Source organism: Empedobacter sp. UBA7620, assembly GCF_002484185.1.
GTDB lineage: Bacteria > Bacteroidota > Bacteroidia > Flavobacteriales > Weeksellaceae > Empedobacter > Empedobacter falsenii_C.
The window spans coordinates 57,672-115,342 of the sequence record NZ_DLJI01000039.1 but is presented as its reverse complement, the minus strand read 5'-3'; the positions used below and the strand labels follow the sequence as shown (position 1 = coordinate 115,342).

Sequence of the window (57,671 nt, the reverse complement as noted above, 5' to 3'; positions counted from 1 at the left end):
AAATCTCGAGCAAATTCAACAGCTCGTAAACGCTCGGCACTTTTATAATTTTTGTTGATAAAATTCCATTCTGCATAAGGTGTAATTTTCCAATTTTTGAAAGAAAATGTTTTTTCACCATAAACACGAGTTGCTAAACCAGAATTGTTTTGATCATCAATCGAAGAAAATAAATTTTGATCATAATTACTCAAACCTAAATTAAAACCAACATGTCCATTATTTTTCAATTGATATTGACCATTCAACGTATAAATCTGCAGTTTTTTAGGCGAAATTAATTGCTTTATTGGCTCATAATCACCTTGTAAAACGCCAGCAATTGCTTCGTTATATTGAAAAACTTTTCCATTCTGATTCGCATTTATTTGTCGATAATTTCCTTGATTCGCACCAACATACGTGAAAGCCACTTGATACAATTCATCATTTGGATCTGTCGAATATTCGAAAATATCTAACCCATTTTGATTTACTTTTCGATACAAAATTTTATTCGAATCATAAGTCGTTTTTTCAGCAGAAACGGTGTACATTTTATCTGGATCATTTCCTGCATTTGCTAAAATTTGCTTTTCAGTATCTGTCAAATCATTTCCAAGTGAATTATTTTTCGAATCTCCTTGAGAAAAGAAAAAACCTGACAATTTCAATCGTTCCGATTCATATTCCGCGCCGCCATAAAGTAAAACTTGCGAATAATTTCGAGAATTGTACAAATACTCCACGTTAATGCGTGTATTAGCCGTAATCAATCGGTTGGAAGTAAAAGAAATTTCGCCCGTATTGTAATTAATCACATAATCATTTTGCTCGCCACGCTCTAACAAAACACCATCTATATAAACCTTTTCACTTCCCGAAATAATAATCACATACAATTCGTTATTTTTTCCAGAAAGCCTGTAAGGACCTTGATTTCCGTCTTGTCCAACAAAATTAACGCGCATAAATTCGCCTCGTGTAATACTTCCCGAAGCAAAAATATTGGTAGACGATTTTTCGCCTTTCAACTGAGTTGATAATTGTAAACCTGTTACTTTTTGATTGAATGGATTGAAAAAATCTCGTTCTTGATTCGTATTAATATCAATATGACCAGCTCGAATTTTTGAGTTTTTACTCGCTAATTCAATGTAAACTTTGTCAAATTCTTGCAAATTTTGCGTGTATCCATCCGATTCTATTGGCACATTATTATCCGCAATTGCTGCATTTACTGTAATATCGTCCGATAATTTTCCAGACAATTCCAAATCCAAAGAAGATTGCACAGACGCACTTTGATTATTTCCAAAACGAATTCCACGAACCATCGAACCTTTGCTATTCAAACCATCAAAAACATCTTTGTTCGCTTGTTTAGAATTCGGTTCTATTTGATGAAAAATATCAACTGGTTTCGCATCGTTGACAATAATGTTCGGATTTTTAGCATAAAAAACAGATTCGGCTAATTTTGGATTAACGAAATACTGAATTTTCACCATTTGTTTGGCGATTGATGAATTGAAATAAACTTCGTTTCGTTCGAAATTTATCGTATAAAATTCTTTTAAAATTGGATTTCCTGTTGAATCTAAAATTTGAAATTTTTCGGATAAAATTCCTTTATTTTGCAGTTTTATCGTATCAGAAAGTTGAACAGAATCTTGTTTAAAATTAGGATTTTTCCACCCAAAATGTTGAGCAAAAACAAAACTGCTCACTAACCAAAAACATAGAAAAAATAGAATCCGAAACTGCAAAAGATTTTATTAGAATAACGAAAATTTAAGCTAAAAATTTTACTCGAAATTTAATCACTTTTTTTGAATCAAATAATAGTTTCTTTGAATACGATCGTTATAATTTTTTTGATCTTTTGAAGAATGATTCAAATCGACCACACCAATTTTTTTGATTGAATAATTATTGAAATGATCCGCAAAAAAAGTAGAATCTGACGGACTTGCTAACATTCCAAACTTCTCTTCTTTCGGGAAAATAGTTTTCTTTCCATCGTTAATTGCAGGAATTGAAGTCCCATAATTCAACACTATTTCTGGAACAAAACTTTGCCATTCGTATGTTTTAATTTGATTTTGTTGTTCTAATTTCTTTAGATTTTTAGCAGAAGAATACAACTCTTCGGAAAAAGTTAATTTAGAAAGTGGAAATCCAAATGCAACAACCGAGCACATCAATAAAATAGTTGAGTAAAATATCTGTTCAAATGATTTTATCTTTAATCCTTTAAAAATTGAGATTCCTAAAATGAATCCAACAATAGCAAAAGGAATCGACCAAACTAAAAATTCTGACAAACGATCTTTTGTATAAATAAAAACACCAACTGAAATCGCAATTCCTATTATTCCGTATAAACCAAACGTAAAATTGGTAAAATATCGTTCGGTTTTATTTGATAAATTTTTGAATTCTAATCGTAAATATTCGATGTAAAAGCCAATATTCATCGCTAATGGAATTAAAACTGGTAATAAATATCTTGATTTTTTTTCTGGAATTACAGATAATAAAACCACCGATAAAATTGTCCATAACCAAGCAAATTGATAAGCTTTTTTGTTTGCAACTTTATTTTTTAGATAAGGATAAATCAAGCTAACCAAAGCTGGAATTGTCCATAAACCCGATTGCGTAAAGAAACTCCAATAATAATAAATTGGGCGAGTGTTGTAACTGTGCCAATTGTTTACTTCTTTTTGAGAAGCTGCTAAAAAATGTTCTGCATCAAAGTATTTGACATACATCATCCATGCAAATCCTACAACGCAACCTAATATTATCGTTAAAATTGTGATTCCTAAATTTCTTCCTAATTTGTATCTATAAACAATAAAATAAGCAATTAAAAACGGTAAAAATAACGCATACAACGAAACTGGACCTTTGCTCATTATCGAACATCCTAACAAGAAAAATGCAGCAATAAAGTTGAAAAAATTAAATTTTGATGATTGAAATTCTTTCACTAAAAACAATATCGCTCCCATCACAAAACTATGCGTGTACATGTCCCAATTGTTGTCTCTTCCAGAGAAAAACACGTAAAATGAAGTAATTAAAACCAATGAAGAATTAACAACTTGTTGTTTTGTTAAATCGAAATGCGTTAATGTTTTATAGAACCAAACGACCAATAAAATGGTAATTAGAACAACTGGAATGCGTAACCAAAAAAAGTTTTCGAAACCAAAAACACTTCCAAAAGCAGCGGTAATCCAAGTTGGTAAAGGTGGCTTTTCATAGCGAGGCAAGCCGTTAAGCGTAGTAAAAATCCAGTTTCCATCGTGTACCATTTCTCGCGCCGAAATAATGTTTCGAGCTTCCATAATGTTCGTTTGTAAAACGCCAAGATTGACAAACAACATCAAAATTGTTACGATGATTAAAAATAAAACTGAATTTTGCTTAATCCACTGAACCATTTTTTTCTTTTCGTTTGATTAATATATTTCGAGCATAAACGATAAATCCCATAAAATGACCAACAAATAAGACGGGATCTTTTCGAATAATCGCGTAAGTTAAAATCAACAATGATCCTGTTAAACTAATGGCCCAAAATCCCATTGGTAATTGCGATTCGTGTTTTCGTTCGGAATAAATCCATTGATAGACGAAACGAAATGTGAAAAGTACCTGAGATACGACTCCTAAAGATAAAAGCCACATCGGAATTTTTTCGTTTTTGAATAATAAATCTACATCAAAAATTCCGTTATTGAAACCATATAAAACAATTAATGCAGGAAAAATATACAAGAAAATGCGTACTATTTTCGGAAATTCTTTCCAATGATTTTGAAGTTGAATATTTCTTATATAGATATAATACGTCAATGTTTGTCCCAACATAATCGAAAAATCATGACGTAAATAACCATATAAAAATAGCAAAACAGAGGCAAACAAGCTAACTTCCCAAAATAATTTTGGTGTAAGAACTTTCTTATTCTTTTCGGAAACAATCCATTGTAAAATAAGACGACTCGAAAAAAGTGCTTGTGCAAGAAAACCAATACTGATGATAACCCAATTTGGCATTACGCTCTTTCTTGAATTTTATAATTGATGTATTTTTTCTTCATCCAAACAAATGCAAAACAATCCATTAACGGTCCTAATAAACGGTTCCATAAATTGAATTTTGATTCGCCTGCAATACGAGGAAAATGCTTGACAGGAACTTGAGTAACCGTTCCATTTTGTAATAAAATCATAGCTGGTAAAAAACGGTGCAATCCTTTGAACATCGGAATTTTTTTCGCTTTTTCAGCATCTATAACTTTTAATGGACAACCCGTATCATCCATTCCATCATTGGTAAATGCTCTACGAATAGAATTGGCAATTTTAGATGACATGTTTTTCACGAAAGAATCTTTGCGATCTGCACGAACTCCAGTCACCAAATCATATTGATCTGCTAACGCTAATAATTTATTGAAATCTTCTGGATCAGTCTGTAAATCCGCATCGATATAACCAACCCATTTTGATTCCACTGTATCAAAACCAGCTTTTATAGCTGCAGATAAACCATAATTTTTGTCAAAAGAAATATAATGAAAAGCTTGATTTCTATTACAAATCTCTTTGATAAGAGCCAAACTTTTGTCTTTAGAACCATCATTAATCAATAAAATTTCAGTCCGTTTTATTGACTTTGACAGATATTGATTCATTGTTTCTTCCAATCTTATCAAGTTATCTTCCTCATTATAAATTGGGATGATAATTGTAAACTCTGTTGACATTTTTAAATTATTTCAGAGGACAAAGCTATGAAATAATCAAACGAAATTAAAATATTTTTGTTGAAGCTAATTTATTTCATATCAAATCGAAACGAACTTTGTTTGATGATAAAAAACAGTTTTTTTTTAAACCAATAATTTATCCATTTCTTGAACAAGAATACCCTTATCTTCATTATTAATCAAGACTACAGCATTTCCTATTCCATAAGGTTTATAACGCTCTAAGAAGCTTTGATCTTTAAACAAACCAATTGTTTTTGTAGGCGCTGCACAACTCAAATGCATCATACCAGAATCGGCTGCAATCACAAATTCGCAACTTTTCATCACAGCTGCAATTTCTCTCACATCTTTACTGTAATAAGTAGGCAATCTATGATTTAGCATCGAAATATTTTCGACAGGTAAAATTTCAATTAAATTATATTCTTGCGAATATTTTGGATAAAATAAATTATAAAATTCTATCCACCATTCCTCATCATAACATTTTACACCTGTTGCATACGTAAAAAACGCCAACGTTCTCTTTGAAGGATCTTGAATCAATTCATTTAACATTTCTATTCCTTTTGTAGACTCTTGCTCTGTTAACTGAATATTTAGAGTTGGATTATCTAAATTTCCTTCTTTATTTTTAAATAATTCTAAGAATTTTCTAAACACATAAACTGGATATTGCGCTTGATGAATATGAATTTCTTGATTCGAATTCATTTCAAATTCATTTCCAAAAATTTTATACTTAGAATTCGCAAAAGAAGTTGAAAGTCGTCCTGAAGATGAATTTTTATCAACATTAATGACTAAATCGTAATTCTTTTTTTTGATTTTTAGCCAAACTTTAGCGTATTGAATCAATTCTTTGAAAGGTTTTTTAGGTAATTCAATAATTTGATCAACTTGAGGATAGTTCTCAAAAATAATCGGAGCAACCTTACCTTTTACAAATAAGTCAATTTTAACACCAGGATTATATCGGATAATTTCCTGAATCAAAGGTGTAATCAATAGAATATTTCCCAGACGTTGATTGGGTCTGTTTATCAGTACTCTATTAAGTTCAAGAGGTTTTTCTTTGTCTATCTTTGGCAAATTACCATCACCTATTCCTCCTGTTAATCGACGCATAATTGTACGACGAAAATGATTGACTGATTTTTTAAAATTCATTAAAAAGTGCTCGTTAAAAAAATACCTTTATTGTATTCTTATTTTTCCACGAAACTATGTAAACTATTGGTAATTACGAAATATTTTTTTCATAAAAAAAGATCTCTTATCGAGATCTTTAAATTATTTTGTTTTCGTAGGACGAACTTCTATTTTACTTGGCAAAACATTTGGATTCATTTTCAATAAATCAACTACCATTTGTCCTAAATCTTCGGGCTGAATTTTCCATCCATCCTCCGAATTTGGCACATGATCATTAAAGTTTGAAGTCACAGAACCAGGCATAATCGTTGTACATTTGATATCATAATTTCTCAAATCTAACATCGCAGCTTGTGTAAAACCTACAACGCCAAATTTCGAAGCATTGTAACCCGCTCCATTCGCAAAGAAATTTGTTCCCGCCAAAGAAGCAATCGAAATATAATATCCTTTCGAAACTTTTAGTGCTTCAACAGACGCTTTTATCGTATGAAAAACTCCTGTTAGATTAGTATCAATCATCGCATTCCAATCTTCTAAAGAAAGTTCATCAACTGGTGCAAATTTTCCTAAACCAGCATTTGCAATCACAATATCCAAACGTCCAAACGCAGAAATAATTTGCTCAATTGCATTTTGTTCATCTTCGAAATGTCTCACATCCGACTGAATAGCCAATACGTTTTGATTTCCTAAATAATGACGAGCTTTTTCAACATCATCAATGTTTCGTCCAGAAATTGCCACTTTCAAACCATTTTCTACCAATGATTTTGCAATTCCTAATCCAATTCCTTTTGTTCCGCCCGTTATATAAGCTACTTTACCTTCTATATTTTGCATAATTATTTTAGTTTTATTTTTGGTTCAGCCAATTCCATTTACCATCTTTTCGGTAAATAAATCCTCCTTCTTTTGCGTTATCTTGATGCACATAAATCGCATCATAATCTAAAGTTACGATTTCATTTTTAGAAACTCCATTTAAATTTCGTTTCACTCCATCTTTATAATTCGAATAAAGTGGCGTTCCTTTTGGAATCATCATCAACGTTCCGAAATCATAATTTGTAATTTTGAACGGATCTTTTGCTCCTCCCAAACCATAAATTTGACTTCCTTTTTTCATATTATTCACAATAAATAAACGGATATTTCCTTTTGTATCAATCATTCTATATAAATAATCCACCACACCGTCACCAAAAAAGTCGCCTTTAATTGCGAAGCATTTGTAAGCTGTTGCTAAATAAAATTCGCTAAAAGCTGGGTGCGTAGAAATTTCTGTTTCGAATTGATTGACAAAATTTTGTTGTGTGATTAAATAACCACTAAACGCATACAAATCGCCTTGAGCAGAAGAATCATTAACTCCTTCATCCAAAATTAATTTAGACGAGCTAACATCTAATTTCACCCAGTTTCCACTTTTTGCTTTCCCATTATCTTTAATTGCAAACGCTTCACCTTTTTCTGAAATTTTAACAGGATATCCATACGGAATTTTACCAATTCGTTTTCCATTCGGACTTGTTCTAACAGTCAATCCTTCTTGTGCTATAACTTGATAAATTTCTTGTGAAAACACAATAGAACTCATCATCAAAATGAATCCAACAACTATTTTTTTCATGATGTAAAATTAAAAAGCTTCAAGTAATCTTGAAGCTTTTATATGAACTATTTTAAATTAAAATTTACTTAAAATTAGGTTTTCTTTTCTCTACAAAAGCAGTTGTTCCTTCTTTGAAATCTTCTTCATCAAATAAATTTCCGAAACTTTCAATTTCAACCTCAAAACCATTGTCTTTATCCGACGCATTAATTGCTCTAATCGCATGACGAATCGCTACAGAAGAATTTCTAGAGATCTTAGTCGCAATTTCTTTCGCACGGTTGATTAATTCAGCTTGTTCAATAACTTCGTTCACTAAACCAATTTCATATGCGCGCTCAGCTGTAAACATATCTGCTGTCATAATTGCCTGCATTGCACGACCTTTTCCAATTAATTTTGGCAAACGTTGCGTTCCTCCGTAACCAGGAATCAAACCTAATGTAACCTCTGGTAATCCTAATTTTGCATTAGTTGATGCAATACGAAAATGGGAAGCCATCGCTAATTCTAAACCTCCCCCTAAAGCGAAACCATTCACTGCAGCGATTACAGGTTTCTTAGAGTTTTCAATTTTATCAAAAACATTTTCTTGTCCTTTTGCAGCTAATTGCTCACCTTGACGACCATCAAAACTTGCAAATTCTTTGATATCAGCACCAGCAACGAAAGATTTCTCACCAGAACCAGTCAAAATAATTACTCGAATAGCAGGATCTGAATCCGCATCAGTAAAAAAGTTTGAAATATCATCTAATAAATCTTTGTTCAACGCATTTAACGCTTGCGGACGATTTAAAGTAACTAACGCAATTTTATTTTCTACTTCAACAATCAGATTGTTATAATTATATTCCATTTTGTTTGTGTTTTTATTATTCACTCAAAAATATCAATTGTTCACTCAACTAAAAAATTTATCAAAAAATAATTTGTACAATTCAAAATCCTTTCTAAATTTGTCCCAATGAAAACATTATTTACAAATAACTGGTGGTGGAATATCGAACAACAAAGCGTTGGTTCGTAAGACCTCTATGCAGTTATATGTAGAAAAGGCTTGTCGTAACCGACAAGCCTTTTTTTGTGCTCTAAACCTAAATATTTAACAAATGAATTTAACTTTTAAAATACAGAAAGAAACTGTTTTAGCGGATTTAACGACTCCTGTTCAGCTTTATTTGAAACTTCGAGATATTTATCCGAACGCCTTATTATTAGAGAGTTCTGACTATCATTCGAAGACAGATGCTAACTCTTTTATTTGCCTTAATCCGATCGCAACTTTTAAGGTTACAAACGGAATGGTAAATGAAACGTATGCAAATGGCGAAACAAAAGAATATGCGTTGAATGATCAGGAATTGACAGAGAAATTCAAAGAATTCACAAATCAATTCATTATTCAAAATGGAGAAGATTTACCTGTAAATGGTTTATTCGGATACATTGCTTGGGATGCGATTCCTCATTTCGAAACAGTAAAATTTTCGGCAAAAGGAAATGAAGCAACGATCCCAGAATTTTCATATTCATTCTATCAAAATATTGTGGTCTTCAATCATTTTCATAACGAAATTCAGTTTATCGAATATCAAAATGAAGAAACAATTTCTAAATTTTCTGAAATTAAAAGTGTTGTTCATAACAAATCAATTGTTGAATATCCATTTAATGTCGAATCTGAAATTCAATCGAATTTAACAGATGATGAATTCAAAGAAATGGTAACAAAATGTAAACAATCTTGTTTCCGTGGAGATGTTTTTCAGATTGTTCCTTCTCGTCAATTCAAACAAAAATTTTCGGGTGATGAATTCAATGTTTACCGCATTTTACGTTCGGTAAATCCTTCGCCTTATTTGTTTTATTTCGACTATGGGAATTATAAAATCTTCGGTTCTTCGCCAGAAGCGCAAATTATTATTAATAATAATCATGCAGAAATTCATCCAATTGCAGGAACAGTTCGTAGAACAGGAAGTCCAACTTTGGACAAAGAGTTAACCGAAAAATTAATCGCTGATCCTAAAGAAAACGAAGAACATGTGATGTTAGTCGATTTAGCTCGAAATGATTTGAGTCGAAATTCTGCTGATGTAAAAGTCGCGCAATACAAAGAAATTCAGTATTTCTCTCACGTTATTCACATGGTTTCGAAAGTAACTGCTCAATTGGATCCAAGTGTGAATACAATGAAAGTTTTTGCAGATTCTTTTCCAGCCGGAACGCTTTCTGGCGCACCAAAATTCAAAGCAATGGAATTGTTAGACGGTTACGAAAATCAAAATCGTGGCGTTTACGGTGGCGGAATTGGCTATTTAGGATTCAACGGAGATATCAATATGGCGATTGCAATTCGTACGTTCGTCAGCAAACAAAATACCTTATATTTTCAGGCTGGTGCTGGAGTTGTTTCCAAATCCATTGAAGAAAATGAATTACAAGAAGTCAATCATAAATTAGGAGCGCTTCGTCGTTCAATAGAAATCGCTCAAAACCTATAAACTATGAAAATTTTAGTTATCGATAATTACGATTCATTTACATACAATTTAGTGCATTCACTAAAGAAATTCGCCGATGATATTACCGTTGTTCGCAATGATGGAATCGCTTTGGAAGAGGTAAATAATTATGATAAAATATTACTTTCTCCTGGCCCAGGAATCCCTGATGAAGCCAATTTATTAAAACCAATCATCGAAAAATATGCTGCAACAAAATCAATTTTTGGAGTTTGTTTAGGTCAACAAGCAATTGGAGAGGTTTTTGGAGGAAAATTATTAAATACGCAAGAAGTTTTTCATGGAGTTGAATCAACAATTGAAGTGATAAAAGACGAAGTGTTATTCCATAATTTACCGAAAAAATTAGAAGTTGGACGTTACCATTCTTGGGTAGTTTCGAACGAAGATTTTCCTGAAGAATTAGAAATTACAGCAATTGGTCCAAAAGGAGAAATCATGGCTTTGCGTCACAAAACCTATGATGTCCGTGGTGTTCAGTTTCATCCAGAATCTATTTTGACGCCACTTGGAGATGAGATGATTAAGAATTGGTTAGAAGTTTAAAACGATGAAAAAATTATTAAATTTATTATTCGAAAATTATACCTTGAGCGAAGATGAAGCGTATCAAATTATGGTGGAAATTTCGGAAGAAAAATATTCAGCAGTCGAATTAGCTTCTTTTGTAACCATTTTTAATATGCGCAACATTACGTTGGAGGAGTTAAAAGGCTATCGTCGAGCGTTGTTAGATTTATGCATCAAAGTTGATTTACCAAAGCAAGCGATTGATGTTGTAGGAACGGGCGGCGATGGAAAAGACACGTTTAATATTTCGACTTTGAGTTGTTTTGTTTTGGCCGGAGCTGGAGAAAAAATTATCAAACAAGGAAATTATGGAGCGTCGTCTGTGAGCGGTTCTTCGAATATGTTGGATAATTTTGGTTACGAATTTTCTGTTAATCAAGATAAATTAAAGCGTGAATTTGAAGAGGTCGGAATTACATTTTTACATGCGCCTCTTTTCCATCCTGCTTTGGCGAAAGTTGCTCCGATTAGAAAAGGTTTGGCAGTAAAAACATTTTTCAATTTAATGGGACCTTTGGTGAATCCAGTTCAACCAGAATTTCAAAATTTAGGAACGTATGATGTAAAAACTGCGCGATTATACCATTATGTGATGCAAAATTCGGGTGTGAAATATTCGATTTCGACTGCGTTGGCTGGTTATGACGAAATTTCGTTGACTTCGCCTACAAAAGTGTACAATAATTCAGGTGAATTTGTTTTAGAAAGTAAAGATTTTGGTTTAAGTATTCTTCAACCAGATGAGATAAAAGGCGGAAAATCAATCGAAGAAAATTCTAAAATATTTTTGAGTGTTTTAGAAGGAAATTCAACTCAAGCACAAAAAGAAGTTGTGTTAGCAAATGCTGCTTTAGCGCTTAAAACAATTTATCCAACCAAAGATTTAATAGAATGTGTAGCGATTGCAAACGAAAGTTTAGATAGTAAAAAAGCATTAAATGTATTCCAAAAATTAATGAAACCATGAAAACGATATTAGACGAAATTGTCGCGCAAAAACGTGTTGAAATTTTAGAAAAACAGAAAACTCAATCAATCGAAAGTTTTAAAAATTCAGAAAATTTCTTGCTTCCTGTAAAATCTGCAAAAGCTTCAATTTTAGATAAATCAAAATCTGGAATTATTGCAGAGTTTAAGCGAAAATCACCTTCAAAAGGTTTTATTAACAAAGATGCAAACGTAAAAGAAGTTGTTTCGGGTTACGAAAAATATGGTGCTTCTGTGATTTCTGTTTTGACAGATGAAGAATTTTTTGGAGGAAGTTTTGATGATTTACAACAAGCAAAAGAAGTTTTAAATATTCCAGTTTTGCGCAAAGATTTTATTGTTGATGAATTTCAAGTTTACGAAACCAAAGCAATTGGTGCGGATTTGATGTTGTTGATTGCAGAATGTTTGACGAAAGATGAAGTGTATCATTTAGCGAAAACAGCAAAAGAAATTGGTTTGGAAGTTTTGTTAGAATTACATTCGGAAGATCAATTGGAAAAAGTAAATGAATTCATCGATTTGATTGGAATTAACAACCGTAATTTGAAAAATTTTGAAGTTGATATCGAAAAATCAAAACAGATTTTGAAACAATTACCAACCGATTTAATCAAAGTTGCTGAAAGCGGAATTTCTGATCCTAAAACAGTAAAAGAATTAAGACAAGCTGGATTTCAGGCATTTTTGATTGGTGAAAATTTTATGAAAGCTGAAAATCCGACCGAAGCATTTGAACAATTTGTAAAAGAATCGAAATGAAACGTTTTCAAATAAAAGTTTGCGGAAACAATAACATCGAAAATTTCAAAGAAATTGCAGCAATCGAACCCGATTATGTTGGCTTTATTTTCTATCCAAAATCAAAACGATTTGTAGAAGATGAATCTATTTTTGAAATTTTTCCAAATGCAGAAAAAGTTGGTGTTTTCGTGAATGAATCCATCGAAAATATTCTTGAAAAAGTTGAACAATATAAATTAGATGTTGTGCAATTACATGGAGATGAAACAGCAGATTTTTGTAAAGAATTAATCAACCAAAAACATCAACAATTATTAACTGATGAAAGCTTTTTAGACTTTAAAATTTGGAAAGCTGTTGGTATAAAATCAATTGAAGATTTTCAACAATTAACCACTTATCAACAAGTTGTTGATAGTTTTGTTTTTGACACAAAATCAAGTAATTACGGTGGAGCTGGAAAGAAATTTGATTGGCAATTATTAACAAACTATGAGTTATCAACACCCTTTTTATTAAGTGGAGGAATAACATTGGAAGATGCATTTATCTTGAAAAATTTTCAACATCCTAGATGTATTGGATTTGATATCAATAGTGGTTTTGAGTTAGCACCAGGAATTAAAAAAACTGACGAAGTAAAACAGTTTATCGATACAATTGATGGACGAATTGAACAAAATTAAAAAATAAACAAAATGAAATACGAAGTTGACGAAAGAGGTTTTTATGGTGAATTTGGAGGAGCATTTATTCCAGAATTATTACATCATAATTGTGAAGAATTATCAGAAGCTTTAGCAAAATATACCGATACAGACGAATTCAAAAACGAATTTAATTTGTTATTAAAAGATTACGTTGGTCGACCAAGTCCATTGTATTTTGCACCAAATCTTTCAAAAAAATATAACACCAATATTTTATTAAAGCGTGAAGATTTGAATCATACAGGAGCGCATAAAATCAATAATGCGATTGGTCAGGCACTTTTAGCAAAACGAATGGGTAAAACCAAAATTATTGCCGAAACTGGCGCTGGACAACACGGTGTTGCAACTGCAACAGTCTGTGCGTTGATGGGATTAGAATGTATCGTTTTTATGGGAGAAATTGACATTGCTCGTCAAGCACCAAATGTTGCGCGAATGAAAATGTTAGGTGCAGAAGTTATTCCAGCAACATCAGGTAGTAAAACTCTGAAAGATGCTACGAACGAAGCGATTCGTTATTGGATTAATAATCCTGAAACTTTTTACATCATTGGTTCTGTCGTTGGACCTCATCCTTATCCTGCAATGGTAACAAAATTCCAAGCGATTATTTCGGAAGAAATTAAAGCACAAATGAAAGAGAAATATGGGAAAGAAAATCCTGATTACGTGATTGCTTGTGTTGGTGGCGGAAGTAATGCTGCGGGAGCTTTTTATCATTTTTTAAATGATGATTCTGTCAAATTAATCGCGGTTGAAGCGGCAGGTTTGGGCGTAGAATCTGGAGAAACTGCTGCTACAACGATCAAAGGAACGGAAGGAATTATTCATGGAAGCCGAACATTATTGATGCAAGATAAAGATGGACAAATTGTCGAACCTTATTCAATTTCGGCTGGATTAGACTATCCTGGAGTTGGTCCTTTACATGCGCATTTGTTCAAAACTGGACGTGCAGAATTCTTAAATGCAACAGATGATGAAGCCTTGGAAGCAGCTTTTATGTTGACAAAAGAGGAAGGAATCATTCCTGCATTAGAATCTTCTCATGCTTTAGCTGCTTTAGAAAAAATTAATTTTAAACCGCAAGACATTGTGGTTCTGAACCTTTCAGGAAGAGGAGATAAAGATTTAGAAACATATATGAAAGTTTCCGAAAAATATTCTTAAAAATATTTGGTTAATTTTCAAAAATCACCTTACATTTGCACCCACGATAATGAAATCTATCGGGGTGTAGCGTAGCCCGGTCATCGCGCCTGCTTTGGGAGCAGGAGGTCGCAGGTTCGAATCCTGCCACCCCGACAAAATTTTCATCCGAAAATAGAAAGATTTATCGTAAAGAATGACCGAATCGGGGTGTAGCGTAGCCCGGTCATCGCGCCTGCTTTGGGAGCAGGAGGTCGCAGGTTCGAATCCTGCCACCCCGACAAAATTCAATGAATTTTTGGATCGGTCCAGTAGCTCAGCTGGATAGAGCAACTGCCTTCTAAGCAGTAGGTCTCAGGTTCGAATCCTGACTGGATCACACGTTTTATTAAAAACCAGGAGAGGTGCCAGAGCGGTAATGGAGCAGATTGCTAATCTGTCATCGGGAAACCGATGCCAGGGTTCGAGTCCCTGTCTCTCCGCATTTTTTTTGAATGACCGAATCGGGGTGTAGCGTAGCCCGGTCATCGCGCCTGCTTTGGGAGCAGGAGGTCGCAGGTTCGAATCCTGCCACCCCGACAAAAACCTTTGTATATTTGCAAAGGTTTTTTTTATACATTTATTTCATGAAATCTATCTTAGGTAATAAAGAATCTTTTATCTCATACTCCGTTGCTTTTCTATTTATTTTAATCATGATTGGAGCGGCAATGATTTATGATGATAAAGAAATTATTTTACCAGAAGTTGCTGCATTATCTGTCGGAATTTTAACGTTTCGAGAAAATAAATGGCTACAACGACCATTTCATATTTTTTTACTTCCATCCATAACTGCTATTTTAGGATTTGGAATTAATTTTTTACCAATTATATTATCACTCAAATTAGCATTGGTATTAGTTGCGATGTTAATTGTCTTGAAAATTTTTAAAAGTCAACTTGCACCAGCATTAGCTACGGGATTATTACCAATTGTTACAAATGCAGAATCTTTTGTATTTCTATATGCGATATTTCTATTTGTCTTGTTACTTTTTCTATCAATAAAAATATTCAAACTAAAACCAACTGAAAATGCGATTCCAATGATTTATACAAGCCATAACAGATGGTTAATCGGATTATGTGTAGTTTGGTTTGCAGCTTGTTATTTTAGCGGTTTTGCACACTTCTCTGCTATTCCTCCTATTATCGTAATTTCTTTTGAATCTTTAAATAACCCAACATTAAAATTAACTGTACGTCTAAAACGTATTCTTGTAATGTTTATGGCTACAATGGCTGGTTGTTTGACGATGCATTATCTTGATAATTGGTTAATCATTGGCTTGATCGATTTGATTATCGTAATGTTTATTTTGAAATTAACAGATTTACGCTTACCTCCTGCTTTTGCAATGGTTATTTTACCAATGATTTTACCTTCTGACTCGATAAAATATTTACCTGTTGCAACATTAATTATGAGTATATTTTTTATGTTATCGATTTATATTATTCAGAAAGTTGCTTATCCAAAAGCAATCGATTTCAAATAAAAAAGTCATCCAAACTTGAATGACTTTATGACTATTTCTTAATATGTTTCTTCAATTGATTTTACCATATTATAAATGAATTCATTGTAAGGTGTCGGAATATTATATTGTTTTCCTAAACTGATAATTTCGCCTGCAAATTCATCCACTTCCGAATATCTTTTTGCTTCGCGATCTTGTAACATCGAAGTTTTACCAAACTCATCCACAATTTTCATTGTAGATTTCATTCGATCCACTTCTTCTTGACCAATTGCAACTCCATGTGCATTCCCAACTGCAAGAACTTCATTAGAAATCATATCCATTAAAACCTCGAGATGTTGATTGGTACGAAATTGTCCATATGGAAACTCCAACAAAAATGTCAATTGATTTCCGACAACATTTACCAAATATTTCGCCCACTGCGCTTTCTGAATATCATCCGATAATTGATTTGGAATTTCAGCAACATTCATCAATTCATGTAAATCGACTAATTTATCATGATTAATTGAATCCATTTTCCCAAAAATAATTTTTCCTATACTCGAAAACGTCACGCGATTATCAACTTTTACAGCATCCATATATGCAACTGCATTCACCACACGATCCCATCCAAAATGATCTGCCAAAACACGTTCAGAAGAAATTCCGTTCATCAAACTTACAATCATTGTGTTTTCACCAACAAAAGGCCTCATATCTTCTATCGCTTGCTGTAAATGCGAACTTTTAACGACTAAAAATATATAATCTGGATAATTATTCTCCTCGATTTTTGTGACATAATTAAAATCATACGCTTTATCATTCACAAAAATTTGCGATTTTTCGTATCGATTTTTTCGCTCCTCATCTACAATTACACTTACAATTTCTGGATTATATTCATAAAAACTCGCTGCATATTTTGCTCCTAAAGCTCCCAATCCAAGAAAATAAATTGATTTCATTTTTTTGTTATTTAGAAGATAAATTTAAAATAAAATCTACAACATTTACGAATTTAAGTCTTTGAAAAAATTTAATATTTCGGTTATAATTAGTTTTGATAAACTTTTGACAATTCTTTTGGATTGAGATACAAATAATAAATCAAATTACGCAAATCATCAAGATTTGAGCTAGAACCTACAGCTATTTCATTGTCTTTTTGAAAATTCTTTTTCAATACATCATACAATTGATTTATTTTCTTCCAATCATCTTTTGCAGCAATTTTTTCAACAGATTTATTATTCGCAGATTTCGCTAATTGTGAAGGCGTTTTCTGAATCGCTTCAAATAAAACATATAGATTGTTGACATGATTGATATAATTGTATGTTTCATTTACGGCAAAATAATTCACAAGAGTTTTCTCTTCATCCGAAATTTTCAAGCTAGAAATTAACTTCATTTCCTCGCCCAACCATTCATAAGCCGACAATCCAATTTGAGAAGCATTTTGCGTTACAACCATTCTTGGAATTGGTTCTGCATTTGCAATTTTATTTAAAATAAATTCTGTTTTTTGATTCAAAACATCCAATCGATTATTTGCTGGAGCAAGATATTTCAAAGCATAATCGCAATTATAACCTAACGTAATTATCTCCTCAAGTTCAGAAAAAATATCGGCAGAAGTATCATTGTTGAAACTCTCAAAATTTTGCAAACAATTATCTTGGTATTTCTCTTTAAAATCATTCATAGAAGAATAATCTTTTTTATCAATATCCCAAATAAGATTAAAATTATAAGCAAAAACATTCACAAATTGCATCGTTTTACTTTGTGGATTTTCATCAACAAATTTTTGATATACTTCTACTTTAGGAGATTCTGTATCGCAATCATCCATCAACGCAATTAAAAATCGTTCGTTAAGTGGAGTTTTCGTTCCAAATTTCTTTCCAACAGATTTTTTAAATTTCTCTTTATAGTCAACAAAATATGATTTTTGATTATCATTCAACACAAAATAAACTTCGAGTTCAGAAAGAAGTCCAACTTTCTTACCTAATTCGATATTATTATCCAACAAATATTTTTCGAAAGTAGAATAATCAATTCCTTTTTCTTTCGTTTTTTCTAAAATCGTATCATCAAGATAAGCCCTCGAACCAAAAGGCAAAGAATATAAAAAAGGACCATCTGCAAAAAGTTGAACAGAGGTAAATAGAGTCAATAGAAAAGTAAAAAGTAGTTTTTTCATAAGGTTGATTTTTATAAAATTAGAAATTTTATTGAATATTTTTTCAAGTTTTAGATGATTTAACATGAATAAAAAAGCGTTACAAATCATTTTCTTAATATTAATTCAAACAAGACAATTCTTCAAATTGTTCTTTTTAAAAATAGTTTTTACATATATTTAACAAATTAATACATCACACGTGAGTCAAATAAAAAATACCGAGGAAAAAGAATTGCAAAGAGGTCTTACAAACCGACATATTCAATTGATTGCTTTAGGTGGCGCGATTGGAACTGGTTTGTTTTTAGGAATTGGACCCGCTGCTGTTTTAGCTGGACCATCTGTTATTTTAGGTTATGCAATTGCAGGAATCATAGCCTTCTTCATCATGCGTCAATTAGGAGAAATGGTTGTAAACGAACCTGTTTCAGGAAGTTTTAGTCATTTTGCATATAAATATTGGGGATCTTTTGCTGGATTTGCTTCTGGTTGGAATTATTGGATTCTTTATGTTTTGGTAAGTATGTCTGAGTTGACTGCAATCGGAATTTATGTACAATTTTGGTGGCCAGAAATCCCATTATGGGCTTCAAGTTTGTTCTTTTTTATTATAATTAATGCATTGAATTTAGGATCTGTAAAAATGTTTGGTGAAGCTGAATTTTGGTTTTCTATCATCAAAGTAATTGCGATTATTGCAATGATTATTTTTGGAGCTTATCTGTTAATAAGCGGAACTGGAGGTGAACAAGCAACAATACAAAACCTTTGGAACAATGGAGGTTTTTTCCCTAAAGGTTGGTTATCTGGTAATAGTGAAGGTGGTTTTAGCGGATTATTTGCCGCAATGGCTCTTATTATGTTCTCTTTTGGAGGTTTAGAATTGATTGGAATCACAGCTGCTGAAGCTAAAAATCCAGAAAAAACAATTCCAAAAGCAACCAATCAAGTAATTTATAGAATTTTAATCTTCTATGTTGGAGCATTAATTATCTTATTTTCGTTGGCGCCTTGGGAAACGATCACGGATAAAAGTAGTCCTTTTGTGATGGTTTTTGAGAATTTGAATCATTTGAAACTAAATATTTTTGGTAACACGATTGATTTTTCAAAATTAATTGCAAACGCACTAAATATTATCGTTTTGACAGCGGCTTTATCAGTTTACAACAGCTCTGTTTACAGTAATAGTAGAATGTTGTATGGTTTGGCAGAGCAAGGAAATGCACCTAAATTCTTGAAAAAATTAAACAAAAATCACGTGCCTGTTATGGCGATTTTAGTTTCATCTTTTTTCGCTGCAATTTGTATTTTGATTAATAAAATAATTCCAGAAAACGCCTTCCATGTATTGATGTCTTTAGTGGTTTCTTCGTTAGTAATTAACTGGATTATGATTTCGATAACACATCTTAAATACAGAAAACAAAAGAATTTAGAGAACACAAAAACATTATTTCCATCTTTCTTGTATCCTATCAGTAATTACATTTGTCTAATTTTCTTATTTGGAATTTTAGTAATTATGTGGTTTACAGGACTTAAAATTTCAGTGGAATTAATTCCAGTTTGGTTGATCTTCCTTTACATCGCTTATCGAATTGTAAAAGAAAATAAAAAGAAAAATTCTTTATAAGAAGAAACAAAAAATCCGCTCAATGAGCGGATTTTTTAATCGACTTTGGTTGCAAAGCAAACCTATTTTTAAATATATTTTTTGATTTCTGTAACCAATTGTTCTTTTGGTCGTGCTCCACTTTGTTTCCATAATAATTCACCATTTTTGAAAATGGCAAAAGTCGGAACTCCTTGCACTTGATATCGTGCAGCTAAATCTTGATATTTATCAACATCCACTTTTAGGATTTTGACATCATCTCCCAATTCTTCTTTCACTTGTTGCAAAACTGGACCCATCATTTGACAAGGACCACACCAAGTTGCAAAAAAATCTAACAAAACTGGTTTATCTGAATTAATAATTTCTTCGAAAGTCATTGTTTTTGATTCTTCTTTGTTATTTGATTGATTTTTATTTCGGTTGAATAAATTTTTAAACATCTTTATTTTTTCTTCTTAAATATACTAAAAAAAGCACTTCCGAAGAAGTGCTTCATAATTAGCTTTACTAATTATTAACCTAACCTATGAAAAATTTATTCTACTGTTAGTGCTACTAACATTTAGATATAATCAAAACAAATACCAAGTTTAAAATACTGACAATCTGTTTTTTACATTTAACATAATTTAAGAAATAGGTTAACGCAAATATGTTTTATTTTAGAAATTCTACTATAATTCACACACAAATTTTGGATTAACTGACTTTATTTCAGCTATCACTGACATTATTTCTTCTTTGGTTGAATTATCTTCCAATCTTTTCAATTGTTCCGAATTCAAACCAATCATTTGTATAAATGTAACTTTTCCATGCGGCGTATCAATTTCATCTAAATCATCATCCTTGATAAAAGCCAAACCAACAATGTCCGTTTCCGAATCTGTACGAATTGGACCGCCTAAAGGCAAAAATTGGTATTCATCAAACCAAACTTTTGTTTCATTCACAAAACGTCCCAAATTATTCATTAATTGAACCACCCAAAAAGGATCTTCACCATTATCATCTTTAACAGGTTTCACACGGAAAGAAAACTCAAATCCCCATTTACTAAAATCCGCTCCTACACTTTCCTCAGAATAGTATAAATGCGACATTCCGTAACTCACCAAATGATAATAACCATTGACATCAAAAACCGCAACGCCATCAATTGGATCATCTCCTCCTTGAAAAGACATCACTTGTGGCGAATAAAAACGAGGCTCTAAAGTCCCATAGACCTCTCTTAAGCGATTTTCGATCGCTATTGCACCAACTGCTTGATCTGATTTATATTGTTTTTTGTATTCTTCTAAATTCATGATGCAAAAATAGTTTATCCAATCTTAATTTTCAGTTAAAGACATAAAAAAAGAGAGCTTCTTGTTAGAAACTCTCTTTGTAGTAGCGAGGACCGGACTCGAACCGATGACCTTCGGGTTATGAGCCCGACGAGCTACCTACTGCTCCACCTCGCGATTTAGTAGCGAGAACAGGACTCGAACCTGTGACCTTCGGGTTATGAGCCCGACGAGCTACCTACTGCTCCATCTCGCGTTATTGGACTGCAAATATACGTTCATTATTTAAAATACCAAACATTATTCGAAATTATTTTATTTTATTCGGACAAAAAACAAATAAAAACCACATAAATTACTATAATAAAGTGATTTACGCGATTTTAAATATTTTAAATTATTTTTTAATTAACTTTAATTGGTGGATGATTTTCGATAAAATCGATTGCTAAATCAGCACTATCTGTTAAAAATAGTAACTCCTTATATGCTTTTCCTATTGCTAATTGATGCAAAACCGAATAAATCGCCGTATCTTCTACATATCTTTTCTTACTCAAAAAAATCATTGGACTATAATATCCTGAAGTTCCATAATGATTTTGCGCTGCTTCCTGAAAAATTTCTTGTGTTGTTCCAGCACTTCCAGGCGCATAAACCAACCCGAACAAACTAATTGTTAGCAACATATCTTCTCGAATACTATTAGAAAAATATTTCGCAATATTCGTTGCAAATAAATTACTCGGTTCGTGACCATAAAACCATGTTGGAATTGCTAAACTTTCTGCTCCATTTGGATAGATTTCTAAAACTTTTTTAGCATTCGTCATAAAATTCTTCGCCAAATATTCAGTTTTATCTTCATCAATAAAATCTAAATCAGCCAAAATATTAATCGCATTCATCAAATCTTCATCCGAATAATTTGCCATATAAGCTCCTAAATTAGCGGCTTCCATAATTCCAGGACCTCCACCAGAAACAACAAAATAACCTTTTTCAGTAGCTAATTTCGCCGCTTTTGCGGTTTCATTATAAAACTCCGAATTGCGCGCAGTAGAATGTCCACCCATAAAGCCAACCACTTTTTTCTTCGTCATTCCATTATCGTCATATTCCAAAATTCGACGCAAACCATCATCAATAGACAAATCGTGTAAACGTTGCGCCAAAGCTTCTGAAACAGACGGATTATATTTATGTTTTTTGAAATGTTTATAAATTTTAAGATCTATACTTTGGTCATTATCCGGATCATAACCTTCCATCAACTCTTGCCAAGTATACAATTTTCCACGATATGGATTATAGGGAACTGATTCAAATTTTGGATAAACGAATGCTCCTTTTTCTATTAAATAGATTGCTTCATGTTGTTTAAACTTACAACCCAAAAAAGATGTATTGCATAAATTATACTCTTCCCAATTAATTTCTTGACGCAAAAAATTAACATCTTGAACTACTTTATCGGTTAAATCTTTGGTTTGAGAAATTAATTCATTCCATTCTGATAGATTATGAACTAAATCTTTGATTGGTTTTATTTTCATTCTTATTTCTTACTTCATTAAAAATTCGGAAAAATGAATTTACACGAATTATTCCAAACCAACGAATTCGGCACAATAAATCTGCAAATTTTCATTTTTCTAATTTATATTTGCATCAAATTCGTGCTCAACTTAATGGGGAATCGTGTGCAAATCACGAACTGTCGCGCAACTGTAAATCAATATTTTTGACAAGTCAGAATGCCACTAAATTGAGTTAATAATTAACCAAAAACTTTCGCGAAAAAAGTAAAAATTATGTTCTATGAAATCATCAAACCACCACAAAAAAACATTATCAACTCAAAAATTAATTAAGAAAAGTAACGTGTAAATATATGATAATGGAAGTGGAAAAAACACCAAGAGAAGAGTTGATTGAACAACGTATCATCAATTCTGAAACTCGTATTTTCAAAGCTGTTTTTCCTGGAGATACAAACCACCACAACACAATGTTTGGAGGATCAGTAATGTATTTGATGGATGAAATTGCTTTTATGACAGCAACTCGTTTTTGTCGCAAACCTATTGTTACAGTAAGTAGTGACAAAATTGATTTTAAACATTCAATTCCTGCAGGAACTATCGTAGAAATGGTAGGAAAAGTAGTACGTGTAGGACGCTCAAGTTTGGATGTACAAATTGATGTTTTTATCGAAAGTATGTATCGTGACGGACGTGATAAAGCGATTTCTGGAACGTTTACATTAGTTGCAATTAACGAAAACAAACGACCAGTTCCTGTTATTGACTAACACGAGCTATAGAAAATTTTTAATCCTTTATCTTTTTGATAGAGGATTTTTTTATGATTTTCAATTAATAATTGATAATATTCTAAAGGTTTCTTAGTTTTACATTAAACACAAGAAAAATGGAATTACCTTTTGCCGAACCATTTCGCATAAAAATGGTCGAAGAAATTTATCAATCTACTCGAGAAGAACGCGAAAAGTGGATCGAAGAAAAAGATTACAACCTATTTAACCTAGAAAGCCACAAAGTATTTATTGATTTATTAACTGATTCGGGAACTGGAGCAATGTCAGACAAACAGTGGTCTGCAATGATGACTGGAGACGAAAGCTATGCTGGTTCTCAATCTTTCTTAAAACTGAAAGAAACCATCAATACCATTACTGGATTTGAGTTTCTTTTACCTACGCATCAAGGTCGTGCAGCGGAAAATGTATTGTTTTCAGCTCTTGTAAAAGAAGGTCATGTTGTTCCTGGGAACTCGCATTTTGATACAACAAAAGGTCATATTGAATTTAGAAAAGCTCACGCCATTGATTGTACTATTGATGAGGCTTTTGACAGCGAATTGATTCATCCTTTCAAAGGAAATATCGATTTGCAAAAGTTAGAAAATGTCTACAAAGAATACGGAAAAGAACAAATTCCATTTACATTAATCACTGTTACATGTAATTCTTCTGGCGGTCAACCTGTATCAATCGAAAATATTCGTCAAGTTCGTGAATTGTCTAATCAATATGGAATTCCAGTCTTTTTTGATGGCGCTCGTTTTGCTGAAAATGCTTATTTCATCAAAGAAAGAGAAGAAGAATTTAAAACGAAAACGATTAAAGAAATTGTTTTAGAAATGTTTTCTTATGGAGATGGAATGACGATGTCTGCGAAAAAAGATGGTTTGGTAAATATTGGTGGATTTATTGCACTGAATAATGAAGAGCTATATAAAATTTGTGGGAATTTCGGAATTATATACGAAGGATATTTAAGCTATGGCGGTTTAGCTGGACGCGATTTAGCTGCGTTAGCACAAGGTTTGCAAGAATCGACAGAATATTCTTATTTACAATCACGTATCAAACAAATTGAATATTTAGGGAATAAATTAATTGAATTTGGAATTCCAATTCAGCAACCAATCGGTGGACACGCCATCTTTGTTGATGCTGTAAAGTTTTTACCAAATGTAACGCGCGAAGAATTTCCTGCACAAACTTTGGGAATTGAATTGTACAAAGAAGCTGGAATTCGTGGTGTAGAAATCGGAACTATTTTGGCAGATCGTGATCCTGAAACGAGAGAAAATCGTTATCCAAAATTAGAATTACTGCGTTTGGCAATTCCAAGAAGAACTTATTTCCAAAGTCATATGGATTATATCGCGGTTGCGTTGAAAAATATTTTTGATCGACGAAATGAGATTAATTCAGGTTATGAAATTTCGTGGGAATCTGAAATTTTAAGACATTTCACCGTAAAATTGAAAAAGAAATAAATAAAAAATCCTTCAGAATTTCTGAAGGATTTTTTTGATATTACCATCTCCAATCGCCCGAAATACGAAGTGGAGTTTCTAAATTTCCTTTGATTAAGGCTTCCTTAATTTCTTGTTCGTTCCAACGTTTTGAAGGAATTTCTTTCAAATTACTCAAACGATACAACAAATAGGTTTCCAAAATCACATTATTTTTCAAACCAATTTCTTCTACATAATCAAATGTATCGCAATTTGCGTGGTAACAATTTAACGCTCCTTTTGTAAATTGACTATCCGAAAGCCCAATAATAGGCACACCTTGCAACATAAACGGTTGATGATCTGAATGTAAATCTACACTCGCAAATGTTTTCAATTTAAAATCTGGAATCACTTTTTGCACATCATACGCATAATCAGTTAAAATAGGCAAATTACTTTCCATTGTCGAATAATACGACTTTGGATTTGTTGTCATATCCATATTCGACATTGCTTTGATTTGATTGATAGAACCATCTTTCAGCGCTTGATTGACGTAATATTTAGAACCTATCAAACCAACTTCTTCGCCCATAAATAAAACAAATTCTATTGTTCGATCATTTTGAAGATTTAACTTTTTATACGTTCTTGCAATATCCATTACAGAAAAACTTCCAACACCGTTATCAATAGCTCCTGTAGCTAAATCCCAACTATCTAAATGCCCTCCAAGAACTATTTTTTCATTTGGAAATTTAGAACCGATTTTCTTTGCAATAATGTTGCGACCTTTCATCTGTCCAACATCATTTTTCATTTCGATTTTAGCAATTTCTTTTCCTTTTGATAGATTTTCTTTGATTTTCAATCCATCTTCTAAACTGATGTTAATTGCAGGAATTTTAATAATTTCTCCCGTTACAGAAGCCGTTCCTGTCAATAGAATTCCTCCAGCAGGACGATTAAACAAAATAATTCCTTTCGCTCCGTACTTCTCTGCTAAAGCTGTTTTTTCTGAACGATGTAGATTTTCGATTTCTTTTGGCGTTCCTTCCAACAAACCAAGCGCAGCAAAAACAATCTTTCCTTTTACTTTATCACCAATCTTTTTGTAATCTTCTTCAAGTCCATTTCCCAAATCAATCAATTCTCCCGAAAGACTAACATTTGCTGGCGAATGCGCCAAAGCAACGGCTTTTATAGATTGATTATTGATTTTTAAATCTAAACTTTTACGATTCCAACCGCTAAATGTAAACTCTTGAAAAGACACATCATAACCATACGAACGTAACAAATTTGCTGCATATTCTTCTGCTATTCGTCCATTTTCTGTTCCTGTAGCGCGATGTCCAATTGTTTCGGTTGCTTTTTTTAATTGTTGATAAGCTTCAGAATTTTGTTGTACTTCTTTGTTAATCAACTCTAAAACTTGTTGATTAGTTTGAGCAGATAAACTCATGGTTGTAGAGATTAAACCTAGTGTTAATAAAAATTTCGATTTCATGTGTGAGTATTTCTATAAACTTAAAAATGTTTTTGGAAATAGTTGATAGAATGGGAGGAAAAAATTATATTTTTTTATGATTATAGAATATAAAATTGAAGGATATTATTTTAAATAATATCCTTCATAAAACTATCTATTAAAAATTGTTACTTTACAACAACTTTAGAAGTTGTTTGGTTTGTTCTTATAAGATAAATACCTTTTGGTAAATTTGTTTGAATAGAATTTTGACCTATTTTTAAATCACCTTGTTTTAACGTTCGTCCATTAATATCTAAAATTTGATAAGGAGATTTTTCTTTTGTATCAACTATAAATGTTCCATTATTAGGATTTGGATAAAGCTTTAATTTATCTAATTTCACTTCATTTGTACTTAAAAGACAAGCATAATTTGAATAATCCACTAAGCCTAATGCAGAATTATCTGGTTTATGAAAAATAACATTTTCTACTCTTTCATCTGTTAGAATAGGATCCCAGCAATTACCTTGCGCCTTTATATTATTTGCAGAATTATTATACAATGCATAATCTGCACCTGTATTTCCATTGTTTTCGAAAACATTGTATCCATTGGTCATATCTATATTGGTTCCGTTACCGATAATTGTAATTCCCCAAAGGTTTCCTTTTATTGTATTTCCTTTTATTGTTACAGATGTTTGCGGTGTTGTTGCTGTTTGAGAAATAGAAATTCCACTACCTCCTAAATTTGGTAGATTTTCAGTATTATTATTTTCTATAATGTTTCCAATAATATTTCCTCCCGCAGTAACGCCTGTAATTGTAATTCCATAACGATTGTCTTTTATCGTATTATGTTCTATTTGAGCAAAACTAACCACACTCAATAAACTAGAAACAGAAATTCCACCAACACGTGTATTTGCTCTATTTCCTATAATTGTATTATTTTTAATAATTGTTGTTTGATTTTCTCCACTTGGTCCCATATTAATTTGCGGACGATTAGAGTTTTCTTTATTATTATCTTCTAAATAATTATTTTCGAAAATTAAAGCCACTGACTGATTCGCTCCAGAACCTACCACAGGTGTAATATTGTGTTTAAAAACAGAATTCTTAATTACTGGATTTCCTCTTGAAAAATTAATCGCGCCACCAGTTGCAGCACCTGCATTTTGATAAGAAACTTCTGAATTATTCATTGTAAAGGATTCATTTAAAGAACGAATTCCTCCTCCATAAAACATTTTAAAATTATTAAAGTTGGAAATAGCACCTTCTTCTAATCTAATTCCTTTGAAATATGTTGTTCCTGGATTATCGGAAGTAAACAAAACTTCTTTAGGAGCATTGATTTCAATTTTTCCTGCTACCGTAATTAATTTTCCATCTGTAATAATCAATTTATAATCAGTATCAGATAAGAAAATATCGTTTGCTGAAATTGTTAAATCATTTGTCAATAAATAACTATTTGATTCTTGATCGAATGTTATTTGATCTGTTAAAGCATCAAGATCTGCTATTCGATATGTTTTTCCATCGTTTGGTGTTGCATATTGGGCAAAAATTATCTGCCCTAGCAATGCTAAGGAAAGCGTAAGTTTTTTCTTCATAATTTCACTAAGTATTAATTAATATTGAAATTAATAACTAAAAATTAATATACAAAGAGAATAGTGTTAAAACGATTTCAAAAAAAATAGTCCTCAAAAAATGAGGACTATTTATATGAAATTGTAAATTATTTCTTAGTGAGCTGGTACGAAACGCTCTCTTGCATCTTGCAATAATTGTTCTGCTTCTGCTTTATCACCGTACCCTTCAATTGTTGTTGTTTTATTTTCTAAGTCTTTATAAACTCTGAAAAAGTGCTCAACTTCTTTCAATGTGTGAGGATTCATATCAGTGATGTTTTCTAATTGGTTCCATGTTGGATCAGCAACTGGTACACAAATTAATTTTTCATCTTGTCCTTTGTCATCAGACATTTTAAGAACACCGATTGTTTTTACTTCGATTACACATCCAGGAACAGTAGGTTCTGTTAAGAAAACTAATACGTCAATTGGATCTCCGTCTAATCCTAATGTATTTTCTACGAAACCATAATCAGCTGGGTAGAACATTGGAGAGTATAAAACACGATCAAAACGAATTCTTCCTGTTTCGTGATCCATTTCGTATTTGTTGCGAGATCCTCTTGGGATTTCGATGATTGCATCAAAAGTCATTGTAATATTCTTTTTTTTATTATTTATTTTCTAAAAATTCCAATCTAAACCGATTGTGATGCCAAATTTACGAACATCTGGCAAATTATTATAATTTCCGCGCCAATTAAAATCAACACGTATTGGTCTAATGTTTCCAAAACCAATGTTTTCGATTCCAAACCCGTATTCGTAGTATATTTGTTGATTTGGTGCAAAATATTGTATCGTCGAACGATTAATAGCTTTACTTTTCTCCGAAATGTCTCCGTAAGCCGCTCTCAAGAATCCTACTTCTCTTAATTTTAATTTTTTGATTAACGGAACTTTATTCAAAATCCAACCGTTAAAATGATGTTCCCAGTTCATCGTTACATATTCATCTGTTACAAATTCATAATAATCTAATTGTGAAAATGTACCATAAACTTGTCCGTAACTCTCATTTCCAGGTAACGCACTCATTAATGATAAAGGAACACCTTGAAATGTTTTTCCTGCTTCTACAGTTACCAATGATTTACCAAAAGATCCAATCAAAATTGGTTGTGTATATAAAAATTGTAATTTATCATATTCAAAATCTGAATTAATTACACCTTTCAATCCTTTTGTATAACGCAACATTAATGTTGGAGCAAGTGTTGTCATTTCGTAACGATCAATTCCATATTGCGAATATTTTGCACCTGGACGAGCAATTACCGAAACACTTACACTTGAATTTGTTAAAGTTTCTTTAATCTGACCATTTTTTTCATATCCAATCGAGAAATGTTCTGCATCTGCTGGTTTGATTAATTGATAATTTCCATCAACACGAAATGTTACATTTTTCCAAGGTTCAATCGATGCATACACATTTGTCAAATTATTATTACTCAAAAATGTATTATCTCCTTGATTGATGATTGATGACGAAGCAAAACTACGCGTCATAATTCCGTCAGAAGCCGTTAACGTTGCAGCCAATTGTTCTACATCACGTTTTGTTCCGATACCGACTTGAAAACGATTATATTTATTGAACATATAACGAAAATCTGCTCCATATTTGAATTTTTCATCTCGAAAACCATATGCCAAGAAACCTTGCGCACGCCACATATCATTTTGCGAAAAATATGTACGAGCTCCAGCTCTCAAACGGAAACCTTCGATTTGGTTGTATCCAAAAGACGAATATAAATTCCCGATATCAATTGCATTTCCGACATTGTAATATCCAGAACCAAAAATCTCGATTGCTTTCACAATATTATTGAATTTTGGTACTTTATTTAATTGTTCTAATGTTTCGTAAATCCCTTCTTGATCTTTTGTTAAAGCTTCAGGACGATTTTCTGCCCAAAACTGATTATCTTTTTCGTTAAGCGCAGCTTTTGCTGGATCTAATTTCTCGTAATAAAAAGCTTCGGGATGTGTTGTATCGAAATCGTAATTGTAATAATTCACCGTTTTATGCGCAAAAATTCCTTTCGCACTTTCCTTTTTACTCAACAACGACATATCCAACATCGCGTATTCTTTTTTCGGATAGAAAATAGAATCGTTTGGAATATCATATTCTAAATTCATGAAAATATTACGCACAAAATTCACATTCATTTCTTTCGTTGTCTCCATCACAACTTCTTTTACCGCATAGGCATCTTTCGAGATATATAATTCTCCTTTAAATGTCAATTCTCCTTCGCGACGCGGATAATATTTGATTCGATAAGATTCTATTCCATCTACATCAACTGTATCTTTCAATTCATAATCATAAACAGCGAAACCATCTGTAGCAATTGGACTCACAAATTTAATGTCTAAAATATTGACACGATTATCATAAATATCAATATCACGGAAAAGATTTTTTACCGTAGAAGCTACCACTTCATTTTTCTCGAAACCTGATGTTTTATTCGCAATTAATTCTCGACGCTCTTTTGTTGAAGGTTTATTAATTCCCGCAATATTGTAAATTGACTCATTCAAGAAAGCTGGTAAATATGTTTTTCCGTTGATAGAAGAAGTATCTACTTTCTCGAAAACAAACTCCATTCCTTTAAAAATCTTACGTTTCATAAAAGTTGAATCAATATTACTAATATCAAATTGCAACTTTTCGTATTCATCATATTGGTAATGTGGCGCTAATTTTAGCCCATTTTTCTTTTTACGCTTCCATACTTCACGCAAAATAGCATAAGCTGGATTTTCTTTCTTTTTAAGACGTTTTTTCTTTGCCGAAACAACCGCAGTTTGTAAATCTACTGTTCCATCATCTTCTTCGGAAGTATTATCTTCTGCTAAAAATAATTGAGCAATAAAATTATAATCAATTTTATTTTCGATTACATAATCAGAAGTTTCGTATCCATTTTTTGATACGACAATTTTATTTGCATTCGAACTAGATTCGATATAAAAAGTACCATCAGAGTTTGATGTTGCACTTACTTTAAGTTCTGGTAAACGAATATCTGCGTAAGGAATAGGCTTCTGAGTTTCAGAATCGATGACCTTTCCTTGAATTTTTACTTGCGCGTGCACAGACGCTAGAACAACTATAAAAAAAGATGTTATATAACTTTTCATCAATAAGATCTGTTTAAAAAAATAAAGCCTAGCAAAATGTATGCTAGACTTTACAAATATAGTTTATAAATCTTAATTATTTATACATCACAGCTTTTACAGCTTCAACTACATCTTTTGCATTAGGAATCCAAGTCTCATACAAGTTTGGAGCATAAGGCGCTGATGTATCTTTTGTTGTGATACGTTTGATTGGTGCATCTAAATAATCGAATGCTTTTTGTTGAACCATATACGTAATTTCTGAAGCAACTGAAGCGAAAGGCCAAGCTTCTTCTAAAACTACTAAACGATTTGTTTTCTTAACAGATTTGAAAATTGTATCGTAATCTAATGGACGAACTGTACGTAAGTCGATTACTTCTACAGAAATTCCTTCTTTAGCTAATTCATCAGCAGCAATGTAAGCTTGCTTAATGATTTTCCCGAAAGAAACTAACGTTACATCTGTACCTTCACGTTTGATTTCTGCTTTACCAATTTCGATTGTGTATTCTTCATCTGGCATTTCCATTTTATCTCCATACATCTGTTCAGATTCCATGAAAATTACTGGATCGTTATCACGAATTGCAGATTTTAATAAACCTTTTGCATCATAAGGATTTGAAGGAACAATTACTTTAAGACCTGGTACATTTGCATACCAATTCTCAAAAGCTTGTGAGTGTGTTGCACCTAATTGTCCTGCAGAAGCAGTAGGTCCTCTAAATACAATTGGACAGTTGAATTGTCCTCCTGACATTTGATAAATTTTTGCAGCGTTATTGATAATTTGGTCAATAGACACTAATGAGAAGTTGAATGTCATGTATTCTACGATTGGGCGACATCCCGTCATTGTAGATCCAATTGCGATTCCAGAAAAACCAGCCTCTGCGATTGGCGCATCAATTACACGTTCTGCTCCAAATTCGTCTAACATTCCTTTCGAAGCTTTGTACGCTCCGTTGTATTCTGCTACTTCTTCTCCAATTAAAAATATAGATTCATCGCGACGCATTTCTTCACTCATTGCCTCTGCGATTACTTCTCTAAATGTTTTTATAGCCATTTTATGCGATTTCGTTCTTTATTATATTTTTTCCTAAAGCAAATGTAATAAAAAACTTGCGAATTATTTAAAACGAATTCATTCAATAAAAAAATCCCAAAATAACTTTAGATTATTTTGGGATCGAAAAATATTTAAAAAAGAATGTAATCTCTATTTTAGAACCAGCCTTTGTGACCTTTTACATAAGTTTCATCAAACTCTTCATCAGATTTTGTTAAATACATAATTCCTTCGATTAATCCAATAAGTCCTCCTGCTCCACATGTCACAAGACCAATAATTAATTGAATAACACCTTCTTTAGTGTAGCCTAAATAAAATTTGTGAACTCCTAAAGTTCCTAATACTATCGCTAAAATTCCGGCAATAAGTTTTTTCTCTGATTTGTACGGTTGATTGTTTTCCATAATTTTTAAAGTTTAACTAAATAATTGTTTTTGTTGGTTACAAATTTAATTTGTCCATCTTTCTTAAAAATCACTAGATATAATGATTTTGAATATTGTACAAATAAAATAAATCTGATCTTAATTTAAGGTTAACGATTTAACAATCTACTTTTTATAAAATCAATTGCTTTTCTTTACATTTGCATAAAATGGTGCTCAACGAGTGAGTTAAAAGGGAATTTGGTTCAATTCCAAAACTGTCCCCGCAACTGTAAATTCTAACATACTTTTTGTAAAAAGAATAAGTCAGGAAACCTGCCATTGCTAACAAATTAATAGAAAATGTTTTCGGAGGAAAAACAGATTTTAATATGAAAAAACTTTTTCTTTGTTTTAATCTTATCGCTGGAATTGCTTTTGCACAGACGGATACCATCAATTTGAAACCTTTGATTTTGAACGATGCTTTTCTTAAAAATCATTACAAATCTCAAAGTATTATCAAACTTAATGATAGTATTTTAGAGCAAAATCCTAATCAACTGACGCAAGTTTTACAAGAGCAAACGCCAATTTATTTTAAAGAAAATGGACGAGGAATGGTTTCTTCACCTTCGTTTCGAGGAACTTTAGCTTCGCACACAGCCGTAATTTGGAACGGAATTAATGTCAATTCGCAAACAACAGGACAAACGGATTTTAATTTATTTGCAAGTAATTCGTTTGACGGAATTTTAGTGAAACCAGGAGGCGGAAGTATTGCGTATGGAACAGGTTCTATCGGCGGTACAATTCATTTGTTGAATAAATTTGAGTATGACAAAGGTTTACAGCAAAAAATAAATTTAGGATACGGAAGTTACGATACATGGTCGGGAAAATATCAGTTGAAATATAGTACAGAAAAATTTAGTTCTTCAATCGATTACGAACGAAATCAATCTGATAATGATTATAAAATTCCGAATCACATGAAGAAGAATTTGAATGGAAAATATTATTTCAATACAATTAATGGAAATTTTGGTTATAAAATCGATCCTAAAAATGAATTGAAACTTTATTCGATGTTCAATTTTGGAAAGCGTGAATTTCCTTTGGTTGACATTGGTTCAACGCCTTCTGGATACGAAAATCAGGATTACCGTTTGATGACAGAATGGAATTTCAATCCAAATGAAAAGTGGCAATCGCAGTTAAAATTAGCTTATATCCGAGAAGAAAGCAATTATTTCAACAATATTCACAAATCTTATTCGGACGATTTACAGGTTGATAATTATATTTTAAAATATTATCTGAATCATCAAATCACGAATAATTTTGAACTTTCACTTTTATCGGAAGCTAATTATAATCAAGGAAGTGGAAATAATTTGACCAAAAGTGATCAAAATTCTATCAATTTTGCCTTAATCGCGAAGCATAAATTATCAGATGTTTTGGAATACGAAGCGAGTATTCGCCAAGATTTTTCTGATACATACCAAAATCCATTTATTTATTCATTAGGTTTTAATTATCGTCCAATATATTCGTATCAATTAAGAGGAAATGTTTCGAAAAATTTCAGAAATCCAACGTACAATGATTTGTTTTGGAAAACTGGTGGAAACCCAGATTTGAAATCAGAATCAGCTTATCAATTTGAATTAGGAAATGATTTTATCAGCAAAAATTTAAACATTCAAACCAATATTTTTTATAATAAGTTGAGTGATATGATTCAATGGATTCCGAGCTCGCAAAACAGTTCTTATTGGGTTCCTATGAACATCAACAAAGCAGAAACCTATGGTTTTGAAATGATTGGGAATTACAAATGGAATACGTTTAGTTTCAATACAACTTATGCATACACCAAAACAAAAGATAAATTTAAAAATAAGGAATTGATGTATTCGCCAAATCATAAATGGACGGCGAGCGCACAATACACTTACAAACGTTTATCTGCTTTTGTACAAAATATTTATACAAGTAAAGTTTTTACCGATTCGGAAGAAGAAAGAACACTTGACGGATTTTGGCTAACGAATTTAGGTTTAAATTATACGATTTCACGACTTTATAGCGTTTCTATGAGAGTGAATAATGTGTTTAACCAGGAATATCAAACGCAAGAAAATCGTTGGCAACCAGGCACAAATTATAACATACAAATACAAATAAAATTTTAAAAAACTATGACTAAATTTAAATCAATCGCACTTATAGCTTTGGCTGGAGTCTTTTTACAATCTTGTTCAAATGACGATGATGGACCAAACAATGATCCAGAAAATGGAAACTATTCGAAAGGAGTTTTTATTTTGAATGAAGGAGGTTTCAATTCAGCTAACGCAGAAATCACTTATTTTGATCCAACAAAAGATGTAAGTACAACAAATCCTATTCAAGAAATTTTCAAGACTGCGAACGCTGGTGCGCAATTGGGTTCTGTAGGACAAAGCATGTATTTCAAAGGAAATAAGGCTTATATTGTTCTTAATGTTTCTAATAAAGTAGAAGTTGTTGACAACACAACTTTCAAAAAAATTAGTACAATTCCATCATCAGATAATATGAGCAACCCTCGTTATATCGTTTCTGATGATCAATTTTTGTATATCTCAAACTGGGGAGATCCTAATGTTACGACAGACGATTTTATTGCAAAATACAAAATCAGCGATTTAACATTTGTAGAAAAATATAAAGTAGATGAAGGTCCAGAAAAAATGATTCTTGACAATAACAAACTTTATGTTGCACAAAAAGGTGGCTGGGGAACAGGTAAAACAGTTACAATTATTGACCTTAAAACAAATGATAAAAAAAGTATAAATGTTGGTGATGTTCCGACAGATTTAACAATTCAAAACGGAAATTTATTTGTGCTTTCTCAAGGTGTTAATTGGGGAACTACTACAAAAGGAAAATTGGTTCGTTATAATTTAACTTCAGAAGATAAATTAGAAATGAATTTTCCTGATGGACAACATCCTAATTTCTTAGTTGCGGAGAATAGTAAATTGTATTACATCGTTAATAATTCTGTTTATTCTATGGCTACAAATGCAACAGCTTTGCCTACAAAAGCAGATTACATAACAGGTGCTGATAGTGTATATGGTTTCTATGTAAAAGGTGATACTTTTTATGTTTTAGACGCAAAAGATTACAATTCTAATGGACGATTATTAATTCAGAATGCACAAGGAGGTCTTAAAAATCCAGCAATTACAACTGGAGTTTCACCAAATTCTGTTTACATCAAATAATATTTCCTGAAAAATCAACATAAAAAAATCTGAAGTTTAGACTTCAGATTTTTTTATGTGTTTTATTTTGAAAATTGTTTGTGAATTAAATACTACAATCGCGAGCAAAATCAAACTATAACCGATCATTTGCATTGGTGAAACAGCTTCTTTGTAATAGAAAATTGCCAAAACAAAATTCATAATTGGATTCAAATAAATTAAAATTCCAACGGTTGAAGAATCAATTCCTTTTAAAGCAAAATTGTTTAAGAACATTGGAATAATAGTGAACAAAACCACAATCATCATGATACATTGATAAAAAATTGTTTCGGTTGGAATTGGTCCTGAGAACATGAAAACCAATGGTAACATCAAAATAGCTACGATTAGTAATTGTGTCATCAACAAATTGAAACTATCAAAAACATTCAAACTTCTCTGAATGATGATATACAGCGCAAATGTACATGCGACAATCAAACTATAAACCAAGTCTACAAGATGACCTATAGAAAGAACCAAACATGCTAAAAGACTAATACCAACTGCTATCCATTTTATTTTGGTTAAATGTTCTTTCAGAATAATGAAAGCCAAAACGGTTGTAATAATCGGACAAACCAAGTACGATAGCGACGCGGCTTGCACACTAATATGATTCATGACAATAATAAACATCAACCAATTTGTCATCAAAATCAACGATCCGCCAACAATTAAACTTCCTAATTTTTTCTGTTTCTTTTTATCAAATGATTTGAATAAATCAAAATCAGCTTTCATCTTATTGCGTCGAAATCCAAGATTAATTACCACTAAAAAGAAAACCGAAACGTACAATCTAAAAAATAGAATATCCAAAGGTGGATAACCTGCGATTGGTTTCAATCCGAAACTGAAAAATCCCCACATAAAGTAGGTTACAATGGCTGCAATGATATATTTTGATTGATTCATAAAAGAGGCATCAATTTGTACAAATGTATCGAATATCCAATTTGGAAATGATTATTTTTGCCTTAAATTTTATAGAAATGGAAAATCTTTTTACAGACGAATATTTTATGCGAATAGCCTTTAACGAAGCGATTACAGCTTTCGAGCGAGACGAAATTCCAGTTGGAGCTGTGATTGTTTGTAACAACAAAATTATCGCGAAAGCACATAATTTAACCGAAACGTTGACTGATGTTACCGCGCATGCTGAAATGCAAGCCATTACGTCTGCAGCAAATTATTTGGGTGGAAAATACTTACAAGATTGCACATTGTATGTAACCTTAGAACCTTGTGTGATGTGCGGCGGAGCGTTGTATTGGAGCCAAATCTCGAAAGTGGTTTATGGTGCTTCGGATGAAAAACGTGGTTTTAAAGCAAAAATTGGCGAGTTACATCCAAAAACTGAAATTGTTTCGGGAATTATGGAAGATGAATGTGGTCTATTGATGAAAGATTTTTTTCAACGCAAGCGTTAATTAAATTGATTTCAAAATCGATAAAACCTCGTCATAATTTTCTATAAAAGCCATGTGTCCACCATCAAATTTATACAAATGAATATGAGGCAAATCTGGAATTAAGGTTAAAAATAATTCAGGATTAACCGTTTCATCATTCAGTCCAACAATGATATAAATTCCACCTTTGAAATCATACAAAATCGACGAACGATCTGGACGCTCTCGCATTCCTTTCAAAGCTGCACAAACGCCTTCGATTGGCGTTTTTAAAGCAATTTCTTTTACAAATTTCAACTCATCTTTGAATTGATCACGATGATGAGCCGCAAATAAAGTTGGCATACTAAAACTCACCAACGCATTGAAATTTTTACGAGCTGTTTCACACGCTTTCAAACGTTGATTTTTCTTCGCTTCATCATCTGGCAAAGTCGAAGAGTTAATCAAAACAATATTTTCTACACGCTCTGGAAAAAGATCAGCCAACGCACACACCACATAACCACCCATCGAATGTCCAACAAAAGTTGCTTTTTCTAGATTTAATTCATCCAAAACCGCAATCACTTTTTCAGCCATTTCTTCCATCGTATTCACCTCTTGCGAATTTTCCGAATTTCCATGCCCAGGCAAATCAATTGTAATAATTTGCGCTTCTTTCTCAAGATTTTGTCGTAAATTATTCCAAATTAAATGACTCTCTAAGAAACCGTGTAAAAACACCAAGGGTTTACCGTTTCCTGTATTTTCGTAAAACAACATATAGTTTGGTTCAAAATTTGTAATTAACTAAGGCACAAATTTACAATAATGAAAAAATATAGACCCATTATTATCCTCTCAATAGCTATTGGTGCTATTATCATTTATTGTATGACTAGTAATCAAACAATATCAATAGGAGAAACGACTCAAAAAGTAGTTAAAAAAGATTCTTCTATGCAGGAAATTGCTTTTGCTTCTCCAAAGATTATGAATAATTCTGAATTGACATTAATTCATGGAAAAGGCGAATTTGAGATTGAAAAAGAAGCGAAAGAACAACAAACTTTTAGTTTTAGGAATGATTCTTCTTCCTCTGTTTTTATTCAAATTATTCCTAAAAATAAACTCGGAAACATCAGAATTAATCAACTTATCTCTCCAAATAACGAGAAAGATGGTCCTTTTGGACGAGAAATCAATTATGATTTAACCGAAAAAGGCTTGTATCAAATCCGAATTGGAGAAAGTTTGATGCAAGGTGATCCATTTGAAGGAAAATATACCTTGAAATTGCAGTTAAAATAGTTACTTTTACAGCAGAATTTTTCTGTTATGAAATGGACTTTTATCGCTTTTATTACATTGATTACACTTTATAGTTGCGAAGATAAATCTACGCCAACCATTTATCCAAGCAAGATTGGAGTTGATTCTGCGTACAAAGATTTGGTAAAAAAATATAAGCCAACAACAGAAGATGTAATGAAAGAAGAAGTGGTAAAAACGGCTTCTCCTCAGAAGAAAGTTGTGACAAAACCTCAACAAAAAGTTGTATCTAACGCAGATAAAATTATTCCGTTAAGTGCTAATAACACAACCGAAAATCTGGAAGTAAGTTATGCAAAAGCTAAAGCAGAACCAACTAAAATATCAGGACAAACAAATACATTTACCTTTAATGCAGATTCTGCTAAAAAAGTTTGGATCAAAATTTCTGCGCAAGATTCTACAGCAAATATCAGAATTAATCACATCAAAGGACCTGTGGATTCTATAAAAGGTGGACCATTTGGCAAAGAAACCATCTTCGAATTACCTGCGCGTGGCGTGTATCAATTCTCGATTTCGGAAAAACCAACAAACTCAAAACCATACGCTGGGAAATATAAAGTGGAATTGAAATTATTGTGGAAATAAATCTATTTGTAGTAGATTTTGTAGTTTAAAGCATAATTACCAAATAATTCTTGTTTACGAAACCCTGAATTTCGATTATCATTGTAATGAACAAAAACATCTGATTTTTTGGACGTATTTATCAAATCAAAATAGCCATTTCCTTCAGGGCAAAAAGGATTTTCGTAAGAAGTTTCTAAACCAATAGAATAATTTTTCACCTCTGAAGGTTTCAATTTTAAATGAATAGGAAAAATATATTTTCCTTGATAATCTTTATCCACCTCAAACCATTTTTCATCGATCAAACTTTGTTTATCATTAATAGATTTTAGAATTATTGGTTTGAAATAATAATATTCGTTGCAATAATTTTTCTTCTTCACTTTTGATTCGAACAAAATTTCAATGGCAACAATTTCAATTTCTTTCTCGTTTGGAAGTAATAAATTTGAGAATATCTTCAATCCATAACTTGTATTATCCGTTAATCTTTCAACTTTTTTAAACTTTGGACGAAATTGTTTGTAATTAGAATAATTCATAACCTCAACTTGATTGAGATTAATCGTATCTAACTTTTGAGCAAAGCTTAACGTAGAAAGTAAAAAGAGAATTAGAAATTTCATGGGATAAATATATTGTTTTTTTGTCAAGCTATACTTTTCTGATGTGATCCTGAAACGAGTTCAGGATGACTCTTAGATTCCTCCATTCGTCGGAATGACATTTTTCAACTGTAATTCTGAATGAAACTTCAGTAAAATGAAGAATCTTTAAATCAAAAACAGCCCAAATCATTTGATTTGGGCTGTTTTATTCTTATAATTATTCGATTAAATCAAGTTCAAAACTTGTTCTAAATCTTCTAATAAATCGTCGATGTCTTCGATACCAACAGACAAACGAATTAAATCATCTGTAATACCAATTTCAGCACGTTTTTCTGCAGGAATAGACGCATGCGTCATCGTAGCTGGATGATTTGCTAATGATTCAACTCCACCTAAAGATTCAGCTAAAGTGAAAACTTTTAAGTTTTCTAAAATTTTGAAAGCATCTTCTTTTTTCCCAGAAGTTAATGTAAACGTAACCATTCCTCCGAAATCTTTCATTTGCTTTTTCGCAATTTCGTGTTGCGGATGATTTTCCAAACCTGGATAATACGTGTGCGCAACTTTTGGATGAGCCTCTAAAAACTGAGCGATTTTCATTCCGTTTGAACAGTGACGATCCATACGAACAGCCAAAGTTTTGATTCCACGTAAAACTAAGTAAGAATCTTGTGGTCCTAAAATTCCTCCTGTTGCAAATAAATTGAAGTGAACATCTGTTGCCAATTGTTCCGAATTAACCACAATTGCTCCCGCTACTAAATCAGAGTGACCTCCTAAATATTTCGTAGCCGAATGCATCACGATATCTGCTCCCAACTCAATTGGACGTTGTAAATATGGCGACGCAAATGTATTATCAACAGCGACTAAAATATCTGCTTTTTTTGCTTTTACAGCATCATTTACAGCTTTGATATCAACCACTTTCATCAATGGATTTGTAGGTGTTTCAACCCAAACCATTTTTGTGTTTTCATTGATTAAAGCGACAACAGCCTCAACATTTGTCATATCTACGAAATGGAATTTCAAACCAAATTTTTCATAAACACGTGTAAACAAACGATAAGAACCTCCATATAAATCGTCCATCGCGATGATTTCATCACCTGGTTTGAATAATTTTAATACACCATCGATTGCAGCTAAACCAGAACCAAATGCAAAACCTGCAACTCCACCTTCGATAGATGCTAATGCATTTTCTAAAGCAGTTCTTGTTGGATTTGCACCACGAGAATATTCGTATCCTTTGTAATCTCCTGGTGATCTTTGCGCGAATGTTGATGTTTGGTAAATTGGAGTCATTACGGCTCCTGTTGAAGGGTCGTGTTGTTGACCTCCGTGTATAGCTTTTGTATTGAATTTCATTGTGAATGCTTTTAACTATAGCAAATATATGGAGTTTTATTTATTCTTTGTTTTAAAGATTTGTTAGAATTTATCGGGAGATTTTTGTAAATTATATTAGTTTTAATTTACAATATTAAATTTAGTTTATGTTAAAAAAAATCCTATTTCTTTTCATCGGAATGTTAATCATTAATTCATGTACTCCATTATATAATAAAAAATATCTAATAAAAGGTGATTACCCTAAAATCACAAATAATATTGAAACAAATGGATATTATTACAGACAATATAAAAAAGATGGTGGAATAACAATGTTAGTCTTACTTAATAATGGAATTGCTCATATACCAAATACCGGTTACGGAATAAATGACTGTGGAAGTCCAGTTGATTTGGAGTGCGATATTAGAATAAAAGAAGAGCAATTAGTAAAATTTAGCAATATGAAAATTGATACTGACAAGCAAAGTAATGCTAATATCTTTTTATGGAATTGGGGTAAATATGAAATAAAAAATGATACGATTACTATACAGTGGTTTTATAATATACATGGAAGACTTTTTTTAGCTCAAGAAAAAGGAAAAATTATTAATTCTAAATCTATTCATTTTTTTAATAGTAAAAGTTATTATTCAAAAAAATCACAATCAGGTAAATCTATTAATAATTTATATGAATTTAAACCTTTTGACATAAGCGTTTTGTATAAAAAAATACCGAAAAGATTAATAGATAAAAAGTAAAAAAATTTTCTTAATATTCTAACTAAACAATTCGTGTAAAACTTGTAATGATTTAGGCTTTTTGAAATTATTGGTGTGAATTTGATAATACTTCACTAAAATTTCGAGTAAAAGAGAACGTTGCGATTGATTGAATGTATTTTTTGAATCTTCGGAAAAATGTAATTCTAACAATTTTTTGAACAAAACAGTTTCATCTGCCTTCAACATATTGATAGATGAATTCGAATTCGTAAAAAACCCATTTTCTAAATCGAATAGATTTCCGTCAATTTCTAAATTTGGATAAAAACCAAGAAAATGTGATAATTGAATCAAAAAAATCAAATGAAAATCTGCAAAATCGTCTTTCTTTTGATCAAATTCTTTTAGCGAATGTTCGATGTAAAAATATAATTCAGGATTATCTGATTCTTCTTTTAAAACTAAGTTTAAGATTTCAGCTAAGAAAAAAACAATAGCTGATTTTATAGGATGAAAATGCAACGATTCGTAATAATGCGACGTCTGAGCTGATTTTAAGAAAACCAATTGTTGTTCATTTGATTTCGGTTGAAAACTCAAATCTATTTCTGCTAGCGGAAAATACAACGAAGTATTTCGTTTTTTTTTGGAGAAAACTCCTTTTGCTATAAACGATTTTAAGCCAAAATCTTGTGTATAACAACGAATAATTAAACTCGTGTCACCATATTTTAAGCTCGAAAGTACAATGGCTTTGGTTTCTAAAATTTTCATTAACGGACAACTGCAATTTTCAATGTTTTGGTTTCTGTACCATCTGCATTTGTCATCAAAACTAAGTAAATTCCAGAAGCTACTGGCTTTCCTTTTGCATTATTTGTATTCCATTCTACAATTCCTCCTTCGGCTTTTTTCTCAAAAAGTAAATTTCCGACAATATCTGTAATCTTAACTAACGCACGATTTGGAAGATTTTTTATCGTAACATTACCTTTATATTCTGATCGATATGGATTTGGATAAGCGATTGCATCGCTAAAATCATTGGCTTCTGTCGACACATCTCCATTATACGAAACTACACCTTTTTCTGTTGCAAAAAATACTTTTCCTGTCGACTCATCAATCGAAACATCATACACAACATCCGAAGGTAAAGGCGAGTTTTTAGATGTAAAATGTAACTTCGTCGATTCTCCACTATCCGAAACATAATAGACTCCTGCACCATTTGTAGCAATCCATTTATTGTTTGCATTATCTACTTTTATCGCGTAAATTCCAACATCTGTTAACAACGCCTCTGGAATTCCATCTTGAATAATCACAATTGGTTCTGCGACAATATTATTAGAACTTACAGCATTATCAGCTCCGTACAAAACGACTAAACCTTGTTCTGTCCCAATCCATAAATTATTTGATTTGTCATTTGCAACAGTCAGAACATTATTAATTGGTAGCTTATTTGAAGTTGTCATTGTTGTTACAATTTCATATTTTTTGTCTAAAACTGTAACCCCACCTCCTTGTCTACCACTTGCATAATAGGTATAAACATCAGAAAAATCAGGAGAAAGTGCTACTATTGGAGACGTTTTATCAACATCATAACTTTTCCAAGTACCATTTGCATTTCTCTCTACATAATATACAGACTGATAATCAGGCGATTTACCATCAGGATATGAAGCTCCAATATGTAAATTTCCTAACTTATCATAAGCCAAGCCCGAAATTCTAGAACTTGGAAACTGATCGTTAATAATTTTCTTAGGTATTAAATCTACATCAAATTCTAATAAATCAGTTCTTCCATTTTTATCACGTCCATATTTATTAAATGATGAAACTATAAATGTATTTTTATCTTTATCTGGATGAGGAGCGATTCTTAAAACATCTCGAATATCAAAAATATCTTTTGAACGAAAGTTATTCCATTTTTTAGTGTCATAATAAAAAAATCCATCATTATTTTCTAATACGTTTGAATAACTTTCTGTTCCTCCAGGTGCAATCCAAACTTTTCCACTTTTTGTCGTTACAGACCAAGCTTTATTGGTAAAAGGTCCATCAGGATAATATTCTTTATGATTAGATAAATTAATAATTCCATGATTTACAGATCCTCCAAAATAAATATTGTTAATAAAAATTCCAGAATTGAAATTTATTTCATTTCCATCTTCATCAATTATAGGATAATCTAGTCCATTCAAAATAGAAACTTGATTGTTTTGAGTAACAATTAATTGTCCATTAGATGATTTTAAATTAAGAATTGTATTATAAGAACCCACTGAAGAGCCATTTAAAGTTTTCAATTCATTGTTTATCGAATAATAAATCTGATTTTCAAACAATTCTATATTGGTAACATTTTGATTAAATGTTGGCTGTATCCACGAATTAATATTTGGATTATTTAATTTCTTTGAAGTTAATTCACTTGAATAAATTCCGTTTGAAGTTGCGATATATAGTTTATTATTCAAAATTGCTGCATCATTTACTACAGCTGTATTTGTGCGCGTTGTTTCTTTAAATTCTTCCTCTTTTAGATCATAAGAAACAATTCCAAAAGCTCCAGAAATAAACGCAATTCCATCGTTTATAAAAATATGATTGACTTTTTTATCTCCCGAAAAACCATTCCATTTGATATCCAAAACCATTGTCGATTCTCCAGATTTCAGCAAATCTAAACCTCCATTTTCATAACCAACTAAAAACGAATCAGAATCTTTGTCATAAGCCATTGCAGAAACCCCAACATTGTTCAAGAAATTGGTTTTATTTAGCTTAATCCAATCACTTGTTGGATTTTGAGGATTGAACAAGAAAATTCCGTTTTCAGTTCCACAATAAATCACACCATTTACTTCTTCCAACAATTTCACATTATTGTAAGAAAAAAGATCAGCCCAACGCACTTTATCATTTTGAGCGTTTAAACTTGTGAAAATCATGGTGATGAAAATGAACAATTTTGTCTTCATAATGCACAAAAATACTGTAATTTATAACAAAATAACTTGCTAAAAATTGTATTACTTGTTACAATAAATCATAAAATTTGCCTGGAAGCGTCGAAATTATTTGCTTTAATTCCAAATCTAATAAGGTTGGCATCAATTCGTAGGATTTCAAATTTAAGTCAAAAGACATTTTATCAATATGTTGTTTTCCGTTGGTTTTGAGATAATTTACAATTAAATTTTCATCATCAGAAAACTCAATAAACAAATCTATTTGCTTTGGTTTCTTCTTCGAATTGAAATTAAAATAGTCAATAATATCTTTCGAATTTTCGACCAAATAAGCTTGATGAGATTTTATCAAATAATTACACCCAATACTCAACGCATCCGTTGATTTCCCTGGCAAAGCAAACACTTCTCGATTATATTCATTTGCAAATTTTGCAGTCACCAAACTTCCACCTTTAAAAGCAGATTCTACCACAATTGTAACATCTGATAAGCCTGCAATAATCCGATTTCGTTGCAAAAAAGCTTCAGGTGTAGCAATTTTAAAACTTGGTTGCTCCGTTATCCAACCTCCTTTTTGTAAAATTTCAATCGCAATTTTTTTGTGAGTAGCAGGATAAATTCGTTCAAAATTTGTTCCCATTACCGACCATGTTGCAACATTATTTTTGAGCGCATTTGTATGTGCTTCTATATCGCAACCGTACGCTAATCCACTAACAATTGTAACATCAAAATCTGCTAAACCTTCGATTAATTCAGTAATAAAATTTCGTCCATAATTAGTCATTTTTCGCGTACCAACAATCGAAATCTTTTTGTTATTGAATTGATTAAATTCTAAACTTCCTTTACAAAAAATCACCAAAGGTGCATCAATACATTCTTTTAAGAATTGTGGATAAGCTTCATCATAAAAAGTTAAAATATTGATTTGATTATTTTTACAATATTCTATTTCGTTAAAAGCTAAATCTAACCATTTTTTATTTCCAAAATCTTTGCTTATTTGCTGTCCAATTCCCGAAATTTGCATCAAATATTTTGGTTTACAATTCCAAGCAGCCTCTGCCGAACCAAAAAATTGAATAATTTTTCGAGCCGAGATATCGCCAATTCCTTTCTGGAAAGAAAGTGCTAAAATATATGGTAAATCGGTTTTCATTTTGTTAAATTATTAATATTAAACCAACTAAATAGAATTTTAAGTATTTATTTTTTGCTAAATCTAAAAAAAATGTTAATTTCGTAGTATGAGGTTAGAAGAGCATATTAGTCAATTATTATTTCAGCACGATTGTGTAATCGTTCCAAACTTTGGTGCGTTTATCTCAAACACTGCTAATGTGGCGTTTGACGAGAAAACAAACACATTTATTTCGCCAAGAAAAGAGCTTTCTTTCAATACAACTTTAACAAAAAGTGATGGTGTTTTGGTGAATAAAATTGTAGAAGATGAGCCGATGTCTTTTGAAAATGCGCAAACATTTTTGAATGAACAAGTTTATTTTTGGCAAGAACATTTGAAAAATGGAAAAGTTTTAACCTTACAAAATATCGGATCATTACAATTTAATGACGCTGGAAAAATTGACTTCAAACCAGAAAATGCTCAAAATTATTTCATCGCCGCTTACGGTCTTTCAAATTTACAAGCCAATTACATTTTAGATTCGTCTAAAACTAAAACCTCTAACAAACACATGTCAAAATTTTTAGCCGCAGCCTCATTAATTCCCATTATTGTTGGTGGCTTCCTATATTTTAATACGCCGCAACCCGTGCAAGAATTCGTAACGGAGCAATGGAGCGGTTTGGTTTTACCAATGATTGGTAAAGATGATGCAACCAAAACTGAAAAACCTACAGTGCAATACGATGTGTATAATATGCCACAAACGATTGCTGAACCTTCTTTGGTTGAATATCAAATTGCCGAAACCGTAACGAAAACAGATACAATTGAAACGCCTAAAAAAGTTGAAATTACAGTTGTAAAAGAAACAAAACTGAATGAAACTGAAAAGGAAATTACGGCAATTGTAAAGGAAAAACCTTCGACAAAAGAAGTTGTAAAAACAGAAACGAAAAAATTAACGAAAGTTGAAGCTCCTAAAACAGCTGAAAAGAAAGTTGAGGACAAAAAAGAAATTACAACTAAAACAACTGCAAAATCTACCAATAAAAAATATCAAGTAATTGCGGCTTCGCTAAAACGTCAAGAAGATGCTGATCGTTTGGTTGGAGAATTGAAAAAACAAGGTTACAAAGATGCAGGAGTTTCTTATGTAAAAGGTCGCTATTATTATGTTACATATAGCATCTTCAATAACATAGAAGACGCGCAAAAATATATGAATGATGTGAATAAAAAGTCTCCTGGAACTTGGGTTAGAACTGAAAATTAATTCATCATTTCAATACAATATAAATCGAAATAAGCTGCCTAAAAGGCAGCTTATTTCTTTGTTAGAATGAATATGAAAACTACTTCCAGCCTCCGCCTAAACTTTTGTAAATAGCGACAACTGTACTTAATTGTTTTTCTTTTGTTTCGATTAATTCCATTTTTGCATCCAATAAATCACGTTGAGTTGTTAACACTTCTAAATAATCTGCGCGATTATTTTTGAACAACTGATTCGCAATATCAATAGATTCTACAAGTGCTTTCGCTTGTTTGTCTTTGTAAGAATAACTTTGTTCTAAATTATAAATCTTCGACATTTGATTTGATACTTCTAAATAAGCATTTAAAATTGTTTTATCATATTCGTACAACGCTTGTATTTGACGAGCATTTGCAGTATTGAACTCCGCTTTTATCGCACTTTTATTAATTAAAGGCGCAGCTAATTCTCCTGCCAATGAATACAAAATTGACTCTGGCATTTTTACCAAATAAGAAGGTTTGAACGCATTTAATCCTAAAGCCGCAGAAATATTAAGTGACGGATAAAACTCTGCACGAGCCACTTTTACATTCAATGCAGAAGCTTTCAATTCTAATTCTGCTTGTTTGATATCAGGACGATTTGATAATAATTCAGAAGGAATTCCTGCATGCATTGTTTGCGGAATCAAATCCATAAAAGACGAACCATCACGTTTTATCGTTTGCGGATATCTTCCCAATAATGCATTAATTCTATTCTCAGTTTCTGTAATATCTTGTTTAATATTAAACTCTTCACTTTCAGATTTTAATAATTCTGCTTCAAATTTCTTCACCGCTAATTCAGTTTCACGCGCTGCTTCTTTCTGAATTTTTACCACACGCAGTGATTCTTTTTGCAACTCAATATTTCGATGAATTAAATCTAATTGACTATCCAAAGACAGTAATTCATAATAAGACGAAGCGATTTCAGAAATTAAATTTGTCAAAACAAAATTCTTTCCTTCCACCGTTGATAAATATCGCGCAATCGAAGCATCTTTCGAATTACGTAATTTTTTCCAAATATCAACTTCCCAATCAGCACTCAACCCAATCGCATAATCCATCAAAGGATCAGGCATTTCTTTCCCGGGTTTTATCTCAGTCGAAGCATCACCAGCACCTTGACTTGTATAACGACCAACTTTCTCAACTCCAATTCCTGCATTTGCTGAAACAGTTGGCGATAATTTTCCGTTTTTGTACAACACTTCATTTTTAGAAATCTCAATTTCTTGAAGTGTAATCATCAATTCTTGGTTATTTTTTAACGCTTCTTCAATCAAAACGACCAAATTTGGATCAGTAAAAAATTGTTTCCAAGGCGTTAACCCAGAACTTGGTGTATTATCATTTTGAACATTCTGATAAGCTTCTGGAATTTTTGGTGCTTGATGATTTTCAATCTCTTTGCTTACCGCAGGAGCTTTACAGCTCCAAATCATTGTTCCAAAAAGACTTATTGCAATTATATTTTTTAAACTATTTTTATTCATCTTCCGTGATTTCTTCTGTTAAAGGATTTTCATCTTCGTATTTCACCAATTGCATTTTATCCGCCAAAGCGCCAAACGCAACATACAAACCAGGCACAATAAACAACCCGAAAATAGTTCCGAACAACATTCCGCCTGCAGCAGCAGTACCAATTGTTCTATTTCCTACTGCTCCCGGACCAGAAGCAATAACCAACGGAATAAGACCTGCAATAAACGCAAATGATGTCATCAAAATTGGACGGAAACGAACACCCGCACCTTCAATCGCTGATTTTACAATTGATAAACCTTCGTTATGTTTTTGTACTGCAAACTCAATAATCAACACCGCATTTTTACCGAGAAGTCCAATCAACATCACCATTGCAACTTGTGCATAAATATTATTTTCTAATCCTAATAATTTCAAGAAGAAAAATGCTCCGAAAATCCCTGTTGGTAGTGAAATGATAACTGGTAAAGGCAAAATAAAACTTTCGTATTGTGCTGCTAAAATCATGTAAACGAAAATTAAACAAATGGCGAAAATAATCACCGCTTCATTTCCACGAGAAACCTCATCTTTCGAGATTCCTGCCCAATCAATTCCAAAGCCGCGAGGCAATGTATTTTTAGCTACTTCATTAATCGCTGCAATCGCTTGTCCACTACTATAACCTGGTGCTGGCGTACCACTAATTTCTGCTGCATTATACATATTGTGACGCGTAATTTCTGATAATCCATATACTTTTTCAATTTTCATGAAAGCTGAATATGGAACCATTTCACCTTGATCATTTTTCACATACAATTTCAATAAATCTTCTGGTAACGCACGATATTCTGGCGAAGCTTGTACCATCACTTTATAAGGTCGGTCAAATTTGATGAAACTTGTTTCGTAATTAGAACCAACTAATGTTGATAAATTATCCATCGCATTTTCGATCGAAACTCCTTTTTGTTCGGCAATATCATTGTCAATTTTCAAGACATATTGAGGGAAAGAAGCACTATAAAATGTAAATACAGAACTCAATTCTGGACGACGAGTTAATTCTTTTACAAAATCACGGCTCACTTCTTCCATTTTATGATAATCTCCACTACCCGCTTTATCTAACAATCTCAACTCGAAACCTCCTGCAGCACCATATCCAGGAACAGATGGTGGTTGAAAATATTCGATATTTGCACCATTAATATTCCCAGTTTTTTCTTCTAATTCTTTGATGATTTCTTCAGCAGATTTAGAACGTTCGTCCCAACTTTTCAAGTTAATCAAACAAGTTCCAGAGTTTGCTCCTGTTCCTTCTGTCAAAATCTCATAACCAGCCAAAGATGAAACTGATGAAACGCCATCAATTCCTTCCGCTATTTTTTGTAATTTTTGAGAAACTTCATTTGTTCTTTCTAACGTAGAACCTGAAGGTGTTTGAATAATCGCATAAAACATTCCTTGATCTTCGTTTGGAATAAATCCAGAAGGCAAACTATTATTCAAAAAGAAAACTCCAGCACAAAATGCTAGTAAAAATCCGAATGTAACAGTGCGTTTGTTAACTGTTTTGGTTAAAACTTTTTCATATTTAAAAGATCCTTTGTTGAACAAATTATTAAACTTCAACAAAAATTTATTTAGCATCGTTTTCTTTCTTGGTTGATTATGATTATTTTTCAAAATCATTGCACACAAAGCTGGTGTAAGCGTTAAGGCAACAATTCCTGATAAAATAATTGATGTCGCCATCGTAATCGAAAATTGACGATAAAAAATACCAACAGGGCCAGACATAAACGCAACTGGGATAAACACGGCTGCCATTACAAATGTTATTGCGATAATTGCTCCACTAATTTCACGCATTGCTTCTTCCGTCGCTCGTAAAGGCGAAAGATTTTTCTCTTCCATCTTCGCGTGAACAGCCTCTATCACCACAATCGCATCATCGACAACAACTCCAATCGCCATAACTAAAGCAAAGAGAGAAATCAAGTTTAATGTAATTCCAAAGAAACTCATTAAAGCAAAAGTTCCTATCAAAGAAACAGGAACCGCCAACGCAGGAATTAATGTAGAACGCCAGTCACCTAAGAATAAAAACACAACAATCCCAACTAAAACGAAAGCTTCAAAAAGTGTATGTACCACTTTTTCCATTGAAGCATCTAAGAATTTCGAAACGTCATATGAAATCTCGTAATCCATTCCTTTTGGCAAATTATTTTCTTTCAAATCTGCCATTAATGCTTTGATGTTTTTGATGACTTCACTCGCATTACTTCCGTACGATTGTTTTATCACAATTGCGGCAGAAGGTTTTCCGTTCAGTGTTGAGTAAATATCATACATCGAACTTCCGAATTCTATATTAGCAACATCTTTTAAACGCAATATTTCTCCATCAGGATTTGCTCTTAAAATGATATTTCCATATTGTTCTTTTGTGTTATATCGACCTGAATATTTTAACACATATTCGAATGTTTCTGAACGTTTTCCTGAACTTTCTCCAGTTTTCCCAGGCGAAGCTTCAATACTTTGTTCATCCAATGCTTTCATAACATCATCCGCAGAAATATTATACGCTTGCATACGATCTGGTTTCAACCATACACGCATCGCATATTCTCTGTTTCCTAAAATATCTGCATCTCCAACCCCATTAATACGTTTTAACTCAGATAAAATATTGATATCTGCATAATTATATAAAAATTGTTGATCAGCTTTTGGATCATTACTGTACAAGTTAATGTACATCAACATGTTTGATTCTTCGCGTGTGATTTTTACACCTTCGCGAACTACCAAAGGCGGAAGTTTATTTACAACCGAAGAAACACGGTTTTGCACATTTACAGCTGCAATATTGGGATCAGTTCCTAAATCAAAAATCACTTGAATAGACGCTTCACCATCATTCCCAGCATCAGATGTAATATATTTCATTCCAGGAACACCATTTAGTGCACGTTCTAATGGAATTACAACCGATTTGATTAATAATTCATTATTCGCACCGGGATATTCCGCTGTAATATTCACCTTTGGAGGCGAAATTGAAGGAAATTGCGTTACGGGTAATTTGACTAATGATAGAATTCCTAAGAAAACTATAATCAACGAAATGACAATCGAAAGAACGGGTCTTCGAATAAATTTATCAAACATAACTTTGAATTTTTTAGATTAGTTTGATTTTAATTTTAACGATGAAAGAACTTTTCTTGGTGCAATAAATTTCGTTTTGATTTTATCATCATCTTTCACTTTCTGAACACCCTCTAACAAAATATTATCTTTCTCCGAAAGTCCGCTTTCTACTACATAAACATCAGGCATTTCTAGACCAATCGTGATATTTCGCGATTTCACAACACCATTTTTATCGACTACAAAAACATAGGTTTTATCTTGAATTTCGTAAGTTGCTTTTTGTGGAATTAATAAAGCATCATGTAACGGAACTGTCATTTTTACTTTTCCTGTTTCACCATTTCTCAACAAATGATTTGGATTTGCAAAACGCGCACGAAACGCAATATTTCCTGTTTCGTTGTTAAATTCTCCTTCTATCGTTTCTACCAAACCTTTTTCTGGTAAAGGTTTATTATTCGCCATAATCAAAGAAACTTGTTTACTCGCTCTGTCTTGAATATTTGTTTGATAATCTAAATATTCAGGTTCAGAAACGTTGAAATAAGCAAACATTGATGAGTTATCAGATAAATTTGTTAATAACATTCCTTCGTCAATCAAGCTTCCCAATTTCATAGGAATTCTATCAATAACACCAGAAAATGGTGCACGAATATCTGTAAATGATAAATGTAATTGAGCCAATTGCATTTCTGCTTTCGATTTTTCTAATCGTGCTTGCGCAATGGCTTTTTCGTTCTTAGAAACGACATTATTATCAGCCAAAGTTGCTGAATTTTGTAATTCAATTTGTGCCTCTTTTACCTCAGCTTTCGATTTTAAATATTCGGCTTGATACATCGAAGGCATAATGCGAAACAACAATTGACCAGCTTGTACATGTTGACCTTCATCCACAAAAACTTTTTGCAAATAACCTTTTTCTTGCGCACGAATTTCGATGTTTCGTACCGATTGAATTTGGGCTACATAATCCTTATCTACAATCGTATCCATTTTGATTGGCGTTGTGATTGGATAATCTTTCACTTCTTCTTTTTCCTGTTTTTTTGATGAACAACTTGTTGTCAACAATACAGTACTTAGAGCTACAAATAATGCGCCTCTTTTCATAATTCTTCTAACTATTAAATGTAAAATTTGATGAAATGGATTTCTTGGCAGAAGTAGTTTTACCAAAAAATATTACATACAAAAATTGGTTAACATTCAGCTATTCATGAACTGAACACTAATTTTTGGTGTAATTTTAAAAATTTAAGAAATCAATCAAATTCTGATTGTACGTAACAAAATGTACTTACAACTCGAAAATTTGATGGTTTTATTGTAGAAGATGTGCTTCTTTCTTAAACCTTGAATCATAAAGTTTAAAACCAGAACAACACTTAATAGTTTGATACAAGTTTCTAAATCGATTTTGTTTGATGTCTGAAAATCATCATCAATCGTTTCGATACTTGGATTAAATTCTTGAAATTGATTTGAATTTGAAGTTTTAGAAAATTTAGTTTCAACAATTTTACTTGCGTGATAAATATGTGTATTATCGTTAACAACTGTCTGCGAAGTTAAATTTCCTTGAAAATGTTGAGTACCCGCAAACACTTTAGTTTCCGCAAAAAATAGCAGAAATAAAGCAGACAGCAAGTATGTGATAAACATTTTCATAATTCTGTTCAAATGTAAGACTTGAAATAATACAATAATCTATATTAACATTTTTTAACTATAAAATTTTATTGATTTAATAAAAAACTCAATTACAAATACTTAACACAACGATAATAACTGTTTCAAAACTCGAATATTTTGTTGAAATTTGCACCCAACAAACAAAAGTTTATGGCGAAAGCAAAAACAGCAAAAGAGTCGTTAGCAGTAATGACAAACTTGGTTTTACCGAATGAAACCAACAACTTAGGAAACATGTTCGGAGGCGAATTATTGGCTTCTATGGACAGAATTTCTTCTATTTCTGCGAAAATGCATGGTGGAAGTTTTTTGGTTGTAACAGCAAGTGTCAATCACGTTGCGTTTAACATTCCGATTCCGATGGGAAGTACAGTGAAGTTAGAATCTAAAGTAACTCGCGCATTCAAATCATCGATGGAAGTGTATGTTGATGTCTATGTTTACGATTACGAAAATTGTGTTTATAACCAAACAAATAGCGGTATTTATACATTTGTAGCCGTTGATAATGATAATAAACCTGTTCAAGTCCCTGAATTAATTCCAGAATCTGAACAAGAAATCGAGCGTTATGAAGCTGCTTTGCGTCGTAAACAATTAAGTTTGATTTTGGCTGGCAGAATGAATCCTGCTGATGCACACGAATTAAAATCGTTGTTTATTACAGAATAAAATAAAAAAGTCGAAACAATGTTTCGACTTTTTTATTGATATAATTTTTTAACCTTTTCCAGCTAAACGATCCACCACATATTCTATTTGTGTTTTCCCGTGTGGTTTTGGTTTTCCTTCTGCATCTAAATTTACCATCGTAATTCGATCGACTGTAATAATGGTTTCATGCGTCATTTTGTTACGTACTTCGCATTGTAAAACCAATGAAGTTGTTCCAAATTTCACCACTTCAATTCCAATTTCTACAATATCACCTTCACGAGCCGAAGCCATAAAGTTGATTTCCGACATATATTTGGTCACAACATGCGAATTTTCTAATTGCACAATGCTATACAACGCCGCTTCTTCATCAATCCAAGCCAAAAGCTTTCCTCCAAAAAGTGTTTTGTTTGGGTTAAGATCTTCTGGTTTTACCCATTTACGAGTGTGAAATTTCATAGTTTTCTATTTTAAGTTCTTGCTTATTTTCTGTTGCCAAATGATTCGCATCCGAAATAAACTTGACTAAATTTACAGCATATTTTCCATCTAACAAAGATTCATTATGACGGATTAACGCGTCAGAAATTTCGGCAATGGCGTTAGGATGAAAATTCTTTTGTTCAGTAGAAATTTTGTTTGAACAACACACATTTTTTAAATCAGAATAAATCATTTGATTAAGATATTGATCTCCAATCTTAATTGTTCCTTTCTCCGCAATAAGCGTGATATTACTTTCGAAATTTTTATTGAAAACTGATGTTGTATAAATCATATGTCCGATTGCTCCATCAGCAGTAAAATCAACACAACCCGAATCATCAAATTCTGTCACTTCTTGATGCGTAAAATTGAAACTTTTTGAATTTGTACAAATTACCTCATCAAACCAAAAATTCATGATATCAACAAAATGTGAAAATTGAGTAAATAAAACACCTCCGTCCATTTCTTGGTTTCCGTGCCATTCACGCAACTTATAATAATTCTTATTACGATTCCAATAGCAATTAATATTCACCATGAAAACTTTTCCTAACGAATTATTGTCAATCAAATTCTTTACATATTGCACAACTGGAGAAAAACGAAGTTGCATCGACGTAAAAACTCTAAGATTTTTCTCTTCCGCAACTTTCAATATTTCTTTTGCATCTTCTACTGTTAATGCAATTGGTTTTTCAATCAAAACATTTTTCCCAGCTTTTAAACAACGAATCGCATGTTCGCGGTGTAAACCATTTGGCGTAGCAATCACAACAACATCCGTTTCTTGATCTTCATTCAGAAAACTTTCAAGTGTTGAATAACCTTTGAAAGGCAAATCTTCTGGTAAATTGAAATCAATCACCGAAATTAATTGCGCGTTTTCCGTTTCCTCTATCGCTTGTTGATGTACACGTCCAATATGACCGTAGCCTAAAATGGAAAAATTCTTCATTGAATTTATTTAATAATTTTTTCTAATATCTTTTGTGTGATTAGATATGTTGGTTTTACACCTGTTAATCCTAAACCACCAGAAGCCAATGTACTTCCTGTTTCTAACGGATTATCTGAAGCGTAATATGCATACATTACTTTGACATCTCTATCAATATGATGTCTAATTTTTGATGCAACCTGAATTGCTTTTTGGTAATGCGCACCTTCCATTTCTAATCCAATCGCTTGGAAAGACGAATTTTTGAAATATTCTAAAACGTCTTTATTTTGCAACGATGTTCCTAAAACCGAAATCATTGGTCCTTCGTAAACACCTAAACCTTGACCTTCGAAATCTGCAGCAGTTAATTCGTTATCAAAAACATAATTATCTGTAGTTCCTTCGAAAACATGCGCTGTAGCAATCATAATATCACCTTTATTTCCTTCTAAAATTCCGGCTTTACCCATAATCGCAACAGATTTTACATTCATTTTGAATTTTACATCTCCAACTTTGTATGGTTTCAACAACTCATCCATCGCTTCAAATGCTTGCTCACCAAAAGCATAATCCATCACAATAATCACCTCATTGTTCTTATCTTTTGCATAAGAAAACGCAGAATTGGCAATGTTTACTTTCGATAAATCAATAATTTGAACATCGATATTTGTTCCTGATTGATCTTTGATATAAACTAAACCATTTTGTTGAGTGTATTCATTTAACGAATCGCGCAACATTTTGTTGTTTGCCGCACTCAAATCTTCGTAAATTTCTACTCCATCATTTTTGTATTTTCTTTTCAATCCATCATATGCATACAACATGTTCGAAACACTGTGCATATTAGCAGAAATGATATGAATGTTTTTATCTTGAAGATTATTTTCGAATAATACACGTTTGATTTCATTCGCCCATTTTTCTCCAATCATATGGTGACCTATCGATTCACGTAAAGTTGATGTAAATGTAATTTCACGTTTCTTAGTTCCGATACGATCTTGTTGACTTGTGTAACCCATCCAATAAACTACACGGAAAAAATAATCTTTATCGTCTGCTTTACTGAAATAATGATGAATTTCTTGTGTTTCTTCAAACGTTCTTCCTAAAATAGTTGATAAATGCATCAAAGCAACTTCACGTTCTTTTCGAGAAATTTCAACTTCATTGAATACAACATTTTCAATAAATTCCCACGCTCTACTTTTAGAAAGTGTTTCGTTACTGAATGCTCTATTTCTGATTTTATCCGCCTCATTGTATAAAAACGTTAAGTGCGTCAACACATCATAAATATCAGAACGACCGCGAGAAATTTCGATATTCATTTGATCATCATCAATTCTATAACAAAAACGACGACGTTTTGCAGGAATAATTGGCGTGAAAATAGAACGATCATAGCCTTCGTCAGATGTAAAAGACACATAAGGCGTTTCTACGATTCCTTCTGGTAAACGATCTAAAACATACATTAATCCACTTAATTCTACTTTGTTTGGATCTGTCATTGATCCGTAGATTTCTGGATTAATTTCGAATAATAAATTTCTTAATATTTTTCCAGGTGCACCAGATGGACGGTACACTCCTCTATGAAATAAATGACGCATAGAGATATATAATCTTTCAATAGCGTCAGTAGATCTTCTTGCTCTTGTTATTGACATAATAATTTTTTTTACTTTTTTTGGTTGTTTAATTCTTGTTGAATGGCCATTAATTCATCGTACCATTCTTGTCCAAATTTTCGGACTAACGAATCTTTTGCAAATGTTGCAACATTCACTTTCAATTCTTTTCCTAAGGTACAAGCATCCGAGCAGATATCCCATACATCATAGTTAACAGAAGTGAAATTTGAATATTCCTTAACACGAACTGGATACAAATGACAAGAAATCGGTTTTTTGTAATCAACTTTTCCGTCTTCGTATGCTTTTTCAATTCCACATTTTGAAAAACCATTTTCTTCGAAAACTAAATAAGCACATTCGCGATTATTGACTAATGGAGTTACCCAATCGCCATCAGTATCCATTGTGTACTTACCTTCTTGCTCAATCACCGCAATTCCTTCGGGACGCAAATAAGGTTTTACATCTTCATAAATATCGTCTAATACAGTTAGTTCGTCATCATTCAAAGGCGCTCCTGCGTCACCTTCTACACA

52 protein-coding genes, 7 tRNA genes and 2 riboswitches (2 of these 61 cut by a window edge) are annotated in these 57,671 nt (G+C 32.1%); of the genes, 23 read left to right on the top strand and 36 right to left on the bottom strand.

Annotated elements, in window-relative coordinates; genetic code table 11:
- The 8 genes from B2217_RS09925 to B2217_RS09890 all read right to left on the bottom strand — a co-directional run.
- Positions 1-1,709: the 5' portion of a hypothetical protein gene (locus B2217_RS09925; protein WP_244958000.1), read on the bottom strand. It extends 1,675 nt beyond the left edge of the window; only the first 1,709 of its 3,384 coding nucleotides appear in the window; the start codon lies at positions 1,707-1,709; its stop codon lies off the left edge, out of view.
- 93 nt (positions 1,710-1,802) lie between these two features.
- Positions 1,803-3,434 carry an ArnT family glycosyltransferase gene (locus B2217_RS09920; RefSeq protein WP_180905755.1) on the bottom strand — a complete coding sequence of 544 codons (1,632 nt, stop codon included), beginning with the start codon at positions 3,432-3,434 and terminating at the stop codon, positions 1,803-1,805.
- Positions 3,418-4,053: a lipid-A-disaccharide synthase N-terminal domain-containing protein gene (locus tag B2217_RS09915; RefSeq protein ID WP_180905754.1), complete on the bottom strand. Its 636-nt coding sequence runs from the start codon at positions 4,051-4,053 to the stop codon at positions 3,418-3,420. Before B2217_RS09915 ends, B2217_RS09920 begins: the two co-directional genes overlap by 17 nt.
- Positions 4,053-4,766, bottom strand: coding sequence for a glycosyltransferase family 2 protein (locus B2217_RS09910; RefSeq protein WP_180905753.1), 714 nt, complete (start codon positions 4,764-4,766; stop codon positions 4,053-4,055). The genes B2217_RS09915 and B2217_RS09910 overlap by 1 nt, the downstream gene beginning before the upstream one ends.
- A gap of 126 nt (positions 4,767-4,892) precedes the next feature.
- Complete coding sequence (locus B2217_RS09905) at positions 4,893-5,942, bottom strand: glycosyltransferase family 9 protein (protein WP_180905752.1); 1,050 nt, start codon at positions 5,940-5,942, stop codon at positions 4,893-4,895.
- A gap of 123 nt (positions 5,943-6,065) precedes the next feature.
- A complete protein-coding gene (locus B2217_RS09900; protein ID WP_038330800.1) occupies positions 6,066-6,770 on the bottom strand; it encodes an SDR family oxidoreductase in 705 nt (234 codons plus the stop codon).
- 13 nt (positions 6,771-6,783) lie between these two features.
- Positions 6,784-7,560 (bottom strand): hypothetical protein, encoded by a 777-nt coding sequence (locus B2217_RS09895; protein ID WP_125349992.1) that lies wholly within the window; start codon positions 7,558-7,560, stop codon positions 6,784-6,786.
- A gap of 64 nt (positions 7,561-7,624) precedes the next feature.
- Positions 7,625-8,401 (bottom strand): enoyl-CoA hydratase/isomerase family protein, encoded by a 777-nt coding sequence (locus B2217_RS09890; protein ID WP_180905751.1) that lies wholly within the window; start codon positions 8,399-8,401, stop codon positions 7,625-7,627.
- 253 nt (positions 8,402-8,654) lie between these two features.
- Between B2217_RS09890 and B2217_RS09885 the strand changes: the two genes are divergently transcribed.
- From B2217_RS09885 to B2217_RS09830, 12 genes are all read left to right on the top strand, one after another.
- Positions 8,655-10,049 (top strand): anthranilate synthase component I family protein, encoded by a 1,395-nt coding sequence (locus B2217_RS09885; RefSeq protein WP_180905750.1) that lies wholly within the window; start codon positions 8,655-8,657, stop codon positions 10,047-10,049.
- A gap of 3 nt (positions 10,050-10,052) precedes the next feature.
- Complete coding sequence (locus B2217_RS09880) at positions 10,053-10,616, top strand: anthranilate synthase component II (RefSeq protein WP_180905749.1); 564 nt, start codon at positions 10,053-10,055, stop codon at positions 10,614-10,616.
- A 4-nt stretch (positions 10,617-10,620) separates the two neighbouring features.
- A complete protein-coding gene (trpD, locus tag B2217_RS09875) occupies positions 10,621-11,607 on the top strand; it encodes an anthranilate phosphoribosyltransferase (protein WP_180905748.1) in 987 nt (328 codons plus the stop codon).
- The gene (gene trpC, locus B2217_RS09870) at positions 11,604-12,389 is read left to right on the top strand and encodes an indole-3-glycerol phosphate synthase TrpC (protein ID WP_180905747.1); all 786 of its coding nucleotides are present in this window, start codon (positions 11,604-11,606) and stop codon (positions 12,387-12,389) included. The genes trpD and trpC overlap by 4 nt, the downstream gene beginning before the upstream one ends.
- Entirely contained in the window at positions 12,386-13,057 is a 672-nt protein-coding gene (locus tag B2217_RS09865) for a phosphoribosylanthranilate isomerase (protein ID WP_180905746.1), read from the top strand. Before trpC ends, B2217_RS09865 begins: the two co-directional genes overlap by 4 nt.
- Before the next feature lie 12 nt (positions 13,058-13,069).
- Complete coding sequence (trpB, locus tag B2217_RS09860; protein WP_180905745.1) at positions 13,070-14,254, top strand: tryptophan synthase subunit beta; 1,185 nt, start codon at positions 13,070-13,072, stop codon at positions 14,252-14,254.
- Between the two features lie 60 nt (positions 14,255-14,314).
- Positions 14,315-14,389: transfer RNA gene (locus tag B2217_RS09855), tRNA-Pro, on the top strand.
- Positions 14,390-14,439: 50 nt separating this feature from the next.
- A tRNA-Pro gene (locus B2217_RS09850) sits at positions 14,440-14,514 on the top strand.
- Between the two features lie 24 nt (positions 14,515-14,538).
- Positions 14,539-14,612, top strand: a tRNA-Arg gene (locus B2217_RS09845).
- Positions 14,613-14,631: 19 nt separating this feature from the next.
- A tRNA-Ser gene (locus tag B2217_RS09840) sits at positions 14,632-14,715 on the top strand.
- Positions 14,716-14,737: 22 nt separating this feature from the next.
- Positions 14,738-14,812 (top strand) — tRNA-Pro (locus tag B2217_RS09835).
- 47 nt (positions 14,813-14,859) lie between these two features.
- Positions 14,860-15,774, top strand: a complete 915-nt coding sequence (locus tag B2217_RS09830; RefSeq protein WP_180905744.1) for a hypothetical protein — start codon at positions 14,860-14,862, stop codon at positions 15,772-15,774.
- A 38-nt stretch (positions 15,775-15,812) separates the two neighbouring features.
- Here B2217_RS09830 and B2217_RS09825 read toward each other — a convergent pair whose 3' ends face one another.
- Together B2217_RS09825 and B2217_RS09820 are read right to left on the bottom strand one after the other, a co-directional pair.
- A complete protein-coding gene (locus B2217_RS09825) occupies positions 15,813-16,715 on the bottom strand; it encodes a ketopantoate reductase family protein (RefSeq protein WP_180905743.1) in 903 nt (300 codons plus the stop codon).
- Between the two features lie 89 nt (positions 16,716-16,804).
- A complete protein-coding gene (locus B2217_RS09820) occupies positions 16,805-17,959 on the bottom strand; it encodes a hypothetical protein (protein ID WP_291122447.1) in 1,155 nt (384 codons plus the stop codon).
- Between the two features lie 190 nt (positions 17,960-18,149).
- On the opposite strand from B2217_RS09820, the gene B2217_RS09815 reads away from it, so the two are divergent.
- Positions 18,150-19,577, top strand: coding sequence for an amino acid permease (locus tag B2217_RS09815; protein ID WP_180906776.1), 1,428 nt, complete (start codon positions 18,150-18,152; stop codon positions 19,575-19,577).
- 68 nt (positions 19,578-19,645) lie between these two features.
- Here the strand turns inward: B2217_RS09815 and trxA are convergent, their stop codons facing one another.
- The 5 genes from trxA to B2217_RS09790 all read right to left on the bottom strand — a co-directional run bounded on the left by trxA (position 19,646) and on the right by B2217_RS09790 (position 22,407).
- Positions 19,646-20,002 carry a thioredoxin gene (gene trxA / locus B2217_RS09810; protein ID WP_084106970.1) on the bottom strand — a complete coding sequence of 119 codons (357 nt, stop codon included), beginning with the start codon at positions 20,000-20,002 and terminating at the stop codon, positions 19,646-19,648.
- Positions 20,003-20,236: 234 nt separating this feature from the next.
- A complete protein-coding gene (locus tag B2217_RS09805) occupies positions 20,237-20,872 on the bottom strand; it encodes a suppressor of fused domain protein (protein WP_180905741.1) in 636 nt (211 codons plus the stop codon).
- Positions 20,873-20,955: 83 nt separating this feature from the next.
- Positions 20,956-21,028, bottom strand: a tRNA-Met gene (locus B2217_RS09800).
- A 6-nt stretch (positions 21,029-21,034) separates the two neighbouring features.
- Positions 21,035-21,107 (bottom strand) — tRNA-Met (locus B2217_RS09795).
- A 148-nt stretch (positions 21,108-21,255) separates the two neighbouring features.
- Entirely contained in the window at positions 21,256-22,407 is a 1,152-nt protein-coding gene (locus B2217_RS09790) for an LOG family protein (RefSeq protein ID WP_180905740.1), read from the bottom strand.
- Positions 22,408-22,535: 128 nt separating this feature from the next.
- Positions 22,536-22,622, top strand: a riboswitch (adenosylcobalamin-variant (AdoCbl-variant) riboswitch).
- Between the two features lie 129 nt (positions 22,623-22,751).
- On the opposite strand from B2217_RS09790, the gene B2217_RS09785 reads away from it, so the two are divergent.
- Entirely contained in the window at positions 22,752-23,165 is a 414-nt protein-coding gene (locus tag B2217_RS09785) for an acyl-CoA thioesterase (protein WP_114998110.1), read from the top strand.
- Positions 23,166-23,284: 119 nt separating this feature from the next.
- Positions 23,285-24,661, top strand: a complete 1,377-nt coding sequence (locus tag B2217_RS09780; RefSeq protein WP_180905739.1) for a tryptophanase — start codon at positions 23,285-23,287, stop codon at positions 24,659-24,661.
- 40 nt (positions 24,662-24,701) lie between these two features.
- Here the strand turns inward: B2217_RS09780 and B2217_RS09775 are convergent, their stop codons facing one another.
- The 6 genes from B2217_RS09775 to B2217_RS09750 form a co-directional block, all read right to left on the bottom strand.
- Positions 24,702-26,135, bottom strand: coding sequence for a M28 family peptidase (locus B2217_RS09775; protein ID WP_244957999.1), 1,434 nt, complete (start codon positions 26,133-26,135; stop codon positions 24,702-24,704).
- 149 nt (positions 26,136-26,284) lie between these two features.
- Positions 26,285-27,724 carry a T9SS type A sorting domain-containing protein gene (locus B2217_RS09770; RefSeq protein ID WP_180905738.1) on the bottom strand — a complete coding sequence of 480 codons (1,440 nt, stop codon included), beginning with the start codon at positions 27,722-27,724 and terminating at the stop codon, positions 26,285-26,287.
- Positions 27,725-27,859: 135 nt separating this feature from the next.
- On the bottom strand, positions 27,860-28,342 hold the full coding sequence (locus B2217_RS09765) for an inorganic diphosphatase (RefSeq protein ID WP_038336778.1): 483 nt from the start codon (positions 28,340-28,342) through the stop codon (positions 27,860-27,862).
- Positions 28,343-28,372: 30 nt separating this feature from the next.
- Positions 28,373-30,910, bottom strand: a complete 2,538-nt coding sequence (locus tag B2217_RS09760; protein WP_180905737.1) for a DUF5686 family protein — start codon at positions 30,908-30,910, stop codon at positions 28,373-28,375.
- A 76-nt stretch (positions 30,911-30,986) separates the two neighbouring features.
- Complete coding sequence (locus tag B2217_RS09755; protein ID WP_114998120.1) at positions 30,987-31,964, bottom strand: pyruvate dehydrogenase complex E1 component subunit beta; 978 nt, start codon at positions 31,962-31,964, stop codon at positions 30,987-30,989.
- 158 nt (positions 31,965-32,122) lie between these two features.
- The gene (locus B2217_RS09750; protein WP_125349960.1) at positions 32,123-32,374 is read right to left on the bottom strand and encodes a TM2 domain-containing protein; all 252 of its coding nucleotides are present in this window, start codon (positions 32,372-32,374) and stop codon (positions 32,123-32,125) included.
- Positions 32,375-32,549: 175 nt separating this feature from the next.
- A riboswitch (cobalamin riboswitch) is annotated at positions 32,550-32,693 on the top strand.
- Between the two features lie 34 nt (positions 32,694-32,727).
- On the opposite strand from B2217_RS09750, the gene B2217_RS09745 reads away from it, so the two are divergent.
- Both B2217_RS09745 and B2217_RS09740 read left to right on the top strand, forming a co-directional pair.
- The gene (locus B2217_RS09745; protein WP_280045445.1) at positions 32,728-34,536 is read left to right on the top strand and encodes a TonB-dependent receptor plug domain-containing protein; all 1,809 of its coding nucleotides are present in this window, start codon (positions 32,728-32,730) and stop codon (positions 34,534-34,536) included.
- Positions 34,537-34,542: 6 nt separating this feature from the next.
- Positions 34,543-35,619: a DUF5074 domain-containing protein gene (locus B2217_RS09740; RefSeq protein WP_180905735.1), complete on the top strand. Its 1,077-nt coding sequence runs from the start codon at positions 34,543-34,545 to the stop codon at positions 35,617-35,619.
- A 36-nt stretch (positions 35,620-35,655) separates the two neighbouring features.
- Here the strand turns inward: B2217_RS09740 and B2217_RS09735 are convergent, their stop codons facing one another.
- The gene (locus B2217_RS09735; protein WP_291122445.1) at positions 35,656-36,561 is read right to left on the bottom strand and encodes an EamA family transporter; all 906 of its coding nucleotides are present in this window, start codon (positions 36,559-36,561) and stop codon (positions 35,656-35,658) included.
- Positions 36,562-36,638: 77 nt separating this feature from the next.
- Here B2217_RS09735 and B2217_RS09730 point away from each other — a divergent pair, with 77 nt between their 5' ends.
- Positions 36,639-37,079, top strand: a complete 441-nt coding sequence (locus B2217_RS09730) for a nucleoside deaminase (protein ID WP_125349964.1) — start codon at positions 36,639-36,641, stop codon at positions 37,077-37,079.
- Here B2217_RS09730 and B2217_RS09725 read toward each other — a convergent pair whose 3' ends face one another.
- Positions 37,080-37,826 carry an alpha/beta fold hydrolase gene (locus tag B2217_RS09725; RefSeq protein WP_291122443.1) on the bottom strand — a complete coding sequence of 249 codons (747 nt, stop codon included), beginning with the start codon at positions 37,824-37,826 and terminating at the stop codon, positions 37,080-37,082. It abuts the gene before it with no gap.
- Between the two features lie 48 nt (positions 37,827-37,874).
- Here B2217_RS09725 and B2217_RS09720 point away from each other — a divergent pair, with 48 nt between their 5' ends.
- Together B2217_RS09720 and B2217_RS09715 are read left to right on the top strand one after the other, a co-directional pair.
- Complete coding sequence (locus tag B2217_RS09720) at positions 37,875-38,354, top strand: hypothetical protein (protein ID WP_152606175.1); 480 nt, start codon at positions 37,875-37,877, stop codon at positions 38,352-38,354.
- A 27-nt stretch (positions 38,355-38,381) separates the two neighbouring features.
- Positions 38,382-38,966, top strand: coding sequence for a hypothetical protein (locus B2217_RS09715; protein ID WP_038336769.1), 585 nt, complete (start codon positions 38,382-38,384; stop codon positions 38,964-38,966).
- A 2-nt stretch (positions 38,967-38,968) separates the two neighbouring features.
- Here B2217_RS09715 and B2217_RS09710 read toward each other — a convergent pair whose 3' ends face one another.
- Both B2217_RS09710 and B2217_RS09705 read right to left on the bottom strand, forming a co-directional pair.
- A complete protein-coding gene (locus tag B2217_RS09710; RefSeq protein ID WP_038336768.1) occupies positions 38,969-39,574 on the bottom strand; it encodes a hypothetical protein in 606 nt (201 codons plus the stop codon).
- Between the two features lie 207 nt (positions 39,575-39,781).
- A complete protein-coding gene (locus B2217_RS09705; protein ID WP_038336767.1) occupies positions 39,782-40,933 on the bottom strand; it encodes a cystathionine gamma-synthase in 1,152 nt (383 codons plus the stop codon).
- A gap of 128 nt (positions 40,934-41,061) precedes the next feature.
- On the opposite strand from B2217_RS09705, the gene B2217_RS09700 reads away from it, so the two are divergent.
- Positions 41,062-41,664 (top strand): hypothetical protein, encoded by a 603-nt coding sequence (locus B2217_RS09700; protein ID WP_038336766.1) that lies wholly within the window; start codon positions 41,062-41,064, stop codon positions 41,662-41,664.
- Positions 41,665-41,682: 18 nt separating this feature from the next.
- On the opposite strand, the gene recO is transcribed toward B2217_RS09700, so the two are convergent.
- From recO to dprA, 3 genes are read right to left on the bottom strand one after another with little or no spacing between them, the layout of a single operon-like run.
- Complete coding sequence (gene recO / locus B2217_RS09695; RefSeq protein WP_038336765.1) at positions 41,683-42,402, bottom strand: DNA repair protein RecO; 720 nt, start codon at positions 42,400-42,402, stop codon at positions 41,683-41,685.
- The gene (locus tag B2217_RS09690) at positions 42,402-44,630 is read right to left on the bottom strand and encodes a two-component regulator propeller domain-containing protein (RefSeq protein WP_291122439.1); all 2,229 of its coding nucleotides are present in this window, start codon (positions 44,628-44,630) and stop codon (positions 42,402-42,404) included. The genes recO and B2217_RS09690 overlap by 1 nt, the downstream gene beginning before the upstream one ends.
- Positions 44,631-44,688: 58 nt before the next feature.
- Positions 44,689-45,786: a DNA-processing protein DprA gene (gene dprA / locus B2217_RS09685; RefSeq protein ID WP_291122437.1), complete on the bottom strand. Its 1,098-nt coding sequence runs from the start codon at positions 45,784-45,786 to the stop codon at positions 44,689-44,691.
- Between the two features lie 88 nt (positions 45,787-45,874).
- On the opposite strand from dprA, the gene B2217_RS09680 reads away from it, so the two are divergent.
- A complete protein-coding gene (locus B2217_RS09680) occupies positions 45,875-47,029 on the top strand; it encodes an SPOR domain-containing protein (protein WP_291122435.1) in 1,155 nt (384 codons plus the stop codon).
- Positions 47,030-47,108: 79 nt separating this feature from the next.
- Here B2217_RS09680 and B2217_RS09675 read toward each other — a convergent pair whose 3' ends face one another.
- The 4 genes from B2217_RS09675 to B2217_RS09660 form a co-directional block, all read right to left on the bottom strand.
- Positions 47,109-48,557, bottom strand: a complete 1,449-nt coding sequence (locus B2217_RS09675) for a TolC family protein (protein ID WP_291122433.1) — start codon at positions 48,555-48,557, stop codon at positions 47,109-47,111.
- Positions 48,550-51,717: an efflux RND transporter permease subunit gene (locus tag B2217_RS09670; RefSeq protein WP_291122431.1), complete on the bottom strand. Its 3,168-nt coding sequence runs from the start codon at positions 51,715-51,717 to the stop codon at positions 48,550-48,552. The genes B2217_RS09675 and B2217_RS09670 overlap by 8 nt, the downstream gene beginning before the upstream one ends.
- 18 nt (positions 51,718-51,735) lie before the next feature.
- A complete protein-coding gene (locus B2217_RS09665; protein ID WP_291122429.1) occupies positions 51,736-52,818 on the bottom strand; it encodes an efflux RND transporter periplasmic adaptor subunit in 1,083 nt (360 codons plus the stop codon).
- Between the two features lie 156 nt (positions 52,819-52,974).
- Positions 52,975-53,370, bottom strand: a complete 396-nt coding sequence (locus B2217_RS09660) for a hypothetical protein (RefSeq protein ID WP_125349977.1) — start codon at positions 53,368-53,370, stop codon at positions 52,975-52,977.
- Between the two features lie 180 nt (positions 53,371-53,550).
- Between B2217_RS09660 and B2217_RS09655 the strand changes: the two genes are divergently transcribed.
- Entirely contained in the window at positions 53,551-54,072 is a 522-nt protein-coding gene (locus B2217_RS09655) for an acyl-CoA thioesterase (protein WP_219034046.1), read from the top strand.
- Positions 54,073-54,120: 48 nt separating this feature from the next.
- On the opposite strand, the gene B2217_RS09650 is transcribed toward B2217_RS09655, so the two are convergent.
- The 4 genes in view from B2217_RS09650 to B2217_RS09635 are tightly spaced (at most 11 nt apart) and all read right to left on the bottom strand, a layout consistent with a single transcriptional unit that may run on beyond the window.
- Positions 54,121-54,516, bottom strand: a complete 396-nt coding sequence (locus tag B2217_RS09650; protein WP_038336752.1) for an acyl-CoA thioesterase — start codon at positions 54,514-54,516, stop codon at positions 54,121-54,123.
- On the bottom strand, positions 54,497-55,501 hold the full coding sequence (locus tag B2217_RS09645) for a Gfo/Idh/MocA family protein (protein WP_291122427.1): 1,005 nt from the start codon (positions 55,499-55,501) through the stop codon (positions 54,497-54,499). Before B2217_RS09645 ends, B2217_RS09650 begins: the two co-directional genes overlap by 20 nt.
- A 5-nt stretch (positions 55,502-55,506) precedes the next feature.
- Positions 55,507-57,168, bottom strand: a complete 1,662-nt coding sequence (locus tag B2217_RS09640; RefSeq protein ID WP_038336750.1) for a DUF6909 family protein — start codon at positions 57,166-57,168, stop codon at positions 55,507-55,509.
- A gap of 11 nt (positions 57,169-57,179) precedes the next feature.
- Positions 57,180-57,671, bottom strand: partial view of a DUF3109 family protein gene (locus B2217_RS09635; protein ID WP_180905717.1) — the 3' portion only. It continues 87 nt past the right edge of the window; 492 of the gene's 579 nt are visible here — the last part of the coding sequence; its start codon lies beyond the right edge, outside the window; its stop codon occupies positions 57,180-57,182.

What these genes read in the sequence shown, in the direction of transcription:
- B2217_RS09920 (WP_180905755.1), bottom strand. Translation starts at nt 3,434, where the DNA reads ATGGTTCAGTGGATTAAGCAAAATTCAGTTTTATTTTTAATCATCGTA.
- B2217_RS09915 (WP_180905754.1), bottom strand. Translation starts at nt 4,053, where the DNA reads ATGCCAAATTGGGTTATCATCAGTATTGGTTTTCTTGCACAAGCACTT.
- B2217_RS09910 (WP_180905753.1), bottom strand. Translation starts at nt 4,766, where the DNA reads ATGTCAACAGAGTTTACAATTATCATCCCAATTTATAATGAGGAAGAT.
- B2217_RS09905 (WP_180905752.1), bottom strand. Translation starts at nt 5,942, where the DNA reads ATGAATTTTAAAAAATCAGTCAATCATTTTCGTCGTACAATTATGCGT.
- B2217_RS09900 (WP_038330800.1), bottom strand. Translation starts at nt 6,770, where the DNA reads ATGCAAAATATAGAAGGTAAAGTAGCTTATATAACGGGCGGAACAAAA.
- B2217_RS09895 (WP_125349992.1), bottom strand. Translation starts at nt 7,560, where the DNA reads ATGAAAAAAATAGTTGTTGGATTCATTTTGATGATGAGTTCTATTGTG.
- B2217_RS09890 (WP_180905751.1), bottom strand. Translation starts at nt 8,401, where the DNA reads ATGGAATATAATTATAACAATCTGATTGTTGAAGTAGAAAATAAAATT.
- B2217_RS09885 (WP_180905750.1), top strand. Translation starts at nt 8,655, where the DNA reads ATGAATTTAACTTTTAAAATACAGAAAGAAACTGTTTTAGCGGATTTA.
- B2217_RS09880 (WP_180905749.1), top strand. Translation starts at nt 10,053, where the DNA reads ATGAAAATTTTAGTTATCGATAATTACGATTCATTTACATACAATTTA.
- trpD (WP_180905748.1), top strand. Translation starts at nt 10,621, where the DNA reads ATGAAAAAATTATTAAATTTATTATTCGAAAATTATACCTTGAGCGAA.
- trpC (WP_180905747.1), top strand. Translation starts at nt 11,604, where the DNA reads ATGAAAACGATATTAGACGAAATTGTCGCGCAAAAACGTGTTGAAATT.
- B2217_RS09865 (WP_180905746.1), top strand. Translation starts at nt 12,386, where the DNA reads ATGAAACGTTTTCAAATAAAAGTTTGCGGAAACAATAACATCGAAAAT.
- trpB (WP_180905745.1), top strand. Translation starts at nt 13,070, where the DNA reads ATGAAATACGAAGTTGACGAAAGAGGTTTTTATGGTGAATTTGGAGGA.
- B2217_RS09830 (WP_180905744.1), top strand. Translation starts at nt 14,860, where the DNA reads ATGAAATCTATCTTAGGTAATAAAGAATCTTTTATCTCATACTCCGTT.
- B2217_RS09825 (WP_180905743.1), bottom strand. Translation starts at nt 16,715, where the DNA reads ATGAAATCAATTTATTTTCTTGGATTGGGAGCTTTAGGAGCAAAATAT.
- B2217_RS09820 (WP_291122447.1), bottom strand. Translation starts at nt 17,959, where the DNA reads ATGAAAAAACTACTTTTTACTTTTCTATTGACTCTATTTACCTCTGTT.
- trxA (WP_084106970.1), bottom strand. Translation starts at nt 20,002, where the DNA reads ATGTTTAAAAATTTATTCAACCGAAATAAAAATCAATCAAATAACAAA.
- B2217_RS09805 (WP_180905741.1), bottom strand. Translation starts at nt 20,872, where the DNA reads ATGAATTTAGAAGAATACAAAAAACAATATAAATCAGATCAAGCAGTT.
- B2217_RS09790 (WP_180905740.1), bottom strand. Translation starts at nt 22,407, where the DNA reads ATGAAAATAAAACCAATCAAAGATTTAGTTCATAATCTATCAGAATGG.
- B2217_RS09785 (WP_114998110.1), top strand. Translation starts at nt 22,752, where the DNA reads ATGGAAGTGGAAAAAACACCAAGAGAAGAGTTGATTGAACAACGTATC.
- B2217_RS09780 (WP_180905739.1), top strand. Translation starts at nt 23,285, where the DNA reads ATGGAATTACCTTTTGCCGAACCATTTCGCATAAAAATGGTCGAAGAA.
- B2217_RS09775 (WP_244957999.1), bottom strand. Translation starts at nt 26,135, where the DNA reads ATGAAATCGAAATTTTTATTAACACTAGGTTTAATCTCTACAACCATG.
- B2217_RS09770 (WP_180905738.1), bottom strand. Translation starts at nt 27,724, where the DNA reads ATGAAGAAAAAACTTACGCTTTCCTTAGCATTGCTAGGGCAGATAATT.
- B2217_RS09765 (WP_038336778.1), bottom strand. Translation starts at nt 28,342, where the DNA reads ATGACTTTTGATGCAATCATCGAAATCCCAAGAGGATCTCGCAACAAA.
- B2217_RS09760 (WP_180905737.1), bottom strand. Translation starts at nt 30,910, where the DNA reads ATGAAAAGTTATATAACATCTTTTTTTATAGTTGTTCTAGCGTCTGTG.
- B2217_RS09755 (WP_114998120.1), bottom strand. Translation starts at nt 31,964, where the DNA reads ATGGCTATAAAAACATTTAGAGAAGTAATCGCAGAGGCAATGAGTGAA.
- B2217_RS09750 (WP_125349960.1), bottom strand. Translation starts at nt 32,374, where the DNA reads ATGGAAAACAATCAACCGTACAAATCAGAGAAAAAACTTATTGCCGGA.
- B2217_RS09745 (WP_280045445.1), top strand. Translation starts at nt 32,728, where the DNA reads ATGAAAAAACTTTTTCTTTGTTTTAATCTTATCGCTGGAATTGCTTTT.
- B2217_RS09740 (WP_180905735.1), top strand. Translation starts at nt 34,543, where the DNA reads ATGACTAAATTTAAATCAATCGCACTTATAGCTTTGGCTGGAGTCTTT.
- B2217_RS09735 (WP_291122445.1), bottom strand. Translation starts at nt 36,561, where the DNA reads ATGAATCAATCAAAATATATCATTGCAGCCATTGTAACCTACTTTATG.
- B2217_RS09730 (WP_125349964.1), top strand. Translation starts at nt 36,639, where the DNA reads ATGGAAAATCTTTTTACAGACGAATATTTTATGCGAATAGCCTTTAAC.
- B2217_RS09725 (WP_291122443.1), bottom strand. Translation starts at nt 37,826, where the DNA reads ATGTTGTTTTACGAAAATACAGGAAACGGTAAACCCTTGGTGTTTTTA.
- B2217_RS09720 (WP_152606175.1), top strand. Translation starts at nt 37,875, where the DNA reads ATGAAAAAATATAGACCCATTATTATCCTCTCAATAGCTATTGGTGCT.
- B2217_RS09715 (WP_038336769.1), top strand. Translation starts at nt 38,382, where the DNA reads ATGAAATGGACTTTTATCGCTTTTATTACATTGATTACACTTTATAGT.
- B2217_RS09710 (WP_038336768.1), bottom strand. Translation starts at nt 39,574, where the DNA reads ATGAAATTTCTAATTCTCTTTTTACTTTCTACGTTAAGCTTTGCTCAA.
- B2217_RS09705 (WP_038336767.1), bottom strand. Translation starts at nt 40,933, where the DNA reads ATGAAATTCAATACAAAAGCTATACACGGAGGTCAACAACACGACCCT.
- B2217_RS09700 (WP_038336766.1), top strand. Translation starts at nt 41,062, where the DNA reads ATGTTAAAAAAAATCCTATTTCTTTTCATCGGAATGTTAATCATTAAT.
- recO (WP_038336765.1), bottom strand. Translation starts at nt 42,402, where the DNA reads ATGAAAATTTTAGAAACCAAAGCCATTGTACTTTCGAGCTTAAAATAT.
- B2217_RS09690 (WP_291122439.1), bottom strand. Translation starts at nt 44,630, where the DNA reads ATGAAGACAAAATTGTTCATTTTCATCACCATGATTTTCACAAGTTTA.
- dprA (WP_291122437.1), bottom strand. Translation starts at nt 45,786, where the DNA reads ATGAAAACCGATTTACCATATATTTTAGCACTTTCTTTCCAGAAAGGA.
- B2217_RS09680 (WP_291122435.1), top strand. Translation starts at nt 45,875, where the DNA reads ATGAGGTTAGAAGAGCATATTAGTCAATTATTATTTCAGCACGATTGT.
- B2217_RS09675 (WP_291122433.1), bottom strand. Translation starts at nt 48,557, where the DNA reads ATGAATAAAAATAGTTTAAAAAATATAATTGCAATAAGTCTTTTTGGA.
- B2217_RS09670 (WP_291122431.1), bottom strand. Translation starts at nt 51,717, where the DNA reads ATGTTTGATAAATTTATTCGAAGACCCGTTCTTTCGATTGTCATTTCG.
- B2217_RS09665 (WP_291122429.1), bottom strand. Translation starts at nt 52,818, where the DNA reads ATGAAAAGAGGCGCATTATTTGTAGCTCTAAGTACTGTATTGTTGACA.
- B2217_RS09660 (WP_125349977.1), bottom strand. Translation starts at nt 53,370, where the DNA reads ATGTTTATCACATACTTGCTGTCTGCTTTATTTCTGCTATTTTTTGCG.
- B2217_RS09655 (WP_219034046.1), top strand. Translation starts at nt 53,551, where the DNA reads ATGGCGAAAGCAAAAACAGCAAAAGAGTCGTTAGCAGTAATGACAAAC.
- B2217_RS09650 (WP_038336752.1), bottom strand. Translation starts at nt 54,516, where the DNA reads ATGAAATTTCACACTCGTAAATGGGTAAAACCAGAAGATCTTAACCCA.
- B2217_RS09645 (WP_291122427.1), bottom strand. Translation starts at nt 55,501, where the DNA reads ATGAAGAATTTTTCCATTTTAGGCTACGGTCATATTGGACGTGTACAT.
- B2217_RS09640 (WP_038336750.1), bottom strand. Translation starts at nt 57,168, where the DNA reads ATGTCAATAACAAGAGCAAGAAGATCTACTGACGCTATTGAAAGATTA.